This window comes from Streptomyces sp. NPDC056580, assembly GCF_042793175.1.
In the GTDB taxonomy this organism is placed as follows: Bacteria; Actinomycetota; Actinomycetes; order Streptomycetales; family Streptomycetaceae; genus Streptomyces.
Genome location: NZ_JBHTVE010000021.1, coordinates 53,717 through 111,387, shown reverse-complemented (window position 1 = coordinate 111,387; position 57,671 = coordinate 53,717). Strand labels below are relative to the sequence as shown.

General features: G+C 70.7%; 44 protein-coding genes, 2 pseudogenes and 1 CRISPR repeat array (1 of these 47 cut by a window edge). Of the genes and pseudogenes, 17 read left to right on the top strand and 29 right to left on the bottom strand.

Annotated features, from left to right (window positions below; genetic code table 11):
- Nucleotides 1-610, bottom strand: the start of a protein-coding gene (locus ACFQ9Z_RS35245) for a GAF domain-containing protein (RefSeq protein ID WP_383029664.1). The gene continues 1,208 nt to the left of window position 1, outside the view; the window shows 610 of its 1,818 coding nt (coding positions 1-610); the start codon lies at nt 608-610; its stop codon lies beyond the left edge, outside the window.
- 147 nt (nt 611-757) lie between these two features.
- On the opposite strand from ACFQ9Z_RS35245, the gene ACFQ9Z_RS35240 reads away from it, so the two are divergent.
- Both ACFQ9Z_RS35240 and ACFQ9Z_RS35235 read left to right on the top strand, forming a co-directional pair.
- Nucleotides 758-1,951, top strand: a complete 1,194-nt coding sequence (locus ACFQ9Z_RS35240) for an FAD-dependent monooxygenase (protein WP_383029662.1) — start codon at nt 758-760, stop codon at nt 1,949-1,951.
- A gap of 42 nt (nt 1,952-1,993) precedes the next feature.
- Nucleotides 1,994-3,028, top strand: a complete 1,035-nt coding sequence (locus ACFQ9Z_RS35235; protein ID WP_383029659.1) for an alcohol dehydrogenase catalytic domain-containing protein — start codon at nt 1,994-1,996, stop codon at nt 3,026-3,028.
- Here the strand turns inward: ACFQ9Z_RS35235 and ACFQ9Z_RS35230 are convergent.
- The 4 genes from ACFQ9Z_RS35230 to ACFQ9Z_RS35215 all read right to left on the bottom strand — a co-directional run bounded on the left by ACFQ9Z_RS35230 (nt 3,015) and on the right by ACFQ9Z_RS35215 (nt 9,684).
- Nucleotides 3,015-3,545: a hypothetical protein gene (locus ACFQ9Z_RS35230; RefSeq protein WP_383029655.1), complete on the bottom strand. Its 531-nt coding sequence runs from the start codon at nt 3,543-3,545 to the stop codon at nt 3,015-3,017. The two genes, ACFQ9Z_RS35235 and ACFQ9Z_RS35230, sit on opposite strands and share 14 nt — an antisense overlap.
- 237 nt (nt 3,546-3,782) lie before the next feature.
- The gene (gene atzF, locus ACFQ9Z_RS35225; RefSeq protein ID WP_383029653.1) at nt 3,783-5,456 is read right to left on the bottom strand and encodes an allophanate hydrolase; all 1,674 of its coding nucleotides are present in this window, start codon (nt 5,454-5,456) and stop codon (nt 3,783-3,785) included.
- Entirely contained in the window at nt 5,453-9,040 is a 3,588-nt protein-coding gene (gene uca, locus ACFQ9Z_RS35220) for an urea carboxylase (RefSeq protein ID WP_383029651.1), read from the bottom strand. The genes atzF and uca overlap by 4 nt, the downstream gene beginning before the upstream one ends.
- Before the next feature lie 5 nt (nt 9,041-9,045).
- Entirely contained in the window at nt 9,046-9,684 is a 639-nt protein-coding gene (locus ACFQ9Z_RS35215; RefSeq protein WP_383029648.1) for an urea amidolyase associated protein UAAP2, read from the bottom strand.
- 212 nt (nt 9,685-9,896) lie between these two features.
- Here ACFQ9Z_RS35215 and ACFQ9Z_RS35210 point away from each other — a divergent pair, with 212 nt between their 5' ends.
- Together ACFQ9Z_RS35210 and ACFQ9Z_RS35205 are read left to right on the top strand one after the other, a co-directional pair.
- Nucleotides 9,897-11,099: an IS110 family transposase gene (locus ACFQ9Z_RS35210; protein WP_383029645.1), complete on the top strand. Its 1,203-nt coding sequence runs from the start codon at nt 9,897-9,899 to the stop codon at nt 11,097-11,099.
- A gap of 167 nt (nt 11,100-11,266) precedes the next feature.
- Entirely contained in the window at nt 11,267-12,475 is a 1,209-nt protein-coding gene (locus tag ACFQ9Z_RS35205) for an RNA-guided endonuclease InsQ/TnpB family protein (RefSeq protein WP_383029642.1), read from the top strand.
- Between the two features lie 13 nt (nt 12,476-12,488).
- On the opposite strand, the gene ACFQ9Z_RS35200 is transcribed toward ACFQ9Z_RS35205, so the two are convergent.
- Nucleotides 12,489-13,250: an urea amidolyase associated protein UAAP1 gene (locus ACFQ9Z_RS35200; RefSeq protein ID WP_383029640.1), complete on the bottom strand. Its 762-nt coding sequence runs from the start codon at nt 13,248-13,250 to the stop codon at nt 12,489-12,491.
- A gap of 238 nt (nt 13,251-13,488) precedes the next feature.
- Here ACFQ9Z_RS35200 and ACFQ9Z_RS35195 point away from each other — a divergent pair, with 238 nt between their 5' ends.
- On the top strand, nt 13,489-14,175 hold the full coding sequence (locus ACFQ9Z_RS35195) for a helix-turn-helix domain-containing protein (protein ID WP_383029635.1): 687 nt from the start codon (nt 13,489-13,491) through the stop codon (nt 14,173-14,175).
- A 25-nt stretch (nt 14,176-14,200) separates the two neighbouring features.
- Here the strand turns inward: ACFQ9Z_RS35195 and ACFQ9Z_RS35190 are convergent, their stop codons facing one another.
- Nucleotides 14,201-15,775 carry an amino acid permease gene (locus ACFQ9Z_RS35190; RefSeq protein ID WP_383029631.1) on the bottom strand — a complete coding sequence of 525 codons (1,575 nt, stop codon included), beginning with the start codon at nt 15,773-15,775 and terminating at the stop codon, nt 14,201-14,203.
- Nucleotides 15,776-17,131: 1,356 nt separating this feature from the next.
- On the opposite strand from ACFQ9Z_RS35190, the gene ACFQ9Z_RS35185 reads away from it, so the two are divergent.
- Entirely contained in the window at nt 17,132-17,743 is a 612-nt protein-coding gene (locus ACFQ9Z_RS35185) for a hypothetical protein (protein ID WP_383029629.1), read from the top strand.
- Nucleotides 17,744-17,931: 188 nt separating this feature from the next.
- Here ACFQ9Z_RS35185 and ACFQ9Z_RS35180 read toward each other — a convergent pair whose 3' ends face one another.
- A complete protein-coding gene (locus tag ACFQ9Z_RS35180) occupies nt 17,932-19,431 on the bottom strand; it encodes an FAD-dependent monooxygenase (RefSeq protein WP_383029626.1) in 1,500 nt (499 codons plus the stop codon).
- On the bottom strand, nt 19,428-20,063 hold the full coding sequence (locus tag ACFQ9Z_RS35175; RefSeq protein WP_383029624.1) for a PadR family transcriptional regulator: 636 nt from the start codon (nt 20,061-20,063) through the stop codon (nt 19,428-19,430). Before ACFQ9Z_RS35175 ends, ACFQ9Z_RS35180 begins: the two co-directional genes overlap by 4 nt.
- A 208-nt stretch (nt 20,064-20,271) precedes the next feature.
- Between ACFQ9Z_RS35175 and ACFQ9Z_RS35170 the strand changes: the two are divergent.
- Nucleotides 20,272-20,517: pseudogene (locus ACFQ9Z_RS35170) on the top strand (hypothetical protein); the annotation flags it as partial.
- 53 nt (nt 20,518-20,570) lie between these two features.
- Here the strand turns inward: ACFQ9Z_RS35170 and ACFQ9Z_RS35165 are convergent.
- The gene (locus ACFQ9Z_RS35165) at nt 20,571-23,618 is read right to left on the bottom strand and encodes an NACHT domain-containing protein (protein ID WP_383029622.1); all 3,048 of its coding nucleotides are present in this window, start codon (nt 23,616-23,618) and stop codon (nt 20,571-20,573) included.
- A 103-nt stretch (nt 23,619-23,721) separates the two neighbouring features.
- Nucleotides 23,722-24,186: pseudogene (locus ACFQ9Z_RS35160) on the bottom strand (HAD family acid phosphatase).
- Between the two features lie 456 nt (nt 24,187-24,642).
- Between ACFQ9Z_RS35160 and ACFQ9Z_RS35155 the strand changes: the two are divergent.
- The 6 genes from ACFQ9Z_RS35155 to ACFQ9Z_RS35130 all read left to right on the top strand — a co-directional run bounded on the left by ACFQ9Z_RS35155 (nt 24,643) and on the right by ACFQ9Z_RS35130 (nt 28,670).
- Entirely contained in the window at nt 24,643-25,002 is a 360-nt protein-coding gene (locus tag ACFQ9Z_RS35155) for a hypothetical protein (protein ID WP_383029619.1), read from the top strand.
- Between the two features lie 10 nt (nt 25,003-25,012).
- Nucleotides 25,013-25,408: a hypothetical protein gene (locus ACFQ9Z_RS35150; protein ID WP_383029616.1), complete on the top strand. Its 396-nt coding sequence runs from the start codon at nt 25,013-25,015 to the stop codon at nt 25,406-25,408.
- A 363-nt stretch (nt 25,409-25,771) separates the two neighbouring features.
- Nucleotides 25,772-25,915: a hypothetical protein gene (locus ACFQ9Z_RS35145; RefSeq protein ID WP_383029614.1), complete on the top strand. Its 144-nt coding sequence runs from the start codon at nt 25,772-25,774 to the stop codon at nt 25,913-25,915.
- Between the two features lie 59 nt (nt 25,916-25,974).
- Nucleotides 25,975-28,089: a P-loop NTPase fold protein gene (locus ACFQ9Z_RS35140; RefSeq protein ID WP_383029612.1), complete on the top strand. Its 2,115-nt coding sequence runs from the start codon at nt 25,975-25,977 to the stop codon at nt 28,087-28,089.
- 284 nt (nt 28,090-28,373) lie between these two features.
- Nucleotides 28,374-28,529 carry a hypothetical protein gene (locus tag ACFQ9Z_RS35135; RefSeq protein ID WP_383029609.1) on the top strand — a complete coding sequence of 52 codons (156 nt, stop codon included), beginning with the start codon at nt 28,374-28,376 and terminating at the stop codon, nt 28,527-28,529.
- 6 nt (nt 28,530-28,535) lie between these two features.
- Entirely contained in the window at nt 28,536-28,670 is a 135-nt protein-coding gene (locus tag ACFQ9Z_RS35130; protein WP_383029607.1) for a hypothetical protein, read from the top strand.
- A 94-nt stretch (nt 28,671-28,764) separates the two neighbouring features.
- On the opposite strand, the gene ACFQ9Z_RS35125 is transcribed toward ACFQ9Z_RS35130, so the two are convergent.
- The 4 genes from ACFQ9Z_RS35125 to ACFQ9Z_RS35110 all read right to left on the bottom strand — a co-directional run bounded on the left by ACFQ9Z_RS35125 (nt 28,765) and on the right by ACFQ9Z_RS35110 (nt 32,042).
- Nucleotides 28,765-29,289: a hypothetical protein gene (locus ACFQ9Z_RS35125; protein ID WP_383029605.1), complete on the bottom strand. Its 525-nt coding sequence runs from the start codon at nt 29,287-29,289 to the stop codon at nt 28,765-28,767.
- A gap of 13 nt (nt 29,290-29,302) precedes the next feature.
- A complete protein-coding gene (locus ACFQ9Z_RS35120) occupies nt 29,303-31,252 on the bottom strand; it encodes an alpha/beta fold hydrolase (RefSeq protein ID WP_383029603.1) in 1,950 nt (649 codons plus the stop codon).
- A gap of 164 nt (nt 31,253-31,416) precedes the next feature.
- A complete protein-coding gene (locus tag ACFQ9Z_RS35115; protein ID WP_383029601.1) occupies nt 31,417-31,797 on the bottom strand; it encodes a toxin Doc in 381 nt (126 codons plus the stop codon).
- 2 nt (nt 31,798-31,799) lie between these two features.
- Nucleotides 31,800-32,042, bottom strand: a complete 243-nt coding sequence (locus tag ACFQ9Z_RS35110) for an antitoxin MazE7 (protein WP_383029599.1) — start codon at nt 32,040-32,042, stop codon at nt 31,800-31,802.
- 571 nt (nt 32,043-32,613) lie between these two features.
- Between ACFQ9Z_RS35110 and ACFQ9Z_RS35105 the strand changes: the two genes are divergently transcribed.
- The 3 genes from ACFQ9Z_RS35105 to ACFQ9Z_RS35095 are packed head-to-tail and all read left to right on the top strand — an operon-like array spanning nt 32,614 to nt 39,925.
- Nucleotides 32,614-33,807 (top strand): hypothetical protein, encoded by a 1,194-nt coding sequence (locus tag ACFQ9Z_RS35105; RefSeq protein WP_383029597.1) that lies wholly within the window; start codon nt 32,614-32,616, stop codon nt 33,805-33,807.
- Nucleotides 33,804-37,172 (top strand): hypothetical protein, encoded by a 3,369-nt coding sequence (locus ACFQ9Z_RS35100; RefSeq protein ID WP_383029594.1) that lies wholly within the window; start codon nt 33,804-33,806, stop codon nt 37,170-37,172. Before ACFQ9Z_RS35105 ends, ACFQ9Z_RS35100 begins: the two co-directional genes overlap by 4 nt.
- The gene (locus tag ACFQ9Z_RS35095; protein WP_383029592.1) at nt 37,169-39,925 is read left to right on the top strand and encodes an RNAseH domain-containing protein; all 2,757 of its coding nucleotides are present in this window, start codon (nt 37,169-37,171) and stop codon (nt 39,923-39,925) included. Before ACFQ9Z_RS35100 ends, ACFQ9Z_RS35095 begins: the two co-directional genes overlap by 4 nt.
- A 144-nt stretch (nt 39,926-40,069) precedes the next feature.
- On the opposite strand, the gene ACFQ9Z_RS35090 is transcribed toward ACFQ9Z_RS35095, so the two are convergent.
- From ACFQ9Z_RS35090 to ACFQ9Z_RS35070, 5 genes are all read right to left on the bottom strand, one after another.
- A complete protein-coding gene (locus ACFQ9Z_RS35090; RefSeq protein WP_383029589.1) occupies nt 40,070-40,888 on the bottom strand; it encodes a TatD family hydrolase in 819 nt (272 codons plus the stop codon).
- Nucleotides 40,885-42,174 carry a 7-cyano-7-deazaguanine synthase gene (locus ACFQ9Z_RS35085; RefSeq protein ID WP_383029587.1) on the bottom strand — a complete coding sequence of 430 codons (1,290 nt, stop codon included), beginning with the start codon at nt 42,172-42,174 and terminating at the stop codon, nt 40,885-40,887. The genes ACFQ9Z_RS35090 and ACFQ9Z_RS35085 overlap by 4 nt, the downstream gene beginning before the upstream one ends.
- The gene (locus tag ACFQ9Z_RS35080) at nt 42,174-42,950 is read right to left on the bottom strand and encodes a hypothetical protein (RefSeq protein WP_383029584.1); all 777 of its coding nucleotides are present in this window, start codon (nt 42,948-42,950) and stop codon (nt 42,174-42,176) included. Before ACFQ9Z_RS35080 ends, ACFQ9Z_RS35085 begins: the two co-directional genes overlap by 1 nt.
- A complete protein-coding gene (locus ACFQ9Z_RS35075) occupies nt 42,950-44,851 on the bottom strand; it encodes a P-loop NTPase fold protein (protein ID WP_383029581.1) in 1,902 nt (633 codons plus the stop codon). Before ACFQ9Z_RS35075 ends, ACFQ9Z_RS35080 begins: the two co-directional genes overlap by 1 nt.
- Before the next feature lie 410 nt (nt 44,852-45,261).
- Entirely contained in the window at nt 45,262-45,480 is a 219-nt protein-coding gene (locus tag ACFQ9Z_RS35070) for a hypothetical protein (protein WP_383029579.1), read from the bottom strand.
- A gap of 304 nt (nt 45,481-45,784) precedes the next feature.
- On the opposite strand from ACFQ9Z_RS35070, the gene ACFQ9Z_RS35065 reads away from it, so the two are divergent.
- Entirely contained in the window at nt 45,785-46,267 is a 483-nt protein-coding gene (locus tag ACFQ9Z_RS35065) for a type II toxin-antitoxin system HicB family antitoxin (RefSeq protein ID WP_383029576.1), read from the top strand.
- Between the two features lie 60 nt (nt 46,268-46,327).
- Here the strand turns inward: ACFQ9Z_RS35065 and ACFQ9Z_RS35060 are convergent, their stop codons facing one another.
- From ACFQ9Z_RS35060 to cas3, 9 genes are all read right to left on the bottom strand, one after another.
- The gene (locus tag ACFQ9Z_RS35060; RefSeq protein WP_383029573.1) at nt 46,328-46,468 is read right to left on the bottom strand and encodes a hypothetical protein; all 141 of its coding nucleotides are present in this window, start codon (nt 46,466-46,468) and stop codon (nt 46,328-46,330) included.
- Nucleotides 46,469-46,485: 17 nt separating this feature from the next.
- Nucleotides 46,486-47,728: a CRISPR direct-repeat array (repeat unit 29 nt; unit sequence GGGACCATCCCCGCGGGCGCGGGGAGCAC).
- A gap of 92 nt (nt 47,729-47,820) precedes the next feature.
- A complete protein-coding gene (gene cas2e, locus ACFQ9Z_RS35055; protein ID WP_383029570.1) occupies nt 47,821-48,171 on the bottom strand; it encodes a type I-E CRISPR-associated endoribonuclease Cas2e in 351 nt (116 codons plus the stop codon).
- Nucleotides 48,168-49,148, bottom strand: coding sequence for a type I-E CRISPR-associated endonuclease Cas1e (gene cas1e, locus ACFQ9Z_RS35050; protein ID WP_383029568.1), 981 nt, complete (start codon nt 49,146-49,148; stop codon nt 48,168-48,170). The genes cas2e and cas1e overlap by 4 nt, the downstream gene beginning before the upstream one ends.
- Before the next feature lie 4 nt (nt 49,149-49,152).
- Complete coding sequence (cas6e, locus tag ACFQ9Z_RS35045; protein WP_383029565.1) at nt 49,153-49,923, bottom strand: type I-E CRISPR-associated protein Cas6/Cse3/CasE; 771 nt, start codon at nt 49,921-49,923, stop codon at nt 49,153-49,155.
- Complete coding sequence (gene cas5e, locus ACFQ9Z_RS35040; RefSeq protein WP_383029563.1) at nt 49,923-50,645, bottom strand: type I-E CRISPR-associated protein Cas5/CasD; 723 nt, start codon at nt 50,643-50,645, stop codon at nt 49,923-49,925. The genes cas6e and cas5e overlap by 1 nt, the downstream gene beginning before the upstream one ends.
- Nucleotides 50,642-51,835 (bottom strand): type I-E CRISPR-associated protein Cas7/Cse4/CasC, encoded by a 1,194-nt coding sequence (cas7e, locus tag ACFQ9Z_RS35035; protein WP_383029561.1) that lies wholly within the window; start codon nt 51,833-51,835, stop codon nt 50,642-50,644. The genes cas5e and cas7e overlap by 4 nt, the downstream gene beginning before the upstream one ends.
- Nucleotides 51,832-52,542, bottom strand: a complete 711-nt coding sequence (gene casB, locus ACFQ9Z_RS35030) for a type I-E CRISPR-associated protein Cse2/CasB (RefSeq protein ID WP_383029558.1) — start codon at nt 52,540-52,542, stop codon at nt 51,832-51,834. The genes cas7e and casB overlap by 4 nt, the downstream gene beginning before the upstream one ends.
- Complete coding sequence (gene casA, locus ACFQ9Z_RS35025; protein ID WP_383029556.1) at nt 52,539-54,230, bottom strand: type I-E CRISPR-associated protein Cse1/CasA; 1,692 nt, start codon at nt 54,228-54,230, stop codon at nt 52,539-52,541. Before casA ends, casB begins: the two co-directional genes overlap by 4 nt.
- Nucleotides 54,223-57,156: a CRISPR-associated helicase Cas3' gene (cas3, locus tag ACFQ9Z_RS35020; RefSeq protein WP_383029553.1), complete on the bottom strand. Its 2,934-nt coding sequence runs from the start codon at nt 57,154-57,156 to the stop codon at nt 54,223-54,225. The genes casA and cas3 overlap by 8 nt, the downstream gene beginning before the upstream one ends.
- Nucleotides 57,157-57,671 lie beyond the last annotated feature (515 nt).

Genomic DNA, 57,671 nt, shown 5'->3' with positions numbered 1-57,671 from the left:
GCTGTCGCAGCAGTTCGTTCAGAGAGCTGAGCTCGCGCAGGCGGCGACGGTCGCGTTCCAGCTGTGCGCTCGTCTCCAGGGCGATGCCGGCGTGGCTGGCGAGGACCTGCAGCAGCTCCAGCCCGCCGGGGCCGAGACGGCGCGGATCGCTGCCGTAGACGTTGAGCGTGCCGACCCTCTCGCCTTGGTTGCGCAGCGGGACCGCGGCCATGGAGTGGTGTCCGTGCTCCTGGGCGGCCTTCGCCCACGGGCCGTAGGAGGGGTCCTGGGCGATGTCCTCGACGATCACGGGTGTGCCGTCGACGAAGGCCCGACGGGACGGGCTGCCCACGAGGGTTCCCCCGGGCGTCAGCAACAGCGGGGACTCTTCGTTCACCAGCCGCACGTAGCCGTCGGTCAGGCCCCAGCATCCTTCGATCCGCAGGGCGACGCGATCGTCGTCCACCAGCAGCACGGCCGCGCTCTCGTAGCCGAGCAGGTCACAGGCCGTGCGGGCGATCTGCCCGAGCAGGCCCGGCAGGTCGCGCTGCTCGTTGACCGCGATGGCCAGGTCGTCGATGGCGCTCATCCAGCGCAGCAGATCCGGCGGAACAGAGGGTGAAAAACCCATCGGCCCTCCCCGACTCGCTCCACGAACGCTCTGCGGCTGTGCAGAGCTCCATGTTCTGACGAAATCGCTGTGATTCTACACAGAGGCCAGCGGGCACCTACGGAGCCACGATGGCATCCACCACCCCCTGGGCGAGAGGAATCCACGGTGGACAGCTACAAGGGACTGCGTGCCGCAGTGGTCGGCGGCTCCATCGGAGGACTGACGAGCGCGCTGCTGCTGCGCGAGCTGGGCTTCACGGTCGACGTCTACGAGCGCACGCCCGCACTTCTGGAGAACCGCGGCGGCGGGATCGTCCTTCAGCCCACCACCATGAAGTGGTTCGGCGAACGCAGCGCCCGCCGCATAGAGGAGCTGAGCACGGTGACGCACCAGGTGCGCTACCTGGGCCGGCACAACGAGGTGCTGCACGAGGACCCGGTCGAATGGCGCTACTCCTCCTGGGGGACGATCTACCGCGCGCTGATCGACGACTTCGGCACGGACCACTACCACCTCGGCGAGTTCTGCGCCGGTTTCGACCAGGACGCCGACAGCGTGACGCTGCGGTTCGTCTCGGGCCGGACTGAGACCGCCGACCTGGTGGTCTTCGCAGACGGCATCACCTCCACCGCCCGCAAGCGGCTCTTCCCGGACCTGCAACGCGAGTACTCCGGATACGTCGGCTGGCGCGGCACCGTGCCGGAGGGTGCGGTGAGCCAGGAGACGCGGCGGCTGCTGGGTCAGGCGCTGACGTACAGCGTGGCCCGCAACACCCACATCGTGCTCTACCCCATTCCCGGTCTGGACGGCGGCATCGAGGAGGGGCAACGGCTGCTCAACTACGTTTGGTACCGCAACGTCCCGGCGGGCCCGCAGCTGGACGAGCTCACCACGGACCTGCGTGGCTTCGAGTGCCCGGTCTCCGTCCATCCCGGGCAGGTGCAGCAGCGCTTCGTCGACGAGATGAAGTCGGCAGCCGCCGAACACCTGGCCCCGGCAGCGGCCGAGACAGTCGTGCGCACCGCACAGCCTTATCTCCAGGTCGTCTTCGACACGCGCATCCCCGCGATGGTGGAGGGGCGGGTGGCGATCATCGGTGACGCCGCTTTCGCCGCCCGCCCCCACGCTGCCGCCGGCACGGCCAAGGCCGCCGACGACGCCTGGACCCTCTACGAGCACCTGCGCACGTTCACCGACGACATCCCCACCGCCCTCAAGCGCTGGGAGCCGGCCCAGTTGCAGCTGGGCAACCAACTGATCGACCGTGTCGCAGGGATGGGACACCGCTCCCAGGTCACAGGCACCTGGACCCCAGGCGATCCCGACCTGCGCTTCGGCCTCTACGGGCCCGGCATCTGACGCCCGGCACCACTGCACCGCTATTCAACAAAGGAGTTGGACATGAAGGCACTCGTCTACGACGGACCGGGCAGGATCGAGTACCGGGACCACGCGATGCCGACGCTGGCCGAGGACACCGACCTCCTCATGCGCGTCACCCACACCACGATCTGCGGTAGCGACTCGCACATCATCAAGGGCGGCGTGCCGACGGTGAAGCCGGGCACGGTCCTGGGCCACGAGGCCACCGGCGTGGTCGAGGAGGTCGGCTCGTCGGTGACGAACGTCCGGCCCGGCGACCGGATCCTGGCCACCTGCGTCAGCGCCTGCGGCTACTGCCGCTTCTGCACCACCGGCATGTACGGGCAGTGCGTCAATGGCGGCTGGGCCCTGGGCCACACCATCGACGGCGTCCAGGCCGAGTACGCCCGCATCCCCTTCGCCCGCAACTCCGTCTACAAGATCCCCGACGGCCTGTCCGACGAACAGGTGCTGTTCCTCACCGACATCCTCGCCACCGGCTACGAGGTCGGCGTCCTCAACGGTCAGGTGCGTCCCGGCGACACCGTCGTCATCGTCGGCGCCGGACCGGTCGGCCTGTCGGCGACGGTGACCGCCAAGCTGTTCTCGCCGCGCAACATCGTCGTCGTGGAACGCACCCCCGCCCGCCGGGAGATGGCCCTCAAGCTCGGCGCCACCCACGCCGTCGGCGAGGACGAGGTCCACGACCTGGTCGGCGCCCTGACCGACGGCTACGGCGCGGACGTCACCATCGAGGCCGTCGGCTTCCCCGACGCCTTCGAACTCGCCGCCGACCTGGTCCGCTCCGGCGGACACATCGCCAACATCGGCGTGCACGAAGGCCCGGCCACGCTTCACCTGGAGAAGCTGTGGGCCAAGCAGGTCACCATCACCACCGGCATCCCGTCGGGGCTGACCATCCCCCAGCTGATGAACTCCATCGCCACCGGCGCGCTGGATGCGACCCAGCTCATCAGCCACCGGCTGCCGCTCGACGAGACGATGAAGGGCTACGACCTCTTCACCCGCAGCGCCGAGACCGGCGCCTTGAAGGTCGTGCTCACCAACGGCTGACCGCCACGTCTCCCCTCGTCCACTGCCAGCAACCGCAAGCCCGGCCCGCTACGGGCCGGGCTTGCGGTTGCTGGCAGTGGACGGGACGTGCCGGGACGTCGCGAACAGGGAAGCCAACGAGGCCGCCTTCGGACGTCCGGGTAGGCCCGAAGGGCCCGAACTTTGCACGGATGCGGTCCATGGCTTCTTCGGCGACGAGTCGGGACTCGCGTGTTTGATCGAGGGTGCTCTGCTGGGCAACCTGGTCGGCGTCGATGAGGTCTTCGCCTTTGAGGGCGATGCCGGTCAGCCGGGCGCGCTGGAGGCCGGCGGCGTCCATCAGCTGGTAGGCGAGGGCGCGCAGGTCTTCGTCGTGGGCGGAGGCTTCGGCCAGGCGGCGGGTTTTCTGCCAGGTGGTGCCGCCCGCGAAGCGGAGAGTGTCCGCCAAGCCGCCATCACCGCCATCCACGACGGCACCGAACGCATCACCAAAACCGCTTTCGACGCGGTACAACTCGACCACCTCGCCGAACAACACAGACGCCCCACCCGCAGCCGCTAACCCCCGCCCACCGAACAGGTAAAACAGCGCTGACCAGCACAAACACCAACCAAGCCTTTACGCGCTGACGAAACCCACAACGAGCCCGGTCCCACTCAGCGCACACGACACAACCCCAGCTCACATCCCGAACTACCCGCTAAGTCAACAGTCCGCTGACGCCGAGACAGCTCTGCTCTCCAGCGGCCGGGCGGCCTGCGGGCCGGGCATCGCTCAGCGCGGGTCCTCGTGATGGGGGTCCGACCGCAGGTACGCACGCCAGCCGCCGAACGAGGTGATGTCCCGAGCACCCTCGACGGCCAGGGGTTCGCAGAGGAAGCCGGTCACCGAGCTGCCGTCCGCGAGTTCCACGCTGCCGAGCGCCATCGGCCGGGGCAGCGCCGCGGCCAGCGCGCCCAGCCCCTCGGCGGGCAGCCGCCAGACCTCGGCCTCGACGGCGGCGCCGCCCGCGCCGACCCGGACCAGGCCGGGCTTCGCGGGCACCGTGTCCAGCGCGTACAGCCGGTAGGCGGGGGCGGTCGTGGTGGTGCGCCGCAGCCGGCCCCCCGCGGCGAGCAGTTGCCCGTTCAGGGGCTGATCGGACAGATGCGCGCCGACCACGGCCAGCGGCAGCGGCGGGGCGGTGAGCAGTCCGGCGATGCGTGCGAGCCGCTCGTCGGTGAAGGCGGGGCCGATCAGCATGACGCCGAACGGCAGCCCGTCCACCTCGCCGGCGGGGACGGCCACCGCCGCCAGGTCGAAGAGGTTGGTCGAGTTGGTGAAGCGGCCGAGCCGGGCGTTCGCGCCCAGCGGGTCGGCCGCGATCTCGGCGATGGTCGGGTGGCCCGGTGCGGTCGGCAGCAGCAGGGCGTCGGCGTCGCCGAGCGAGGCCAGGGCGCGCAGCCGGAGGGACTCCAGCCGCAGTCGGTCCGCGTAGAGCCGGTGGGCCCGGACGTCCCCGGCGCGGGAGATGATGCCGGCCACGGTCGGGTCGAGGCCGGGGGAGCCGGCGTGCGCGTCGATGAAGGCGCCTACGGCGGTGTAGCGCTCGGCGACGAACGCGCCCTCGTACAGCATCGTGGCCGCCTCGGTGAACGGCGCGAGGTCGACGGTCAGCAGCTCGGCGCCCGAGTCGGCGAGTCGGCGCGCCGCGGCTTGGAACGCTTCGGCCCAGCCCGGGTCCAGCGGGCCGAGCTGCCCGGCCCGCGGTACGGCGATCCGCCACGGCCCCGGCCGGCGTTCGGCCGGGGCTGTCAGCGCGCGTCCGGACGGCGCCGCCATGAGGGACAGGGCCTGCTCGGCCTCCGGGAGGGTACGGGCGAAGACCGTGACGCAGTCGAGCGAGGCGCAGGCAGGGACGACGCCCTGGGTCGGGACCAGTCCGATGGTCGGCTTGAGGCCGACGATCCCGTTGAAGGCGGCCGGGACCCGGCCCGAGCCCGCGGTGTCCGTGCCGAGCGCGATGTCGGCGATGCCGAGGGCGACGGCGACCGCCGAGCCGGAGGAGGAGCCGCCGGACACGCGCTCCGGCGCGATGGCGTTGCGGACCGCGCCGTAGGGGCTGCGGGTGCCGACCAGGCCGGTGGCGAACTGGTCGAGGTTCGTGGTGCCGAGGACCACCGCGCCCGCGGCCCGCAGCCGGGCCACCGCCGGGGCGTCCGTGTCCGGCAGGTACGCGTACGCGGGGCAGCCGGCGGTGGTCGGCAGCCCGGCCACGTCGATGTTGCCCTTGACCGCGAGCACCGTCCCGGCCAGCGGCAGCCGGTCACCGGCGGCCACCTTCGCGTCGACCGCGGCGGCGTCCGCCTCCGCCTCCGTCCGCGGGCGCAGGCCGATCCACACCTCGGGCCGGTCCACCCGCGCGATGCGCGCGTAGGCGGCCCGCACCCGCTCCACCGCCGTGATCACGCGGCCGCCTCCAGGTTCTGCGCGGGAGCGAGGACGACGAGGGCGGTTCCCGCCTCGACCTGGCTGCCCGGCCTGGTCAGGATCCGCACTACGACGCCGTCGGCGGGGGCCGGGACCCGGGACTCCATCTTCATCGCCTCCAGTACGAGGAGCGGTTGCCCGGCCGACACGCGGTCGCCGACCTCGACGCCGACCTGCCAGACGGAGGCGGCGAACTCGGCCTCGACCAGATGGCCGCCCTGGGGCACGTCGATGTCGGCGGCCGGCGGGGGCACCTCCGCGGCCGACTCGGCACGAGCGAACTCGCCCGCCGCCTCCCAGGCCGCTCGTTCCGCGTCGAACGCCGCACCCTGCCGGGCCCGGAAGGCGGCGATGGAGCCGGCGTTCTCGGCGAGGAAGCGCCGGTGGTCGGCGAGCGAGAAGGACCCCTCCTCGATCCGAGGGACGAACCGGCCGGAGACGATGTCCGCGCGCAGCTGGAGCAGTTCCTCCGCCTCGACCGGGTACCACCTGATCCGGTCGAAGAAGCGCAGCAGCCAGGGCCTGCCCGGCTCGAAGGCGCCGCGCTGCCGCCAGCCCGACCACACCTGGGTGGTGCGGCCGACGAACTGGTAGCCGCCGGGGCCCTCCATCCCGTAGACGCACAGGTAAGCGCCGCCGATGCCGACCGAGTTCTCCGCGGTCCAGGTACGGGCGGGGTTGTACTTCGTCGTCACCAGCCGGTGCCGCGGGTCCAGCGGCGTGGCCACCGGCGCGCCCAGGTATACGTCGCCTAGGCCCAGGACCAGGTACTCGGCGTCGAAGACGGTGCGGTACACCTCGTCCACCGTCTCCAGGCCGTTGACGCGGCGGATGAACTCGATGTTCCAGGGGCACCACGGGGCGTCGTCGCGCACGCCCGCCATGTACCGGGCGATGGCCTCGCGGGTCGCCGGATCGTCCCAGGACAGCGGCAGGTGGACGGTGCGGCTGGGCACGACCAGCTCGTCGGTGGCGGGCAGTTCCTCCTCCACGCGCCGGGCGATGCCGAGCAGTTCGTCCAGCGGCAGGACGCCGGGGTCCGTCCGCACCTGCAGGGAGCGGATGCCGGGGGTCAGGTCGGCGATCCCGTCCGGGCGCCGCGCCGCCAGCGCCTGCGCGAGCGCGTGGATCCGCATGCGCAGGGCCAGGTCGAGCTGCATCGGGCCGTACTCGATGAGGAGGTTGTCGTCGCCGCTGCGCCGGTACGTCACCGACGGGCGGGTCCCGGTCTCCGGCAGGCGGGCGAGGACGCCGCCGTCGACGACGGGCGGGCGGTCGGCCCGCGGGGCCGCCGACGGGTTCCGCCGCAGCCCGGCGGCCGCCTCGGTGGTGACGGGGATGAAGCGGACGGTGTCGCCGGGGCGGAGCTGCCCGAGTTTCCAGCGCTGTCCGGTCACGACCGTGGCCGGGCAGACGAAGCCGCCGAGCGAGGGCCCGTCGGGTCCGAGCAGGACGGGCATGTCGCCGGTGTAGTCGACGGCGCCGACGGAGTACGGGGTGTCGTGGATGTTGGACGGGTGCAGGCCGGCCTCGCCGCCGTCCGTCCGCGCCCACCGCGGCTTGGGGCCGACGAGGCGTACGCCGGTGCGCGCCGAGTTGAAGTGCACCTTCCAGTCCGCGTCGTAGAAGTCGCGGATGTCGTCCTCGGTGAAGAACTCGGGCGCGGCGTGCGGGCCTTCGACCGCGCCGATGGACCATGCGCCGCCGAAGGCCGGGCGCCGGTGCGGGGGAACGGCGCAGGCCGCCGCACGTCGTTCGCCGCCGTGCAGGACGTCGCCCGCGCGCAGGGCGCGGCCGCCGTGCCCGCCGAACCGGCCCAGGACGAAGGTGGCCGCGCTGCCCAGGAACTCCGGTACGTCCAGGCCGCCCGCGAACAGCACGTATGTGCGCAGGCCGTGCTCGTGGGGCGCCCCGACCGCCAGGGTCTGCCCGGCCCCGACGGTGACCGGCTCCCACTGCGGTACGGCGGTGCCGTCGACCGTCACCGGCGCGGGCGCGCCCGTGACGCAGACGGTCGTCGGGTGGGTGAACCGCAGGGACGGCCCGTGGAGGGTGCACTCGAGGCCGGGCGCGCCCTCGGCGTTGCCGAGCGCGGTGTTGCCGAGCCGGAACGAGAGGTCGTCCATCGGCCCGCACGGCGGGACGCCGACCTGCCAGTGGCCGGTGCGTCCCGGCCAGTCCTGGACGGTGGTCAGGGTGCCCGGCGCGACGACTTCGACGCGAGGCGTGGGGTCGCCGATCCCGGTGAGCGAGGCGGTGCTGTGGGTCGCCGCGCGCACGCCGGCGTCGTCCAGCGCGGCGCGCACCAGGCCGAGGTTGGTCTCGATGCCGTCGAGGCGGGTGGCGGCGAGCGCCGCGTCCAGCCGGTCGAGCGCCTCGGCGCGGTCGGCGCCGTACGCGACGACCTTGGCGAGCAGCGGGTCGTAGGAGGTGGTGACCTCGGTGCCGGTCTCCACCCAGGTGTCCACGCGGACCCCGGCGGGGAAGGCGACCCGGGTGAGCAGACCCGCGCTCGGGCGGTGGTCGCGGGAGGGGTCCTCGGCGTAGAGGCGGGCCTCCACGGCGTGGCCCTTCGGCGCCGGCGGCGTGGTGACGACGGCGGTGTCGCCCTGTGCGAGGCGCAGCATCCACTCCACGAGGTCGACGCCGTAGATCTCCTCGGTGACCGGGTGCTCCACCTGCAGGCGGGTGTTGACCTCCAGGAAGTACGCCTCCTCGCGTGCGGCGTCGTACACGAACTCCACCGTGCCGGCGGAGCGGTAGCGCACGGAGGCGCACAGATCGCGGGCGGCGGCGGTCAGCCGCTCGCGGACCCGGTCCGGGAGGTTCGGTGCCGGGGCTTCCTCCAGGACCTTCTGGTTGCGGCGCTGCAGCGAGCAGTCGCGGTCTCCGAAGGTGACGACACGGCCCTCGCCGTCGCCGAAGACCTGCACCTCGACGTGGCGGGCGGACTCCACGAGCCGTTCCAGGAAGACGCCGGCGGAGGAGAACGAGGCGGCGGCCACGCGCTGCACCCGCTCCCAGGCGTCGGCGAGGTCGCAGGCGTCGCGGCACGCCCGCATGCCGATGCCGCCGCCACCGCCGGTCGCCTTCAGCATCACCGGGTAGCCGATCTCCTCGGCCGCGGCGAGGGCCGCGTCCACGTCGGGCAGCAGCCCGGTGCCCGGGGCCAGCGGCACACCCGCCGCCTGAGCGGCCGCCCGCGCGGTGTGCTTGGCGCCGAACAGTTCGAGCTGTTCGGGCGTGGGGCCGGCGAAGACCAGGCCCGCCTCGGCGCAGCGGCGCGCGAAGCCGGCGTCCTCGGACAGGAAGCCGTAGCCGGGGTGGACGGCGCCCGCCCCGGTGTCCTTGGCCGCCCGCAGCACCAGGTCCGCGTCCAGGTAGGACTGTTTGGCGGGGGCCGGGCCGAGCCGTACGGCCTCGTCGGCCAGCCGGACGTGCTCCGCCCCCCGGTCCGGGTCGGAGTAGACCGCGACGGTGCGCAGGCCGAGCCGGCGGGCGGTGCGGATGACGCGGGAGGCGATCTCGCCGCGGTTGGCCACCAGCAGGGTGTCGAACGTCATGGCACTCAGCTCCCGTCCGGCTCGGAGACGGTCGCCCGCAGGGCGGTCGGGTCGAATCCGTTGCAGGGGTTGTTGATCTGCGGGCAGTTGGACAGCAGCACCAGGACGTCCGTCTCGGCCCGCAGCACGACCTTCAGGCCCGGGGCCGAGATGCCGTCGACGATGCCGAGGGTGCCGTCCGGCTCGACCGGCACGTTCATGTACCAGTTGACGTTGGACACCAGGTCGCGCTGGTCCAGGCCGTGCCTGGCGCCCTCCGCGAGGAAGTTCTCCACGCAGGCGTGCTGCGACCAGGTGTGGTGCCCGTAGCGGAGGGTGTTGGACTCCTTGGAGCAGGCGCCGCCGATGGTGTCGTGCCGCCCGCAGGTGTCCTCGACGACCGTCATCAGCGGCGTGTGCTCACCCGACAGCAGCACCGAGCCGGTGGTCAGGAAGATGCCGCCCTGGGCCTGGACGGTGTCGGGGGCGCTGTAGCGCACGGACGTGTCGTGCGCGTCGTAGACGAGGAAGTCCGCGGCCTGGTTGCCGTGCAGGTCGGTGATGGTCAGCAGCGAGCCCGCGCGGACGACGGCAGACCAGGCGGCGCGGGCGGGGACGGTCGCGTCGGTGACGACGCGTCCCGCGCGGGTGGGCGTGGTGGTCATCGGGTCTCCGTAAGTTGTTAGGCGGCCCGGGAGGGCCGGATGTGGCTGATCGGGTCTTGCCAGGTGTGGCTCCGAAGGAGTGGCCGTCCGGCTCTCCGGGGCGCCCTGGCTGCTGATTGAGATGTGCGCGCTTCGTGCGGTCGCTGATTACGGAGATGACAGCGGGGTGTTCCTCGGGCCGACGGCATGCTGTGCGGAACGAGGAGGGGCGAGTGAGCGAGCGACGGGAGCAGGTCTGGGCCGGTGTGGACGCCGGCAAGGGACACCACTGGGCAGCTGTGGTCGACGGCAGCGGCGCCACCCTGTGGTCGAAGAAGGTCGACAACGACGAGTCGGCGATCCTGACCGCGCTCGGCGAGATCCTGGACCTGGCGGACGAGGTTCGCTGGGCGGTGGACATCTCGGGAACAGCCTCCGCGCTGCTGCTGGCGCTTCTCGCCGCGCACGGCCAGCGGGCCGTCTACGTGCCCGGCCGCACAGTCAACCGCATGTCCGGCGCCTACCGGGGTGAGGCGAAGACCGACGCCCGCGACGCCTACGTCATCGCCGAGACCGCCCGTCACCGAGGCGACTTCGCCACGATCGAGGTGCCCGCCCAGCTGGCCGCCGATCTGGCTCTGCTGACCGCCCACCGATCGGATCTGGTGGCGGACCGGGTGAGGATGGTCAACCGGCTGCGTGACGTACTGACCGGTGTCTTCCCCGCCCTGGAGAGGGCCTTCGACTACTCGCACCACAAAGGCGCCCTGATCCTGCTGACCGGCTACCAGACCCCGGCGGCCATCCGCCGGCGCGGGCGGGCCCGGCTGACGGCCTGGCTGGCCAACCGCGGTGTCCGCGGCGCCGACACGGTCACGGCGACTGCCGTCGAGGCCGCCCAGGCCCAGCAGACCGCACTGCCCGGAGAAGACGTCGCCGCCCAGATCGTCGCCGACCTGGCGGCGCAGATCCTGGCCCTGGACGACCGGCTCAAGCGGATCGACAAGCAGATCCACGAGACGTTCCGCAGCCACCCGCAGGCCGAGGTCATCGAGTCCCTGCCCGGCATGGGCCCGATACTCGGGGCCGAGTTCGTCGTCGCCGCAGGTGACCTGTCGGCCTACACCGATGCCGGCCACCTTGCCTCCGCGGCCGGACTGGTGCCCGTCCCGCGTGACTCCGGACGCCGCACAGGCAACTTCCACCGGCCCAAGCGCTACAGCCGTCGCCTGCGACGGGTCTTCTACATGTCCGCGCAGACCAGCATGATGCGCGAGGGGCCGAACCGGGACTTCTACCTCAAGAAGCGCGGCGAGGGCTGCAAGCATGTCCAGGCCGTCATCGCCCTGGCCCGCCGACGGGCCAGCGTGTTGTGGGCTCTGCTGCGTGACGGACGGCTCTTCACCTCCACCCCACCGGTCACGCAGGCGGCTTGACTTCGTCATTGAGACTCCTTCGGGGATACCCCTGCTTTCGGGCCGGGGAGGAAACGAGGCTCCCGCGTAGCGGGGCAGGCAAAGGTGAATCGCCGACACGGCGATGCGGCGTCTATGGCCACCGCCCGACACCTACGGTTCACACGGAAGCTGATACTGTGTGAGCTATGGCGCAGCAGGTCAAGCGGGCGTTCAAGTACCGCTGTTACCCCACGAACGAGCAGGCAGTAGAGCTGTCCCGCACGTTCGGCTGCGTCCGCCTCGTGTACAACAAGGCGTTGGAGGAGCGCACTCGCGCCTGGTACGGCGAGCAGCGCCGCGTCTCCTATGTGCAGTCGTCGGCGGCGCTGACGGAGTGGAAGAAGACCGAGGAACTGGCCTTCCTGACAGAGGTGTCCTCCGTCCCTCTTCAGCAGGCCTTGCGTCACCTTCAGACCGCGTTCGCGCACTTCTTCGCCAAGCGAGCGAAGTACCCGCGCTACAAGAGCCGGAAGAAGTCCCGAGCGTCGGCCGAGTACACCCGCAGCGCCTTCAAGTGGCATGACGGGCGACTGACGCTGGCGAAGATGGCCCAGCCACTGGACATCCGCTGGTCGCGCCCGCTGCCCGAAGGCGTGGAGCCGACGACCGTGACAGTGTCCCGCGACGCGGCCGGACGCTGGTTCGTGTCCCTGCTGTGCGAGGACACCATCACCCCGGCCCCCGCCACCACTTCGGCCGTGGGCATCGACGCCGGAATAACCTCCCTGGTGACCCTGTCCACCGGGGAGAAGATCACCAACCCGAAGCACGAGCGCCGCGACCGCCTCCGGCTGGCCCGCGCGCAGCGGGAGCTGTCGCGGAAGGCAAAGGGCTCGGCCAACCGCGACAAGGCCCGGGTTAAGGTCGCTCGCATCCACGCGCGGATCGCCGACCGGCGCCGCGACTTCCTGCACAAGCTGTCGACTCGGCTCGTCCGTGAGAACCAAACGGTCGTGATCGAGGACCTGACCGTCCGCAACCTGCTGAAGAATCACTCGCTCGCGCGTGCCATCTCGGATGCGTCGTGGACGGAACTTCGCTCCATGCTGGAGTACAAGTGCGCCTGGTACGGGCGCGAACTCGTCGTGATCGACCGTTGGTTCCCGTCCAGCAAGCTGTGCGGGGTCTGCGGCACGGTCCGCGGGAAGCTGCCGCTGAACGTCCGCGAGTGGACGTGCGCCTGTGGCGCCGTGCATGACCGCGACGTGAACGCGGCACGCAACATCCTGGCCGCCGGGCTGGCGGCGTCTGCCTGTGGAGACGGTGTAAGACCTCAACGGGAGTCCTCCCGGACGGGGCGGTCGTCGGCGAAGCAGGAACCCCAGCGGGCGACCGCTGGAACTCCCCGCCTTTAGGCGGAGAAGGAAGTCAAGCGATCCCCCTGGCGGCGAGGTGCTCGGCGGTGTTGAGGAAGGCGCGGCGGCCCTCGGGCGTGGCGTTCCACAGTGCGTCGTGCGGGCCGGTCGGCCGGGCCCGGTACGCGAGGACCTCCAGGGGGCCGCAGACGTAGTCGGGGCGCGGGTCCAGCGGGTGCGGGACGTTGGCGATCAGCACGGTCAGCGGCTGCTCGGCGCGCAGCGTGACGGACCCGCCGGGGCCTGCGGAGCCGGTGAACGCGGTGGTGCCGTCCGCGTTGATCCGGACGCCTTGGAAGAAGGAGACGGACGGCGGGACGTCCCGTGGGCCGAGCCCGTTCTTGAGGGCGGCGAGCTTGAACAGTTCACGTCCGGCGGGGGAGGCCGACTGAGGGGACCCGTCGCCGTAGCGGGCGGTGTTGCGGGCCAGGGCGGAGGTGCCGGTGAGGGCGTCGTGCCGGCCGGAGGTGTCCGCGGTGACGGACGCGAGGACCCGGCCCTGGCCGGACAGGAGCAGGTGTCCCTCGCCGAGGTAGGCGTTCCAGAGCACCTTGAGTGTGTCGGCCGTGTTCAGCCGCTCCCACGGGCGGTCCGCGCTGTAGAGCAGGACGTGGGCGCACGCGTCGCCGGTGGGGTCGGTCAGCCGCAGCTCGGTGCCCCGCGCGAGGATCTTGTGGGTGTAGTTGCCGCCCGCCACGGTCTCGGCCCACACGAGGTCCTCACCGGTGATCCCCTCCGGCGGTGCCGGCCAGTCGCTCGCGGGGAGTACGGGCATGGTGGCGGACCTCGTGCCCTCCTGGGCGCGGGCATGGTCCCGGGCACCACGGGCCGACGCTGTCGTTGACGGTGTCGTCACGGCTGAACCTCCGGCTCGGCGCTATTTCTGTCGTGTGACAGAAATTAGGGGCGGGCCGAGTCCTGGCGGTTGCTCGTGCGTTTCCGGGCGGTAACCGCCGCCTCACCGCCGCCGATCGGCGCCCGGGCAGCCTGCGGCCCTGTGCGAGGATCACAAAGTGAGCCCGCCCACCAGCAGAAGAGTCGGCCGCCCCCGTGCCCAGGAGCGTCCCGCCAGTGGACTCCCGCCCCGCGAGGAGGTGCTGGCCGCCGCCGCCGAGCTGTTCACCGCGCACGGCTACACCGCGACTTCCACGCGCGCGGTCGCCGAGCGGGCCGGGCTGCGCCAGGCGTCGCTGTACCACTACTTCGACGGCAAGGAGGCGATCCTCGCCGCGCTGCTCGAAGGGACCGTCCGCCCCTCGCTGGAGATCGCGCGCGAGCTGGTGAGGCGTACCGGGACGGCCGCCGAGGCGCGGCTGTGGGCGCTGTGCCACTCCGACGTGCTGCTGCTGTGCGGCGGCCTGCACAACCCGGGGGCTCTCTACCTGCTCCCCGAGGCGCAGACGGAGCGCTTCGCCGTCTTCCAGCAGGTCCGGGCCGAACTGAAGGCCGCGTACGGGGAGTTGCTGACGGACACGGAGCCGGGCGCGGCCCTCGCCGCGGAGGAGCTCGCCCTGCGCACGGACCTCGTCTTCGGCCTCACCGAGAGCGTGATCCTCATCCGGCGCGCCGACCCCGCCCGCGATCCGCGGGCCCTCGCCGCGGCGACGGCCGACGCGGCACTGCGGGTCGCGGGCGTGCCGCAGCGCTCCCTGGCACGGCAGCGCCGCGAGGGGCAGCGGCTCCTCGCGGCGTGGCGGTGACGGCGCGCCCGGGGCGCGGGTCCGCTCAGACCGGTGCGGCCTCCGCCGCGTCCGTGCGGCCCGGCGCCCCGGCCGCCGCGGCGGCCGGGGCGCGGCGGCGGCACAGCACGCCGGCGGCGACCGTGGCGCCGAGGAACAGGACGGTGAACCACTGGAAGTACCAGTGGCCGCCCGCCGGGTCGTACACCCCGGCGCGGGGCCAGGAGAGATTGACCGTCATGAACAGCCCGTACCCGACCGCCAGGGCGTTGACCGGCAGACCCCAGCGGCCCAGGGAGAACAGCGGCCGGCCCAGCTCGTCGCGGCCGCCGGCGTCCGTCGCCGGCCACTGGCCCCTCAGCCGCCGGACCAGCATCGGCGCGGTGACCCCGGCGTAGGCGAGGTAGAGCATGGCGATGCACGTGGTGCCGATGGCCAGGAACGCCTCCGGGGAGGCGAGGTTGAGCAGGGTGAGCGCCGCGGCCAGGACGCCGACCGTCAGGGCGGGGGTGAACGGCATGCCCGTGCGCGGTGAGACTTTGGCGAGCCGTGCGGACAGCGGCAGCATCCCGTCGCGCGCCATGGAGAACAGCATCCGCGTGCCCGCGGTCTGGATGGCCAGCGTGGCCACGCAGATGGCGACCGCGACGTCCGCGAGCAGCGCCCTTCCCGCACCGCTGCCCAGACTGCTGGTGAGGACGTAGCCCAGTCCCTCGGTGGCCAGCCGGCCGTCCCCCAGGCTGGGCGCGGCCAGCACACCGCCGAGCAGCAGCAGGCCGCCCAGTACGCCTGCCGCGGCGAGGGCGCCGAGGATGGTGCGCGGAGCGGTCCGGCGGGGATTGCGGGTCTCCTCGCTCATCTCGCCCGCGCTGTCGAAGCCGATGAGGACGTAGGCCGCGGTGAACGAGCCCACCAGCAGCGCCGCCACCGGGCCGCCCTGGCCGCCGGTCCTCAGGGTCACGCCGGCACCGCGCTCGGCGTGGGTGAACAGCAGGACGACGATGAGGACCGCGCCGATGATCTCGGCCGTGACGCCGACGCGGTTGACGGCGGACATGACGCGGTTGTCGACGACGTTCACGACCGTGGTCAGCACCAGCAGAACGAGGGCCAGCAGGGCGGCGTTGGCCGCCCCGGTCGCCGTGGTGGGCGCCGGGTCGCCGCCGGCCAGCTGGAAACCGGACCAGATCGCGGGCAGTACGACCTGCAGCGCGAGCGCCGCCGCGGCGACCACGACCACCTGGCCGATCACCATGATCCAGCCCGTGAACCAGCCGAAGGCGGGGCCGCTCAGCCGGGTCGACCACTGGTAGACCGCCCCGGAGATGGGGTAGCGGGCGGCGAGTTCGGCGAAGCAGGCGGCCACGAGCAGCTGGCCGGCGAGCACGGCGGGCCAGGTCCACAGGAACAGCGGCCCGCCGAAGGAGTAGCCGAAGGCGAAGAACTGGAAGACCGTGGTCAGGACCGAGATGAAGGAGAAGCCGGCGGCGAAGGACGCGTACCGGCCCATCTGCCGCCGCAGTTCCTGGCGGTAGCCGAATACGGCGAGCGTGCCGTCGCCGGCGGCGCCGGCGGACGGTGGCGGTGGCGGTGGCGGTGCGGGATCGGTGGTCACGGTCATGGCGGTCCCCTGTCGCGGAGGCGTGATCCTGCGAGTTCCTGTCGTGCGACAGAAATTAGGGACGCCCCGTTTCCCCGGGGTGTCACGACCGTGTCCGCGCCGTTAGTGACCCCTCTCCGCGGCACCGTCGCCGGGGACGGGGCGGCACTCGACCATCGTGCTGCTGCGGCACGGCCCACCACTGGCCGTCAGGTTCGCCCCGCCCACCGGGGTCAAGGCCTGGACACCCAACGCGGTCCGCCTCGTCTGAGGGCGTAGCGCAGAACGGTCGCCGTTGACGGCTCCCTCGTCGTGACAAGGGTGTTGACGGGTCTCGGCGACACCCAAAGATCCGTGCCGCTCGAACTCCCGATCAGCACGATGATCTCTCCCCCAGCGTCGCCCACCGCCTCCTCGGACCGTTCCGCTTCGCGCTCGGCGGCATCCGCGTCCGCACCTACCCCGTCCGCTCATGGGCCGACAGCCTGTAACGGGAAGTCGGCATGCGGGCCACGTCGCCGACACACCCGGAGGCTCTTCTAGCCGATGCCGACCGGTGCTGTCCCGAAGACGCCGGAACCGGCAGGGCAGGGGCGAGCGGCATGGGACGACTGACGCTACGGACTGCGGGGTGTCCGCGCTGTGAGCAGCCAAATTTGAAGAGGCGGACATGGAGCAGATCGAGCAGGGGCTGAAGCGCGCGTTGCGCACCCGCCCCGTCCCCTCGAGCACCGAGGGCCGCCTGCGGTTTCTGCTGAAGGCGCACCGGGGCTCCACCTGGAGGGTCTCCGCCGTGCTGGGAGTGGCGCAGCGCACCGGGCAGCGGTGGGTGACGACGAAGCCCGGAGCGCGTCGTGGGCCCCCTGCGGGTGGCGGCGATCGAGGAAGCGGTCCTGGCGCGGTGGCAGCCCCGGGTACGAGCCCGCCTGCGTGTCCAGGCCGAGGCGGAAGGCTTCGTCCTCCATACCCGGGCGCGATTCGGGTTCGCGGCTCCGGCAGGGTCCCCGGACGCGATCCGCGAGTGCGGTTGGATCACCCAGCCCCTGCCGTGAGAGGTCGCCCGGGAGCTGTTCGCCGGCGGCCCTTCTTACGGTGCGGTGACATGCCCGGGCCGGCGGACGCGGCCCGCACGGTTCACCGGCCACTATGGTCCCGCAGCAGGAAGGCGTCGCTGCGGCACAGGGAAAGCGGCTGCCGCAGCGGCCCCGGTGCCCCGGGTCCACGCCCGGGGCACCGGCTGCACTACCGACCGCGCCTCGACGCCGGGCCGCAAGCGGCTGTCGCGGGCGCAGCCCGGCCGTCTCCGCAACGCGCAGCAGGTACGCGCGGTCACCTGGCGCGACGAGCAGCTCCTGGTCCTCGCCGGATACGAGCCGGGTGAAGCAGGCCGCAGCCCGCAGGAAGACGCCCGCCCAGGGGCAGTACGGGGAAGGCGGCGCAGCCGTCGGTGCAGCGGACGCGGTCGTGCAGAGCGAGCGTGGCCGCAGCATCGTCGTAGTCGCGGGGGCGGGCGGTGGCAAGTTGCTGAAGGGAGGCACCGACTCTCACCACCACCGACACCAACCCGAGAAATCGCACATCGAGGCAGTCGGCGGCCGCCTGGTTGACCTGACGCGACGTGATCCACGCGGCCGGGATCAGGTGTGCCCCTGGGACCTTGTGACGGCCATCGCGCCGACGTCCGAGGATCGAGCAGCAGCAGCTTGGGTTATCGCCGACGAGATCATGCTCGCGCGTACCGACTTGGACACCGAGGCCTACGAGCTGTGGTGTGAGGCCACTCTGGCGGACAAGAAGCTCGTAAGCGGGGACCGAGACCACGTCCTGTTGTATGCCGCTCCGGTCTTCGAGGCCAACGATCGCACCGGGGTGACGGGCTATATAGGTGAGTGGCTCTGGTATCTCTCCACGCGGGACCTCGTGCCCGAACCCGGGCGAAGCGTCGACTTCACGAAGCTCGACCCGCAGGACCTGGCTGCGGCGTCGTGACGGCCGCCCTCGAGGGTGGTCCGGCCTGGAGTCACCTCCCGTGGCTCTGGGCTGTACCGCCTTGTGCGTGAGGCTGAGCTGGCGGGCAGGATGGGCGGGCAGGGGCCGTACGGGACGTCCTCGCACAGGGCGTTCCGGTCCCGCCCTCTTCTGACCTGTGCACGCGTGCGGTGGCAGCACCTGGCTCGCTAGGCGGATGTTGCCGCGAGCGCGGCGTCGGCCGGTGCCGCCGGACCGTGCCAGTGTTGCAGCGCTTGGTGGAGCCCGTCGACGTGGTCGTGACCGGCGGTACGCAGCCAGGCGGTGTGCCCGTCCGGCCGCAGGAGGATGGCGTGGAGTTCGGGGTGGTCGGGGCATGTCGCTGTGACGATGTCCACGCGGTCTGCCCATCCTGCGGCCGACTCGCGGATGACGCTGCCTGCGGTCAGGTCGAGCAGCAGGCCGCGTCCCGAGGTGAGCAACTCGGCCAGGCGTGTGGGGCCGTCGCCTGTGGTCAGGGTGAGATCGGGCGCCAGGCGGCCCAGCCAGGGGTGGTCGGAGGCGGGGCGCATCTCGTAGCGGGTGTCCAGTGCGGTGATGGTCTCGACAAGGGCGCGGTTGCCTGCGGGGTGTCTGGCGATGCGGGTGAGGAGGTCGGTGATCGGAGCGAGCCGGTCGTCGGCGGCGCCGAGCAGCACCTGGGCCTGTGTGTTGGCCAGTAGATGCGCACCGGCGGTGTGGCGTTCGGCGTGGTAGCTCGCGAGCAGGTGGGCCGGCGCGGTGCCATGCACGGTGGCGGCGAGTTTCCAGCCGAGGTTGAACGCGTCGTCCAGGGCGACGTTGACGCCGATCGCCCCGGCCGGCGGGTGGATGTGCGCGGCGTCCCCGGCCAGGATGACCCTGCCTCGGACGTATTCGGGCGCCTGCCGGGCGGCGTTGCCGTACCGGGTCAGCCAGTGCGCGGCGCGCAGCTCGACGTGGTGGCCGAGCGCGTCGTCCACGGCGGTTTGGAGCAGGTCCAGGGTGACTGGGGTGTCCTTGTCGGCGGGGGGTTGCCGGTCGGTGGTGATGATCCGGACGTAGCCGGGGCGGGGGATGACGAACACGGTTCCGCCGGGGCCGGTGGTCGCGCCGAACGGCAATGCCTCGGGGTCGGCGAGCTCGACGTCGCCGAGCAGGAAGAAGCGGGTCGCCTCGGTACCGGGGAAGTCGATGCCGGCCTGTCTGCGGACGGTGCTGCGGCCGCCGTCGCAACCGACCAGGTACGCGGCCCGGATGCGGTACTCACCGTCGTCGGTGGACACGGTGGCGGTGACAGAGTCGGAGTCCTGTTCCAGGGCGCGCAGTTCGTGTCCGCGTCGGATGTCGGCTCCCAGGTCGAGGGCGTGCGCTTCGAGGATCTCCTCGACCCGGGTCTGCGGGATGCCCAGCGAGTACGGGTGGTCGGTGTGTGTGCCCGCGAGGGTGAGCGTCACGGGCAGGCCGGAGAACGCGGCGTGTGGCACTTGCCAGCCCTCGGCGATGAGCCTCTCGGCGAGGCCGCGTCGCGCCAGCAGGTCCAGGGCGCGGGCGTTGAGGTTGAATCCCCGGCAGTAGCCCGGCCGCTGCGCGTGGCGTTCGACCACAACCGTGTCGACGCCGGCGAACCGGAGCTCGCTGGCCAGCAGTAGCCCGGCAGGACCGGCTCCCACGATTAACACCTCGGTCATCGGGTGCTTCCTTTCCGGTTGGTGGGGGCGGTCCAGGTCCACCCTTGTTCGGTTCGCTCAACCTCGGGCCAGAACAGGCTGCCGTCGCGAATTTCGGCGATGGTCCGCCGCGTCCAGGCCAACTCGGCCTCCCAGGCGTGCAAGGCGCACTCGGTTTCGATCATGAACAGTCGTGGGACCTTGCCGGAGCCGACCGTGTCGGCCAGCACCGCGCTCGTCTCCTCGATCCGCTGGGTCAGATGCCCCGCCCGTTCGACCAGTGCCTCCGCCGCCCGGTCCGGACCGAGCGCGCCAAGGTAGGACACCGCAGCCATGAACTTCGGGTACTCCGCAACGGGCGTGCGCAGGAGTTCATCGATCCAGTGCACGAACTCGCTCCGGCCCATCTCGGTTGCCGCGTACACGGTTCTCTCCGGACGCCTGCCGTCGCGCTCCGTCTCCACCGGCTCGATCCAGCCGTGCCGGACCAGCGCCTCGACCGTGTCGTACAACGACCCGGAGTTCACCTTGAAGCTGCTGTCCTTATGCCGATCCCGCAGGGTGGACGCCATCTCGTACGGGTGCATCGGCTGTTCCTGCAGCAGGCCCAGCACGGCGAGCGCCAGAGTGTTGGAGATCTTCCGCTTCGCCATCTACATCACCGCTCTCTAATAGTAGGAACCGACTATATGACATCGACCGCAGGAGGCGCGCCTGCCGAAGCCTGACCAGCCACGCGGATATGGGATGGAGGCGGTGCCATGGATCCATCAGACTCTGGTCAGCGCCCCGTTCACCGACTTCACCTGGCAGCACATCAAGCGCACCGTCGCCCGGCGCGCACAGCGCGACCAGCACGAACACGACCCGGCGCTGGGCGCCCGGCCGCTGCGCCGCACGATCCAGCGCGAGATCGAGGACACGCTTTCGGAGAAGATCCTCTGCGGCGAGCTGCGCCCCGGCCACATCGTGGTCGTGGACACCGAGGGCGAGGGCGACACCGTCACCTTCACCTTCCGGGGTGAGGAGAAGTCGGCACTGCCGGACGTCCCGCCGATCGAGCAGGCCGCGGGCGGGGCCGGACCCAACCTGAGCAAGGACGCGTAAGCCTCCTGCGGTCGGACCGACGAGAGGGGCCGGTGCCTTCGGGCACCGGCCCCTCAGCGTTGTGCCAGGGTCACTACGGCGTGAGGGAAGAATGGCTCGAAGTCAGCCAGCCGGAGGAGCTTCCCAGGTCGGCTTGTGAGGGTCACCGAGCGCAGTCCCGGCAGGCGTGCCGCCAGGGCGGAGAGGTCCTCGATACCGTGTAGGGAGGAGACCATCAGTTCCTCGATGCCCGGGAACTCGGGCATCAGCGTGAGGGACTCGGGGAACTGACGGGCGATCAGACCGTCCATGTGCAGTCCGGTTAGGGCTGGTAGGCCGGCTACCGCCTGCCAGTCAGTGGCCGTGAGCGCTGCGGACAAGAACCCCAGAGCGAGCGTCCGCAGGCCCTGCCAATGCTGGAGTCCGCGCAGCCCTGTGGTGTTGGTGCTGTTGCGGCCCAGGGAGAGGAATTCCAGCGGTGCGTCGGTCGGCAGCGCCTCTGTGAGGTCGGTGCCGGGCAGTTCTAGATTCGCGGAGAGACTGGTCAGCGAACGCAAGGACCGCAGCCCGTTCACGTCGGCCATGCGGTCCAGAACGAGCAGGTCCAGCGGCAACGCGCCCAGGCACTCCAGGGAGGTCACGGGACCGCACCTGGTCAACCGCAGCTCGGTGAGAGAGACGAAGGGAAGCAGGCCCGTCAGATCGGAGACCTCGGGATTGTCCCGCAGATCGAGCGCTGTCACCGTCTCCGGCTCCGGTACGGCGGCCACGATGTCCTCGATGCGGTGCGGGCCGCGGACGGTGATGTCCGGCCAGCCGCTCATGCGGCACAGAGCCGCGAGTTGCCCGGATGACGTGCAGAGAAGACTGAGCCGTGTCCGATCGAGATGGTCCAGCACCTCGATCGCGTACTGCTCGGCGTCGAACCGCTCCCACGTCCCCACCACCTGTCGCCGCACGGTCAGGCCCGGATGGTCCCGGAACCGTCGCAGCACCGCCAGGGCCCCCTCCGGTTCCTCCTCCCCGAGGAGTGAGGCGGTGACCGTGACCCCGTGTGCCTCCTCGTCCGTGAGGTCCTCCGGGCCCGGCAGCAGCTCCAGCACCAGCGGGCCCGCCTCCGCCAGGGCCTTCGCGTCCCCCGGCGTCCGCGGCGGGATCAACTCGCCCGCCTGTGCCTCGACCATTGCCCGGACGCCCGGGTCCATGGCCGTCGCGTGTTCCAGGCAGGCCAGGGCCAGCAGGGTCAGGCGATGGGTGTCACGGGCCAGCAACTGCCGGAGGACCGACGCCCGTTCACGCGGTCTCGCGTGGGCCACCGCCATGCGGATGACGTCCTCCCACTGGGTGTCGTCGGCGTGGCTGACGAGGACGTCCAGATGGCCCTCCTCCACCGCGTAACGCGCGCCCAAGTAGTCCTGGAAGGTGCGGTGGACGAAGTCGACCACGCCCTCCGCCGGCTGTCGCAGCAGGCCGCTGCGCAGGAGCAGCGCCCGCAGTACCGTCGTCGCGTCCCCGGACGCCGACGCGATCGTGGGCAGGCAGCGCTCCACGATGCCCTCGGCCGTATCGAGGTCCATCTCCGTGCGGCCGCTCAGCACCAGCGCGTACGCCAGCCGCTGAAGCAGCTCCATCTGGGCCTCCTCGCCCAGTTCGGCGCCCATGCCCCGCTCCCGGTCCCGGCGGGCGAGCAGCATGGTGAGGGCGGCGTCGTACAACTCCTTGCGGCCGGTGGGGAGATAACCCCGGCGCTCGCGGTGCAGGGCGCAGATCAGGCCGCACATCAGGGGGTTGGTGGCCAGCCGGGCCAGGTCCCGCTTGGTGCGCAGGGAGTCCAGGAGCGGCTGTTCGTACTCCGGTGCCCGCGCGGCCTCGTGCCAGCGGTGCACGAACGTGGCCACCTCGGTGCGGCGCATCGGGGCCAGGGTCAGTTCCCGGAAGCCCTCATCGGCGAGCCAGTCGGGGCGTACGGCGGTCGGGCGGGAGGTCAGGAGGACGGCGTTGCCGGGGTAGGCCGCGAGCAGGGAGCGCAGCCAGTCGCGGGTGCGGTGGCGGTCGGCGGCCGGGATCTCGTCCAGGCCGTCGACCAGGATCAGGCCCCGGCCCGCGGCCAGGACGCGCTCGGCCCAGCCCTGGGGCGGGGTCAGCGGGCAGCCCACCGCCGCCAGGAAGCCGTCCGGCGCGGGCAGCGGGCCGGTGCGGATCAGGGTGCGCAGCGGCAGGACGTACGGAATGCGGCTCGCGTCACGGGCCGCGGTGACCGCCAGCCACTGCACCAGCGTCGTCTTGCCGGAGCCGGCGTCCCCGCGCAGCAGCACCCTGGAGCCGCCGGCCAGCGCCTCCTCGGCGGGCAGCCGCCCGGGCGTGGCGGGCGGGTGTCCACGGGGCTCCAGACCGGACGGCCGCTCGTCCTCGGTGGTCGCCTCCAGGCTCAGATAGGCGACTTCGAGCGGCCAGCGGTCGGGGAAGTCGCGCAGGTCGATGCCGTAGATGGTGATGTGGTCGTGGTGGTTGGCGAGGTAGGGGAGGTAGCGGCGTTCGAAGGCCGCGTCGCGGGCGTCGGGGCGCGGGGTGCGGGCGATCAGCTCGTCCGCTTTCGCTATGAGCTCCGCCTGCGCACGGCTCTGCTCCACCAGGGTGCGGGCTACGAAGGTCGACCGCCGGGTGAAGAACTCCAGGATGTGCAGGCAGGCCCACTCGGTAGCGGAGTCGAGGAAATGGCGGGCGTCCGTGGAGAGGGGCTGCGGGTTCAGAAAACCGGAGCGGTGGCGGAGCTGCCGGGCGAGTTCCGCGCTGCCCAGCCGTACGGCCTGTACGTCGTCCATCTCCAAGTCGCCGAGGGCGAGCAGGCGGCGGGCCAGGGCGTCGGCGACAGCCTCCTGTTCGTCGGCGGGGAACGGGGGCTCGCCCGGTGACTCCACCGCCTGGGTCACGATCCGTTCGGCGAGCCGGTGGACCTCTTTCTCGCCCAGCGTCCGCTTCTCGCCCCGGAACGACACCAGTGCCGACAGCCGTACCGGCCGGTCCACCAGATCCGCGCCCGGGCCGTCCTGGACGAACAGCTTCCGCACCAGCGGGCCGATCAAGCCGGAGACCAGCTTGCCGCCCAGTACGACCGGCTCCATCCGTCACCCCCGTCTGCGTACCGCGTACGGAAGGAGCCTAGCCAAGGGTGCGTCGTGAGCGTTACGACAACTGGCCGTCGGAGTCGGGCAGCTTGAAGGTCTTCTAGGCGTGACCGCCAGAGAGGTCCGTGGCGTTGGTGCCGATGTTGGCGATGATCGTGTAGCCGTCGTTCTCGAGTCGACGCGCTGGGCGGTCCTGTAGGCGGCGACGTCCTTGAAGAGGTCGCTCAGGCCGCGGACGTACACGGCCGGAGACCTCGTAGCCGTCGTGCTCGAGGTTGTACTCGTGGGCCAGAACAGGACGCCGGGGCGGGCGGTGACGAAGAAGAGGGAGACGCCGTGCTCCTGGGCGTATCGGGCGGCGTCCAGGACGGGCCGGTTGGCGGGCTGGGTGTAGCTGAAGCCGAAGTCGGTCTACAGCGTGGTGTTGTCTATGCCGAAGACGGTCGCCTGCTTCTCGCCGGGCCTGGCGGCGGCGTTGCGCTGCTTCCGGTAGGGTAGGGCCTGGTCTATGACGACCTGGCAGTCCTTCTGCCAAGTGGGCGTAGTCGACCTTCGCGGCGGTGATCGCGGCTACGGAGCAGGCCGACCTCCGCCTGGTCCACCGGCTGGCGGGGCGGGGCGTGTCGGGCGCCAGGAAGCGCCGACGTCCGGATCGGGGAACAGGGGCGCTCACGGAGCCTCCCGATCGTCGCGGTGACAGGTGACGGGATATCCGGGTGCCGGGTGGATGCGCGGCAACCGTAGTTGAGCCGAAGCTCAGGAGTTGTCACCAGCGGGACCGGCTGAGCTGGTGAATGGGGACGTTCGAGGCAGCCTGGTTGTCACCAACGAGGCATTCGACTTGTCACAGGCGCTCATTCAGCAGTCTTTCTGCCACCAGAAACGAAGATCGGGAGTCTGAGGTTCTCCACGACGCTTCGATAAGCTCATGGCCGCTACACGCGCTGGGTCGGGAAGGCTAGTCGAAGCCGCTGACGCCGGGTCCGTTTGGTCGCATCAGTGCAGGTGAGAAGACCTTTTCGTGCCGACGGACGTCGACGCGGGCAGATCCGGTCTGGATCTGGGCGACGGCTGGACGAGCCGGTGGGCGGTTTCGTGGCGGGCCGGCGGGGACGATGCGTCCTGCTCGGTGCACGATCTGGTACAGGAACCGGTGCTCACGAGCGACCCGATGCGGCACTTCACCTGGCGCCGGGACCAACGGCACCGTCCTGGCCTGCAGTTTCTGACCAGTACCGGCCGTCACCACGGCGCGGAGAGCCTGGAGGAGAGCCGGGTGCTGCTGGCCCTGGACTTCGCCGGCGACGTGGTCGACGTCGTCTCGCAACCGCTGAAGTTCTCCTTCGCGACCTGCGGGAAGCGCCGCTCCCACACCAACTGACTACCTCGCGGTGACCCGACGCGGCGTCTGGCTGATCGACGTACGCCCCGATCCCCTGATCAAGGGGTCGGACCGGGAGTCGTTCGCCGCAGCCGCCGAGGTCGCCGTCGCCTGCGGTTGGCGCTACGCGGTGGCCGCCCGCTGGCGCGAGCACACCTTCGCAGGGCTGGACGCGATAGCGTCGCGGCGCCGACTGAGGTCCGACCCGCTGAGGCTTCGGCCGGTGCTGCTTGCTGAGGTCGGGGGCGGGCGGAGGTTCGGTGAGCTCGCGGCGGCGACGGGCTGCGAGCCAGTCGCCCGGGCCCAGCTGCTGCACCTGCTGTGGTCGCGGCAGCTGGGCATCGACCTGGCCGGCCCGCTCCAGGACCGCTCGCTCGTGATCCCCGCTGGGGAGGCGGGCCGGTGACCGCGGCGGCGGTGCTGGACCTTTCCCCCGGCGCCGGGCTGGTGCTGGACGGGACGGAGTGGACGGTCGAGCGCCGCGAACCGCACCTGGGCCGGGTGCAGTTGGTCAAGGACGACGGCACCCGCGAGCGGGTGACGTTCCGGTTCCTGGCCAACCATCCGCAGTGTCGGCCGTCGTCGCGGACGTCGGCGGCGGGGGCCGACCGGGGGCCGCCAGCGCAAGGCGTCCGAGGATCTGAAAGCGGGCCGGCTGGAGCTGACCGAGCTGCGGATGGCCCACCTGCTGGAAGTGGCGACATACCGAACGCGTTCCTGACCGACAGAAACAATACGGAGCGGAGCGCCGTGCCGGGCGGGGAGCGCGGTGGCCGGTCACGGTGAGCGTCACGATGACGGCGTCGAGGTCGACCGGTTCCGGGGTGGTGGCGCTGTTCCCCAGGCGGGCCAGGGCGAGCAGGCCCTGCACCATGAGCAAGCCGAAGATCCGTTCACCGTCGCCGAACCCTGATCCCGGTGTCAGTGGGCGGCGTTACGCTCACTTTCCACAGCGACCAGGGGTGGGTAGGCATGGACGACGGCGCTTCAATCAACGTCAGCAGTCTCCTCAACGGGGACGACCCAATTGAGGACGCCAGCGAAGACCTGCTGCAGCGCTCCGGGCTCGCGGACGCCTTCGCGGCGGAAATCCGCAGGACCTCTGCGAAGCACGGCGCGGTTGTCGCGCTTACGGGAAAATGGGGCTCGGGCAAGACTTCTCTGCTGAACCTCACCGCGAGTGCCCTGGAATCGCTCGACGACGTCCAGGTCGTCAAGTTCAACCCGTGGTTCTTCTCCGGAACCGACCAGCTCATGCGGTTCTTCTTCGACGAGCTCGCTGGACAACTGCGCGACGAACGCGGGCTGAAGGACAGACTCAAAAGCGCGAGCCGCACAGTCGCCGAGCGCCTGGGCAGGTACTCGTCCGCTCTGTCTCCGCTGAAGTTCATCCCTGGCGCCGGGGCCGTTCTGGAAGGTGCAAGCGCCGTCGCCACCGGAGCGTCCAAGCTCCTGGGCGAGGAACAGGAGACCATCCACCAACAGCGCGCGGAGCTCACTGCACTCCTCGCCGCTCTGCCGGGGCGGATCGTGGTTTTCGTCGACGACATCGACCGCCTGTCACAGCAGGAGATCCGCGACCTTTTCCGGCTCGTGCGTTTGACGGGGTCGTTCCCGAACATCGTCTACGTGCTCTGCTTCGACCGTTCTGTAGTGGAGAGGGCGCTGACGGACGGGGCTGTCGAGGGATCCGCGTACCTCGAGAAGATCGTGAAGATCGCGATGGACGTGCCTCCGCTCCCCACGCAGGCGCTCTCGCCAGTCATCGGCCAAGGACTGGCCGAGGCGCTCGACGGGATCGACGTCGGACCGTTCGACGAGGCGCGGTGGCCGGATATGTTTGTGCAGGTCGTTCTTCCCCTGTTCTCCACCATCCGGGATGTGAAGCGGTACTTGGCGTCAGTGCCTCTGACCGTTCGCAGCCTGCGCGCAGAAGTGAGTCTCGTCGACGTTCTGGCTCTCGAGGCGCTCCGTGTCCGGTATCCCGCAGCGCATGACCTGCTGCCGGCTTCGGTGGATCTACTCACGGAAACCAGCTCGATCTATCAGCGCAACAACGGGCAGACTCCGCGCGAGAAGGCGTTCGTGGAGGACTTCACCCTTCTCCTGGACGGGCACGCCCAGTCGGTCATCCGTCTGCTGTTCCCCGCCGCCGAAAGGCTCTTCGGCGGCAGCAACTACGGCTCTGACTGGGTACCGGCCTGGGAACGGGACCGGCGCGTGGCCTGCGGAAGAGTGCTGGACTTCTACCTCCACCGGCAGCTTCCCGCTGGACGGGCACCCATTCGGTGCATCGAGAGCGTCGCAGGTGCGATCGGTGACGAGTCCGCCCTCACCGAGGCGCTGGGACAGGTGCCGGGCCCCATGCTGGACGATGTCCTCAAGCGTCTTGTCCCCTACCTCCGTGATGTGTCCGAGGAGCAGGTGCTGCCCACGGCCAAAGCGCTGATGTGTCAACTGCCGCGCATCCGCCTGGGATCTACTGGGATGCTGTCTCCGGGCGGTGAATGGGCTGTCTTGAGCCCAGTGAGAGCTCTGCTCCGTACGCTCGGCGAAGACGCGGTCGAGCCCATCGTCCGCAGCCTTTTCCACAGCATCACGAGCCTCCATGGAAGGGCTCTTCTGCTCAGTGTCGTCTCAGGCGGCTCGGACGACCGAGGGATGATCACGGAGGACGCCGCCCAGTCTCTCAGGGGGGATCTCTACTCCCAGCTTCACACGGCGCGTCCCGAGGACCTTGTCGGCGAAAGGATGCTGCTGCAAACGCTCCTCATGGCGACGGCAGGAACAGATGATCCTTCCCCCCTTGAGTCGCGGTCCGATCCCCGGGTCGTCGCGCGCCTGCTGGAAAGCGCGACGACGCCTGTGCACAGCCAGACAATGGGCAGCGTGGCGGTCCGGACGGAAAAGCGGCTCGCCTGGGATCCGCTGGTGAACGTGTTCGGGGGCACGACGCTTCTGGCGGAAGCCGTCGCGTCCGTGCGCCGGTCCCTCGACGACGGGACGATCGAGCCCAGCGAGGAACTGGCAGACGCTTTGGCCCTGTACGAGAAGTACTCGACAGGATGGCGGCCTGAGAGATTCTGACCTCACTCGCTCATGACCGGCGCACAGAAGTGACCGGCGCGCGGTTGGGTTTGTCGGGGCGGCCCGTACCAGGGCGCATGCGAGAAGGGCGGCCGTCGCCGGTGTCTGGCCGAGGGGCGTGATGTGGCGGGCGGGATCGTCCGCGGCGGCGGGCCCTTGTTGTCCGCGGCGTCGGAGGACGACAGCGCGCCCAGCCGGCACCGAGGGCGGTGCCGGTTGGGCGTGTCGGCGGGTGCGGGTGCGATGGTCCGGACGCTGCGACCTGGGATGAGGTGCTGTCGGAGGTGCTGCGGGTCACCGCCGGGCGGAAGATCCTCGCCTACAACGCGGAGTACGACAGGACGGTCATTGTGGGCGACTGCCTGCGGGTGGAGGCGGATCCGCAGCACCTGCGGGCGGCGGGGCAGCGGGGGTGCATCATGCGCCCGCGCTCCGACTAGGAGGGCATGCGCGGCTTCCTTCCGCTGAACGGCGGGCATCGTTCTCTTGGCGATACCTGCGCCGCGCTGAAGATGCTCCCGTCCCTGGCGTCGGCCCCGGAGTGGGTGCTGGAACGTCTGCAGGAGAAGGTCGGCGCCTGAGCTGGCTCGCTCTGACGGGCCCAACGCATGAGCCCGTCAGAGCAGTGGTTTGTCGCCGGCGCCCGTGCTGCCTACGACGGCAACTATCCGTACCTCACGTGAGGAGATGTTCGTCGGCCTCGACATATCCGAAGCCCTGGAGCATGCGTACGAGGGCACGGCGCAGCACTTGTCGGCGCTCGGTGTCCGCCAGCATCGGAGACACGGTGATCGTCACGGCCATCTCGGGCAGCGAGCTGCGGTCGGTCGGCCCAGCCTCGCTGAGATTGATCAAGGTGTCGAGGTTGGCCCGGGGCTGATCGTGTGGTCCCTCGGCACTCACACGCAGCTCAACGGTGGGTGGGCCGGCCCACCGCATGGTCGTGACATCACACGTGGCCGCGGGCAAGACGTCGGCTGCTGTCTCCCAGGCTGCTAGCAGGACGGATGCCATTTCCTCGAGTGTGAGTGTGGTCGACATATCCGGTGGGAGAACGCCAGTCCAGGCGGCGGTGTCCTGGATCGCCACCTCGGCGCAGGTCACGGTCGACGGCTGCAGGGCGCCAGGCAGGGCGGCCATGACCGCCCCGGTCAGGGCCGGGCGACCGTCCGGGGCGGCGATGGTTGCTGAATAGCTCACGGAGTCGATGGCGTTACGGTTCGGCCCCGGCTCCCAGTTCGCGGCGCGCAGATCCGCCTCTCCTGAGCGACAGCGTGGTAACCGCGCCGGCGAGCTGGCTAATGGGGAGTTTGGCCTTGAGGTCGCGGCGGCGCTCCGGAGTGACTGCCACTTCCTCAAGGGTGTCCCAGGGCAGCGTGATGACGGCACGCAGCCGTAGCTGAGGGGCGGGCTGGGCGGCGGTCCAGTTGGTGGCGGAGCGTGTTTGGTTGAAGTGGAGATTCACTTGGGGTTCCCACCGCCAACCGTGGTCGCCGTGGACCAGCCAGCCCTTGCCCCAGCTTCCGCCTTCGAGGGCGACGCGCTGTACGTCCGGGCCGAGCACGGTGGGCTCGGTCCCTGAGGCTGTGGGGTGTCCGACCGCGTTGAGGGGCTCGTCGTCCGCTGCTGGCCGCCCTGCCCTCACCAGGGCACTCCAGAGAGGTTCGCTTACGGCTATGGCCCGGTCGTTTCTCAGGGTGAGCACCCAGCCAGGACCACGTTCCTCGCTGGCCACAAAGTGCTGCACAGCGGTGGTGCCGGAGAGGTATGCGTCGGAGGCTGGCGCCTCAATTCCGGCTGACCGGAGCTGGTCGTACGCCACCCGCAGTTCGCGTTCGTACATCGGCAGGCCCTGGCCCACGCGCGGCTGCCGGTCGGCGGCATTGGGTGTTGCGGGGGGAGGGTCGACGGTTGCCAGCGTGGTGCCCCTGGGCGGGGATGTGGTTCCTTCCGGTGCGAGCAGCCGCTCGTTGAGGAGGCGCATTAGGGCGTCGTAGGTCTCGAAGAAGACGTTGCGCAGGGTCTGCAGTCGCAGCTCGCTCTCCCCGCGCTGGTGCTCGCCGAGGAAGAGTGTCCAGGCGTCTTCCTTCTCCCGTGCTGGCAGATCTTCGGACGCCTTGGCGTCAACGCGGTCGGCGAAGAGAAGGTCGATCATTGCTTCGCTGAGGTCCGTGGCGGCGCTGCTGCAGGCCGTTGCCGCATCGCGCAACGCGGGATCGATGAACTGGAGAGGGTCGTTGCGGAGGGCATCAGCCGCTTCGTGGACGAGCCTGTTGACTCGGCCGCTGACAACGAAGAAGTCCTGGGTGCGCAGCGTCTTGAGCCAGTCGGCGTATGGAGGCAGTACGTCCAAAATCCGCGCGGCCTTTGCGCCGTCGCCCCACGGCGTGGTCTGGGCAGCGGACGTGGAGGGATTCGAGGCGGCGGCGCCTGGGTCTGCCGGATCTGCCTGTTGCTGAACGTCCAGCAGGTGAGTGCGAAGAGCGACGTAGGCAGGGTCCCTGTGCGTCTTGGGCTTGATGATGCTGAAGTGGTCGCCCGGCAGCATGAAGACGTGGGGAAAGACCCCCTGAGCGGAGGCACGGACGACGACCTTGTCCTCCGATCCCCCGAAGACCCAGAAGGGGATGGGACATGAGGAGGCTCCGACGCCTTGGGCGTAGACGATCTGGTCGAGGACCGTACGTTGGGCGTCCTTCACGTGGGGGTTGAGCGGTGTCAGCGCGCGTACTTGAGGGTGTCCTGGCCACCATGCGCTCCGAAGCGGCAGCATGAAGTCGGAGCCGTCATTGGGGCAGGCGAACAGCATGACGCCTCGAATCTTGCTAAGTTGCTGCCCTTCCCCACTGTTGATCATCCGCGCGAGGTAGCGCTGAACGATCAGTCCACCTTGGCTGTGGGCGACTAGAACCAGGCGGTCGTGCCCTACCGCTTCGTAGTGCAAGAACGCCTTCAGCCGATCCGCGAGATCATTGTAGTCGGCGGTGCGACGGTCAGGGCGGAAACGCCGGAGTTTGGGTGAGGCGTAGCCGAATCGCCTCACCGTGACCGAAGCCAGCTCCTCGTCGGATTCAAGGAGCCGGGCGAGCGGGTCCCAGGTCTTCTCGGACGAGAAAAGCCCGTGGATGAACACCACTCCAAAGTTGGTGGTGCTTACGCCCACTGCGCCTCCATGACTTCCCTACAACGCTTCGTGCGTGGCTGATTGTTGCGTATCAGTGGGGCCGCTCGGCGTGGTGACCAAACTTTGTCGGGCAGCAAGTGGCGGGCCAGGCGGTGTAGAGAACTTGACCTGGCCCGCTGCGTAAGAGTTCGAGCGAGTGCTGTTTACCCGGTGCTGCGCCAGGACCGCAGTCGGTCGGCGATGTCGTAGACGGTGAGCCGTAGTGCACGGATGTCGGTGATCAGGTCCCGCCACGGTTCGTACGGGGCGTCCACAGTCTCTCCGGAGGCCTCGATGTAGGCCACGGCGACGCCGTAGGCGTAGAACTCGTTGCGCGCCGGCAGCGGCCTGATCAGCACGATCTGCTCCATGAGCGCCGCCGCTCGCCAGTAGGCGTCGGGTGAGCCCTCGTCCAAGGCCGGGGTATTCACGCGGTGACGGGCGACAGCGGCGACCAGGGCGGAGTAGTCCTGTACCGCGAGGTCCTTGCCGAGGAGTTCTTCCTGTCGGTCGAGGAGCCAGCGGATGTCGACGTGCAGTTCCAAGGTCAGGCCGCCCGGCGGGGGGCCAGGGCGGGAAGCCCGCCGAAGTCACGGTCGAAGGCCTCAGCGAAGCCCGGGCGCCGGATGGCGGCGCGGAAGGCGTCTGTGGCCGTGGACAGCTTGACCTGGTTCTCCTCCTCGACAGCCAGTTCCGCGAGGTAGGCGCGGACACTCATACCGCGGGCGGCTGCGAGGGCCGCGAACCGGTCGCGCGTCTCTGTATCGATCTTGACGGTCGTGTCAGCCATGCGGACAGTATACCTCATCGAATACCACGGCGAATACCTCTTCGGGAGTCCTCCCCTCTCCGAGTACTCCGCCGCTTGAGGAGACTCAGTAACTCCGTGCGCCGCTCCGCGTACGGACCGGGGCCGCCAGCCGGTGTCGCCGGCAACGCGGGCGCGAGGGGACGTCGAGGACGGTTAAGTCGGCGTTGTGGGCCACGGCCGCCGGCTCGGCTCTGCAGCCAATAAAGCTGAGGGCCATAAAATATCTGGAATCGCGTCCTGACCCGGCTCACGGACCCAGCACGGCGAGGAGGACAGACGGTCACCGTGCAGGAGCCGCGCTCCGCGGTGATCCGTCGGTGAACTTCCTTCCGCATCGTCTGCGGAGCGCTGTTGGGGGCACGACGCTGCTGGCCCCGATCCGGAGGCAGCCGGACACGAGTCCGTGCGGAAGACCACCGCACCGCGCACATCGGTCCGGGATCACCGGATCGGGGGGAGGTCCCCGAACTCCCGTGCCCTACCACAGGGCGGAGGGGTTGAGGTTGTGGCATGGGCTCGAAGCAGTGCGGGGAGGACCGGGGTGTCGGTGGTGGCCGAGACGGCAGCGGCCGTTCAAGAACTCGACGAGGACCAGCGCGCAGCGCTCGACGCCTGCGTGGTCGCGGCCCTGGCCTTGAGCAGCAGTGAGGGCGAGGCACAGGGGCGGATGCGGCTGCTGATGGAGTGCCATGGTCGCTACGTGCGCTCGTTCGGGGTCCTTGAGCAGGCACCGTCGTACGAGGTGTTCGCCCGTCGGCTCCGCGGAAGCCGGGTGGCCGACCTTCTGCCGGGACGGCCCCAGGGATCAGTGCTCGGCAAGCTGTGGCTGCTCGATGACGACGGCATGCCCAGCTCGGCGCTGCACCGGCTCGCGGTGGAGGCCTCTGAGCACGGCCACCAGGCCCCGGGGATCGGTGCCGACATCCGCCATCTGCACAGCCTGCTGCGGGCGGTAGGGATGTTGCCAGTGAGTACCGGGCTGTCGCGGATCTCCGGCGAGACCGTCCAGCACGCCGTCTTCCGCGCGCTGAGGGCCGCCGGCTTCGAGGCGTACACCCGGGGCCGGGAGGCGATGGTCCGCACGCCTGTCCTGACACGGCGCGTTTTGTCCCGGAACACCGCGTTGGTCGAGCTGGGTGCGTACACCGGTGTCTCCCCGACGCGGCAGTTCGGCGGCCTGTGGGCAGCGTGTCCGATGTGCAGATGGACGATGCGGGCCACCTACCGCCCCAACGGCGTGGTGGACGTCGAGTGCGAGGACGAGCGACACAGCCTGCTGGGCGCCCGGTACCGGGCCGAGCCGACTGCGGTGGAGGGCTGGCGCCTGACCCCGTGCGGCGAACTGCGCACTCTGCCGGAGCTGCTGCCCGTGGAGGGCTACGTGGCGTTGCCCTATGCCCTGTGGCTGTGGGTGACGCTCCCGGGCCTGCTGGAGGTCGAGCTGCGCGACCGGCTGGTCGCCTTGGGCGCGGAAGTGCGGCTGTGGCCGTTCGGCGACGCCTATGACCTGCATGTCACTCGTCCCGGCCGGTCCAGGGCGTGGCACGTCGACGTCAAGACCTGGGCCGACCCGCATGGGCTGGCCCAGAAGCTGCGCGAGGATCCCGAGGGGCCCGGCGCGCTGTGCTTTGTGGTGCCTGAGCACCTGCGGGGGTACCTGCCGCTGCTGCGCCGGGTGGTGCGCGACAGCGGGGCGCGGGTGCTGACCGATGCCGACCTGGTGGCGGAGGTGGAGGGGGCGTGAGCCGGACGCTTGCCGGGGCTCTGGCCTTGGCCGAGTACCTTCTTCCCGCCCGGTTCCGCGACGGGCGGCAGGTGGTGCGCGTCGCGGACGCCCATGTCCTGCTGAGCGGGCACGCGCCGCGTGCCGTGGCGGACTGGGAGCAGTGGTCGGAGGCGGACAAGCAGCGCCTCGGCGCGCTGTTGGGCACCCGCCATCGGGGGGAGGCGCTACTGCACCACGTCGAACGGGCCGTCTACGACGTCTTCCACACCCCCGACGCGGACGACCCGCTGCCCGCTCTCTACGCGCTCGGGTACAGCGAGCGGGGGCGGGCGCTTGAAGTGCTGCCGGCTCACGGGCAGGACCCTTCGGGCGTCGCCGAACGCATACTCGCGCCGACCAGGCGCCGGCGGCTGCTGCGGATCGCGAGCGGATCGGGCTGGTCGGCGCCGACATCGCGTGGACGGGTCCAGATCGCCTTCCCCGACGAGCAGGGGGAGTACAGGCCGCCTCGGGTCGTGACCGCACCGTCTGTGGAGTTGGTGGTGGACGCCGATGAGCTCGGCTGGCAGAGCCGGGACACCGACCAGGACATGAAGGGCCCGGCCTTCCGCGAGAAGCAGATCGCGCTGCTGCTGCGCGGAACCATCGGTGGCGGGCAGCGCCCCCTGGAACCCATCGTCCTGCCGCCGGGCCGGATGCACCTGCTGAGTGCACCCCCGGGCGTGGGCAAGAACGTCTTCGGCCGGGGGCTAGCGATCCAGCAGGCGGCCTTGGGCCGCACCACCGTGCTGGTGGTCAGCGACAACGGCGACGTCTACGGCGAGGCCTCCACCTTGCAGCAGGAGCTGCGGGCAGCGGGCGTCGAGGAGACGGCCACGCCGTTCATCGCGCCCAACAGCCGGTACAACTTCGCACTGCGCTCCGCCGCGAAGCTGGAGGGCACCGACGTGCCGCTGACGCAGGCCTCGGCGAGCATCGCCTTCCTCATCAACAACTCCGCCTACGGGTGCGCCGCACAGGCGCAGCTCGAGGGACGCGACACTTTTGAGGGCGGCAGGGAGCCGTGCACGGTCACGGCGTCGGATGCTTTCGGCCAGCCGGAGCGGGCGCTGTGCCCGTATGTGTCGTCCTGCGGGAAGTTCTCCCACGTCAAGGCCGCGACGACAGCCAGGATCATCGTAACCACCCACGCCTGCTTCCAGTCCGGGATGATCAAAGTTCCGGTGGAGGTCGACGGGGAGGTCCGCAACAGCATCAGCGTGCGGGAGTTCCTTCTGCGCCTGGGGTCCTATGTGGTCATCGACGAGGTCGACGCCTACCAGGCGCGGGGGTTCGACGACTGCGGCGTGCTGGAGCTCGCGTCCCGCTCCCGCCCAACCACGGTGCTGCGGCGCATTCGCGACAGCCTGCACCAGGCGCCGCCGCGGCTGGCGGTGGCCGTGCGCCGGCCCCTGACCCGGGCGGTGTTCCTGGCCGAGCAGCTGCTCGACCTGGTGGCCGGGGAGGAGGTCTGCACCGAGGTCGCCCAGGCGCGGGCCCTGGCCCGCGGGCAGGACCCGCGCCGGACGCGGCAGGTCCTGCAGGACCGCAAGCGCTGGTATCAGCCCCATCAGTGGGACCGGCATCTGCTGGAGAACCTGATCGGGGTGGACTTTGACGCTGCGGCCACCGCCGAGCAGGCCGACCGGCTGCAGGCCTTGCTCCCGAGCGTGGCCACCCGGCCGAGCGACCGCCCTTCCTCCGCCATCCTGCCGGACCAGCTGCTGCCCGTCCCGGACGTGCTGGAGCGGATGCTCACGATCGACGAGGGCGGCGAGTGGCAGCTTGCCCCCCTCAAGGACGAACTACGGGAGATCATCTCCGCCGCGCTGCCCGCCTTCTGCGCCGCCGAGGGCGGAGCCGACGAAACACCCGCCGAGTCCACGGTGCCCGCGCAGCGCGGGCCCGACCAACCGGAGACGGATCGGGCGCCCACGCGCACCGAGGTCACAGCGGGTGTCCTGCATGCGCTGATCAGGAAAACGTGGCTGACGGCCATCGTCCACACGATGTTCGACCTGACGGACAGGGCCGGCGAACTCGCCGGGCACGGCATCGACGCGGCCTCCGAACTCGCCGACGCGATCGGCCACCAGGGCGCCGGCACCGTCGTCCCGTTCGGGCCGCTGGGACGCCAGCTGGGCGGGTTCCGCTTCGAGGGGCTGGACGATCCGGGTGCCCATGCGAGTTTGAAGATGGAGGTGCTGCGCGCCGACCCCCACACCGAGACGCAGTTCCTCGGCAGCATCGTCTCCCTCGCCCTGAGCGGCCGCCAGCGTACTGTCCTGGGCATGTCCGCCACCGGCTTCATGCCGGGCGCGGCACGCACCCACCTGCTCGCTCGCCCCGACTGGGCGATGCCCGACACCCTCCGCGATGGTCTGACCATCTTTAACAGCACCCCCGTCGCCGACGGAAAGCTGTTGGCCGTCGGCAGCACCCCCTACAGCGAACGCGACCAGCGGGTCATCTCACTGGCCGCTGGCTACGCACCGGGCCTGGTGCGCGACCTGGACCGGCTTGCCGCGGAGGCACGCACCCGGCATCGCGCGCGGGCCCTGATCACCGTCAACTCCTACCGGCAGGCCCGCCTGTTCGCCCAGACCCTGTACGACACCGCGCTCGCCCTCGGGCGGCGGCTGCGCATCTACGTCGCCGTCGCGGATACCCCCGACCTCTCTCTGCCGCCGGTCTGCGACGCGATCGGCCAGCTCACCCGCGACCGTTTCGCGGAGCTGGCGGACCTCGACGGCGAGGTGCTCGTCTCGCCGCTGCCGCGCACCGAGCGAGGCTTGAACGTGCTGACCGTGTTCGAGGGCGTCGCCGTGTCGGCCATCACCCTGATCGCCATGGGTGTGCGGCCGGTCATGCCGGCCGACGACCCGGCGGTGCTGGCGGCCAGTGTCGCCGCCCGGGCTTGGCGCGACACCGTGCCCGGCGACGACGCTGCCGCCGTCCTGGCCGGGGCCCGCGCGGCGGCCGACGCGCACCTGCGCCTGAACCTCCGCGCGCCCAAGCGCTTCTCCGCCCTGCCCGACGAGCTGAAGTACGAGCTCGTCGCCACCCTCCTCGGGCAGAGCGTCCAGTTGGCAGGCCGCGGACGCCGCGGGCAGACCCACGTCGAGCTCCACTTCATCGACGGCGCCTTCCACGACCCCACCTGGGGATCCGACCTGCCCACCCTGATCCGCGGGCTGCTCGAGCAGTCCCCGCAGGCCGACCTCGCCCAGCTCGGCGCTTCTTACGGCCACACCATCGAGGAAATCGCCGAGTACGCCCACGCCCAGCACCTGCTCCCCGCGCTGCGCGCGGGCTTTGACGCCTACCTGGGAGAGTACGCATGAGTCGCCCGCTCGACAGCGTCGCCCGCAAGCAGGCCCGCCTGCTGCAGTTCCGAACCGCTCCCTCCGACCTGGGCCAGGTAATCGCCTACCGGCCCGACACCCCTGTCATGGACCTGGCCATGGAGCTCTCGCGCGAGTACAAGCGCAACGTCGGCACCGGTCTGGACGTGCAGCCGCCCTACCGGGCGCTGGAGTGTGTCCTGCGCGCGGCGGCGGGCACCTGGGCGCGCTGGCAGTGGAACGACGGCTGCTACGAACTCCTGTGCGCGGCGCCCATCAGCGCCGAGGACCGGCGCGACGTGTTCCTCTACTGGGCCGAAGCCGTGGTCCCCGGCCCCGACGGCCGGCGCATCGGCGAACAGCTGGCCGAACTCCTCGCCCAGGCCGAGCCCCGCTCCGCCGTCCTGCCCCCGCCGCCGAGCGCCGGCAAGCGCTCGCGCGGCTGGTGGCCGGGCGAACTCGCCCGCTGGCGCCTGGCCGAGGAACTCGCCGCCCTCGAGTGGCCCCGCAACAACGGCGCCCCCGTCCGTTTCGCCCTGTGCACCGACGGCCGCCTGGCCGCGATCGGTCACGAACTGCCCGCCGAACCCGACCGCAAGGGCATCGTGCGCCACCTGCTGCCCCGCATCACCATCGGCACCGCCGCCAGCGGGCACTCCCGGCGCCACGCGCTGACCGTGAACGCCACCACCACTCTCCTCGCCACCTCCTGGAAGGGTGTCGCCACCGTCCTGCTGGCTAACCCCGACCAGCCGCTCGTCGTCGCCGCGGCCACCGACGGGCCGCCGTGGAAGCGCCGCCTGAACGTCCCCGCGGTCGCCGCCAGCCGCCGCCTGGCCGCCCTGCCCCGCCTGAGCGCGAACGTGCCGCCCTTCCCCGAACATCTCGCCGACGACGCCCTGGCCGATACCGCCCCGGGGCCGGTCTGGGCCGTCGCCCCGGCCAGCGTCCGTACCCCCGGCCTGGGCCGCGGACACGGCATGGAGTTCTTCCGCCGCGTCGAGGAGGCCATCGACACCCGGTGCGAGAAGTACAGCCACCGCAGCCCCGTGTTCATCGAGGTCCCCGGCATCAAGGTGCCGCCCACCGAGAGCGGCTCACGCGCCAGCGGACCGATCCCCCTCGAACGGATCCCCGCCGCCCTGGACGCCGCCGGCGTGGGCACCCTCCTCGTTCCCGTCCTGTGGAACACCGACGAGGTCCGTGCCCGGGTGAAGGCCGCGATCGCCGCCCAGTGGGGGTTCGGCGAGGACTGGAAGGCCGTCGAAGGCGTCGCCGAACCCGCCGTCGGCGGGCGCATCGAGGTCGTCTTCCTCCACGACAAGGCCAGTGCCCTCGGCCACGGACCGCGCACCAGCGCTGAACGCGAGCGGGACCTGGCGCAGATGCTCGCTCCCCACACCCGCGAGGACACGCTCGTCGCAGCGATCTGCGAGACCGACTGGGACCCCGAGCGCTGGTACCCGAGCGTCGAAGCACGCGAGAAGGCCGAGGCCGAGGACGGCAAGTGGCCCTCCAAGCAGGCTCTCGCGCGCCTCGCAGCGACCTCCCAGTACATCAAGCAGGCTCCGCCGCCGGTCCCCACCCACACCCGGGAGGGCAAGCCCTACAACGAGAAGTACCGCGCGAAGAAGGTCGCCTCCCGCCAGAGCGGTCTCGACAGCTCGACCGCGAACGTGCTGCGCGAGATCCTCAGCGGCGTCGGCGCCACCGACCACCGCCTCGGTGCCGCGTTCGGCAAACTGCCGCTCGAGAACTGGTGGCACATCGGCATCCACGTCCGCCGCCACGCCCAGCGCCGCACACCCGGCAAGCGCCGCACCACCGAACCGGCACCGATCACCGCAACCCTCACCGCCATGCGCCCCACCGGCGGAAAGGACGCCCCCTGGCAGGTCTGGGCCTACAGCCCCCAGGCCGGGCAGTGGCAGCCCCACAGCCCGGCCACCACTGCGCTGCACGCCATCGACCTCGCCTGGGACGTCAGCGGATACCGCGCCGCCGCGGACGAGACACTCCAGGCCCGCGCCGCCGCGGACATCGTCGAGCAGGCCCTCATCGCCACCCGCACCCAACTCCCCGCACCAGCCCCCGCGGTGCTCTACGTCGATGGCGACGCCACCGAGTACATCTGGGCGGGCCTCACCGACGAAGCCCTGGGCCAGGATCCACCTCCCGGCATGCCCCGGCCGGCGTCCTGGCTGCCCGGACACAGCCTCCCCCGCGCCCAACGCCCCCTAGCCACCGTCCGCGTCATCGGCGACCTGGAACGCATCGGCCGCCCCACCGGAGCCCACATGCGCACCAGCGGCGGCACCTGGCGCGCCACCGACACCACCAACAGCCTCTTCCAACTCGCCACCGACGACGGCGCCGTCACCTACCCCGACTTCCTGCTCGTCAACGTTCCCCGCACCTGGGCCGCTGGCCCCGCCGGCCGCTTCGGCAAGGACGAGACACGCTTCGACAGCCCCAGCCAGAGCAAGAACGGCTACGCCCACACCGCCACCCGGTTCACCGTCATCGCCCAGAGCCCCGACGCCGACTGCGACTCCATCGGAGCCATCGCCGCCGTCCTGACCAACCAGGGCATCACCTCCGACGTCCGCCAAAGCACCCCAACCCCCCTCCACCTCGCCCGCAGGATGGACTCCACCCACCCCTACTACCGCCGCACCGCGGAGAGCACCGAGGACGCCCCCGATGTCGCCGAAGACGGCAACACCGCGCAGGAGGAGACAACCAGCCTGTGAGCGCCGGCCAGCACCGACTCCCGCGACGGATGCCCGGGCGTGACGGCAACGCCGGTGATCACATTGGTGACGCAGTCCGTGAACCAAGTGATTCACGGCCTGCGGGCACGGCCGTCGACGTCGACCAGCACCGGGGGGGCTAGGTCAGCCAGTCGGTCCCAATCCGGTACGTGGCGGGCGGCGTGCCGGCCGCGGCGGAAGTGAGGCGAGGTGGGACCGTACCTGTCGGCTGAGCCGTGTTGCGCAGCGGGTGTCGCGTACGAGTGTGGCTAGGTTATGCCACACAGCCTGGCGAATGTCCCTAAGCGTCGTTCGGTGGTGGTCTGCAAGGGCCTGTTCCACGGCGGCGACATTGCCGGGCAGTGGCCGGGCGGAGCTGCGGTCGCCGAAGGGGTGGTCGGTTTCGGTCAGCAGCCGCTCGAGAGGGATGATCTGTAGCAGAGCGGTCTTGCGTGCAGCGGACGCGTTGACGGAGAAGTAGCAGCCCAGGCCGACAGCGCGGGCGGTCTGCGCCGGAGTGCCGAGCCACCAGTGGAGGACCATACCGGGAGCCGGGGACCGTTCCAGCTCGTCCAGCACCTGCTCGCAGGCGGCGTAGCTATGGATGCTGGTGATGCGCGGGTTATGAGCCAGGACGTCGAGAACAGCACGGAAGGTGGCCCGTTGACGGTCGAGCGGGACGCGGCTCTTGCCGTCGAGCCCGATCTCACTGACCAGCGGGGTGTGGTCAATCAGCTGAGTGAAGGTAGCGGGGTCGAAGCCTGTGTGGCTGCGGGCGAGTCCGGGGTGGACACCGACTCCCCAGATGATCCGGCTGTCGTGTCGCTGCACGGCTCGGGCCGCCTCGGTCAGGGAGCGGGTGGCGGCGAAGACGACGGCGCCCAAACCGGCAAGGTCGTCGACCGGAACGCTGGTGTCGATGTGTGCGTGCAGGTCCAGCGGTGGCAGTGCGCTCGTCCTCATGAGTACAGCAGCTCCAGTTCCGCAACGCCCCTCCGGCACAACTCGTAGGCCTGGCGGGTGGAGTAGTCGGAGGGCAGATTCAGGGTGGTGATGTCGGCTGGACGCAGGCCCCGGGCGAGGAAGGTGCGCAGTGAGGGTTCGACCGACTTGTCGGCCAGGTAGCCGCTGAGCTGTGCGTCGTGGCGGGTGTGGAGGTACTCGGTTGTGTCCTCAAGCTGGGCGGCGCGGAAGGAGGCGCGGCGCAGAAGGCAGCCGAAACACACGCCGCAGTGTGTGCGTACGGAGATGCGGTGGGTGCGGTGTCCGGTATGGGCACAGGAGTGGGTGCGACTGAGGAACCGGGCGGCCGGGCCGGTGCCGACGAGTTCGGCGGCCAGGGTGAACATCTCGCCTTTGGTGTGGGCGGTGAAAGGGTTGTGGATGACGGCGTGGGCTCCGGCGTCGTGGGCGATGGCGGCCAGGGTCTGCAGGAAGAGAGGGTGGGTGGTGCGGGTGGACACGGCGCCACGCTGGTCGGCGGTGAGCGGCACGTTGAGGGAGGCGAAGCCGTTCTCCGGGATCCACAGCGGCACCTTCTCCACTGCTGCGGTGGCCAGGCCCAGGGCGAGGAAGAGCAGGGAGCGGGTACGGGTGGAGTACTCGTTGCGCAGTTTCGCCCCGGTGGGCTGATGGCTTTTGCGGGAGAACCGCAGCGGCTGGTGGAACTGTGGGGGGCCGTCGATGAGGTGGGCGACGTCGTCGGCGACCGCGCGCTGGATCGGGGCGAGATTGGTGGCTCCGACGTGGGAGAGCAGCAGGTGCTGGTCTGGGCCGAGGTCGTGGCGGGAGTGCAGCGCGCCGATCGCCGAGTCGGCGCCGCCGCTGAGGAGGACCACGCGCCGTATCCCGGGATGGGGTGCGGCGTGAATGGCTTCTTGCGGGGTGGCGGCGTGGTGGAAGCGGATCGACCAGCGGTCTCCGGACAGGAAGCCCAGGAGGCCCTCGAGGCGTTCGCGTACTGCGTTCCAGCGGGCCGGGGCGTAGACGGGTACGTCCAGTTCGAGCGTGCGGCGGGTCCAGTTGGATCGGGCGGCGCCGCGAGGGGTGGTGCGGTCGGCGGCGTATACCAGGGCGGCGAGGCGGACCAGTTCGATGTTGGGTTCGGGGACGGCTCCCAGGGCTCCCAGGCGTGGTCCGAGGGTGGAGACGAAGGAGACGCCCGGGCCGGGTGGCCACCAGAAGATGGTGGTGTCGGCGGGTCCGGGGCGTGAGATGTCCGCGTCCAGGCGCAGGGTGTAGGCGGGCATCAGGGCTCCATCCAGATGGACCGCATCGCCTCGATGCCCTCTTCGACGGCTCGGGTGATCTCGGCGGTGCTGGGGCCGGTGATCGTGAGGGGGGCGCGGTCGACCAAGGCGCGTGCGGTTTCGCGGATTTGGCGTTCACCGTCGGCGGTGGCCCAGGCGGGGCGGGAGCCGTCGTTCATCTTCGCGGCGGCCTCGCTGAGGATCGCCTCGGAGATGGTCAGGGCCAGGGTTTCCCGGACGACTTCCTCGGGGGTCGGGGGTGTGCTGTCGGTGCCGGCCTCCAGGACCCATTGGGCCACTTCGCTGGCGACGAAGCGGCGTTCCTCGTCCTCGATGGTGCCGTCGGCGAGTGGCCCGCAGGCGGCCTCCACGATGCGACGGGTCCAGTCGATCGGGTCTTCGGCCGCAGCCTGCAGTTCCGCGTAGTCGAGGCCGAGTGCCTGCAGGGCCTGCTCGTTGCCGGTGCGGTAGGCGTAGGCCGCGGCCGCGGCGCGACCTGCCGTGCGGGAGGACTGGCTGGCGGAGCGCTGTGCCCCTCCCCCGGTACGGCCTTCTCCGGATCCGGCGGCGCCTCCTGCTCCGCCGCCGGGGCCGTCGGCGTGGCCGCGGGACGGCCTGAAGAGTGCGAGGGCGGGGGCCAGTTGGTCCGGATTGAGCTGCGGCACGGGTGTGCCGGGGCCGGCGCCGGTCAGGGCGTCGAGCCACTGGGTGACGTTGTGCTGCAGGTGTTTGCTGGCTTGTGTGCCGTTACCTGTGTAGGAGCCCTTGGTGCCCATCAGGGGCGGCTTCCTGTGCTCAGGGCGTGCTCCAGGGTGCGCTTGATTTGGGCCGGGTCGGCCGGGGCATGGGTCCTCCAGTACTCCAGCACGCTGCGGAAGGCGGGGGCGGCGGGCGGGAGGGCCAGGATGGCGGCCGGTTCCAGCTCGTCGGCTGGAATGGACTGCAGGAGCCGGGCGGCCCGCTCGGTGGTGGCCGGGTAGGCAGTGACGATACGGACCAGGCCGCGCACGGCTGCGCTCTGTTCGGTCGGGCGGTCCCGGCCCGCCCGACCGAGATACTCCACCAGGCTCTGGGCGTCGTCGTCACCGAGCGCTCTGATGTCGGCGTCGGTCACCCGGTGTTGGTCGAAGCGTGAGGTGGACAGCAGGTTGGCGGCGATGTCTCGCAGCCGTCCCGGAAGGCCGGCGTCGAGGAGCTGTTCGCCGGAGAACGCGGCTGCCAGATAGAGGTAGGGCGCCAGGTCCACAGAACCTAGGCCGGGGGAAAGTTTGGCCCATCGGACCAGTTCGTCCTCGAAGGTGGCTGACTCGTCCTCGTCCGGCGCCGGGTCCCGCTCCTCCTGCGAGGGGCCGTCGCGGTCGGGCGGGGCGCCGATGTCCTCAGCTTCCGGGGATGTGGGGGTGGGCCGGCCGGCGGCCGCCTCCAGTTTCGCGGTTTTAGAGCGCAGTTCGCCGCGGGCCAGCCATCCCAGGACGGTGGCGAAGGCGTCGGGCAGCAGCTTCTCCAGCACCATGAGCTTGGCCACGATGTCCGCCTCAAGGACGATGCCACGGTGGCCAGCGACGGACTGGCGCACCCGCAGGTCGTTGAGGAACCGCTTGATGCGGCGGGGGCTGCCTTGGAGCTTCTCGTAGAGGATGGGCGTCATCCGTGAGGCAAAGGCCAGTTCGGAAGAGATGTCGTTGCCGTTCACGGTCGTGGCCAGGTCGTCCAGCAGCCCCGTCTCCCGGCGTAGGCGTACGCAGGCCTCGATGTAGGGGGTGAGATCCTCGACAGGCAGGCGCTGGGAGAGCTGTAGCAGGACGAGAAATGCCTCGGTGTCGAAACGGCTCAGGGTGGGCAGCGGCACGGTGGTCTGCACGATCTTGTGCAGGTAGAGGCTGGCGGGTTCTTCGAAGTACCGCTCGTCTGTTCCCTGTCGCGTGCTGCCGGGGTCGGGGAAGCGGGCGCGCAGGGCATCGGCCACCCGGTGCTCGTCGGCGGCGACGACGAACGCCATTTTGGGCACCGCCAGGAACAGCCGGATGGTCTCGAGCGTGTCCACAACCGTTTCAGGCAGGCAGCGATCCAGGTCGTCGACAAGCACGACGACACGCTTGAGGTGGCTGAGTTCCGCAGATTCCATCAGCGTGCAGAATTCGCTGCGGAACTCCTCCAGCCCGCGAGACGGGGGGTCGGTGGCGTCGGCGTCCTGGTTGTTGGGTTCGGTGTTGATCAAGCTGGTGAGGTCGTCGACGGAGGGCAGCTGCAGGGTCAACGACGTCTTGGCCGCCACTTGCAGGGCCTTGGCCCAGTCGACCCGCTGCCGCAGCGTGGTCAGCATCGCCCGGGCGCGGCTGCGGACCTGCCCCGGCTGTTCCTTCCGGGCGAGTTCGGCAGCGACGGCGCTGAGCACCTCACCGATCAGGGTTTCCTTGGCGCCGACACCAGGGTCGTAGCGCCACGGGTCCGTGCTAATCACGAGCACGGCCGCATCGGCCTCAGGGGCCTGCGGAGCGAGCTCGTCCTCGATCAGGCGGAGCACCGTGGTCTTGCCGCTCCCCCAGGCGCCCGAGACCCCGACGGTCACCGGGTCGAGAGCATCATCGAGTACGGCCTGGACCACGGTCTTGGCCACCGCGTCGAACGACAGAAGATCCAGATGCGTCGGCTCGTCCGACCACAGTTGTGCAGACATATTGCTCGTGCCCCGCCCCGGGCCTGCGACCTTTCCGTCTCAGGCCCTCCCCACACCAGTACTGCGCATCAGGGTGTTTTCGAATACGCAGTGAACGCACATAGTAACTCTGATTTCATTTTCAACAACAGCAAGAAACACTTCTTCGGTGCAGCACACCCGGAGCGGCGACCGGGGCAGGCACCCGTTGGCACCACAGCCGTTGCCTGCGAGCCGGCCCGCACGGCACGGCAGACCCAGGCACAACCGCCTACGCCGCGTCGGTAGCCTCCCGCCCCACCGATCACCGGCGGCGCGGCGGCCGCCCGGATCGCCGGCGCACTCGGCACCCCGAACCCGAGCACGTACGGCGCGAGGGGCCGTCGCCCCGGGGCCGTCGACCTGTGCGGGCGGCGCTCTCGCCCGTCCTGTCAACTCTCCGGGGCGTACCAGGGCACCAGGCGCAGCAGGAGGGCGAGGGTGGTGCGGGTGGTGGCGGTGGGGGCGCCTAGCACGGCCGCCAGGACGGCCAGGAGGCGCGCCAGGTGGCTGGGGTGGGGCAGGCCGGCCGTGATGGCGCCGGTCAGGAGCACGGGGGTGAGGGCGGTGGCCGCCTGGGTGCGGACGCGGGTACGGGGGCGAGGGGTCATGGCCGGGCTGGCTCCTTGGAGTTGACGGTCTGCCGGTGCTGGTTGGCGACCAGTGAGCCGGAGACGGAACCCCGCAGAATGGCGGGCATGACACGAGGAGCTGCGAGCCCGGTGGATCAACGGGTGATCCGTGCACTTGCCGCGCGGGACCTGACAGTGACGGCAAGCCAGCTGGAGAGCTGGCGGCGGACGGGGCTGCTGCCCCGGCACCAGCGCCGGGGGCTCGGGTAGGGCCGGGGATCGACGTAACTGCAGAGAACATCTGCAAGACTCTCGAACCCGAGCTTGGAGAGAGGTGGTGGCGGTGAGTACCTACCGCGTCGTGGCACGTCGTACAGGTGATTGGTGGGCTCTTGAGGTACCCGACCTTCCCGGCGTCTTCAGCCAGGCCAAGCGGCTGGCCCAGGCCGATGAGGCCGCTCGGGAGGCCATCGCCGTGATGCTCGACGTAGAGCCGGAAGACGTCGCCGTCGAGATCGAAACGGTGCTGCCCAAGGAAGCCCAGGACGCGCTGACCGCTATGCGTCTGGCACAAGATGAAGCGCAACGCGCAGCCGAGCGTGAACGTCTCGCCATGCAGCGTGCCGCCGCCGTGCTGACAAAGGAGCTGAGCCAGCGAGACGCGGGCCGCTTCCTCGGCGTCTCATTCCAGCGGGTGCATCAGCTGCTGCAGTCGTACAAGTCGGCAGGGTCGAAGTCGGCAGACGTCCGCGGCTCCAAGACGGCGGAAAGCCAAAAGACCGCCAGCCGCTCAAAGACTGCAAATCGCCCTAAAGCGGCCGCTTAATTAGCTGCATGAGGAAGAGGCCGCCCAGGGTTGTCGGGTGGGCCCTTCCTCATGCTTGCGTCAGTTGTTTGTGGAGCCTCGGGGCATGCGCACGATCAGCTCGGTCTGGTCGGCGTTGTGACGTCCGGCGTAAATGTAGTCGGCAAGGACGGCGGCTTCGGGGATGGTGAACTTGCCGCGAAGGGTGCGTTGCAGGAGCACGTTGATGGCGCCCTGGCGGGACCATCCCCGCGCGGAGGACCTCACGGGACGCAAGGACCCACGCCCGCACAGGGACCATCCCCGCGGGCGCGGGGAGCACCTGGCCGCCGGCCACACCCTGCGGATGACCCTGGGACCATCCCCGCGGGCGCGGGGAGCACGCGTGGCGCGAGATCCAGCTCTGGGTCAACTCGGGACCATCCCCGCGGGCGCGGGGAGCACGGCGTCGCCCACGGCCACTCTGACCACCCGAAAGGACCATCCCCGCGGGCGCGGGGAGCACGTGATGGCGTACTGGAACGTCATGCCGGCCGGGGGACCATCCCCGCGGGCGCGGGGAGCACTCGGCGCCGCGCATGAAGCGGTCGTCGGTGAGGGGACCATCCCCGCGGGCGCGGGGAGCACTACAAGGTGCGAGCCTACGGAGACGTGTAGATGGGACCATCCCCGCGGGCGCGGGGAGCACCAGTGCGCACGAGCGCCGTAGCGGTCCTGAAAGGGACCATCCCCGCGGGCGCGGGGAGCACCATTTCATGAGCGTCGCTTGCCGCTTGTCGGCGGGACCATCCCCGCGGGCGCGGGGAGCACCCTTACCTTCATCACGATCCCGGTCTTCGAGGCGGGACCATCCCCGCGGGCGCGGGGAGCACACCAGGCGGCGGTAGGGGCGCCCGTTGCGCGGGGGACCATCCCCGCGGGCGCGGGGAGCACGTTTGTCGTCCATCACGTCTACGTCGTGCATCGGGACCATCCCCGCGGGCGCGGGGAGCACGTCCTTGGGAACTCGGCGCGCGTACACCGTGAGGGACCATCCCCGCGGGCGCGGGGAGCACTGCCCCGTTTCGTTCCCACGCAACGGAGTTTCGGGACCATCCCCGCGGGCGCGGGGAGCACTTGGAGCCGTACCGCCAGGCGATCTCACCGAAGGGACCATCCCCGCGGGCGCGGGGAGCACCCTGCGGCCACCAGGGCAGTGACGATCAGACCGGGACCATCCCCGCGGGCGCGGGGAGCACGCGGTCGCCTGCCCTTCCAGGGCGGCCGGGTAGGGACCATCCCCGCGGGCGCGGGGAGCACACCGCCTGGGCATCGGCGGCGAAGCTCACCGGAGGACCATCCCCGCGGGCGCGGGGAGCACACAACCCTACACACCAGTTGCCTCAGTCAACCGGGACCATCCCCGCGGGCGCGGGGAGCACCTCCCCACTCAAGCTCCCCTCCCCGGGCAGTGGGGACCATCCCCGCGGGCGCGGGGAGCACCCTTCGTGACCTGGGGTTTTGTCAGGGGGTCTGGCCGTTGCGAGACCGTTTCATTGATCCCGGCAAAACGTCGTAAAAGCAGCTAAGCGCGCTCATCTGCCGTACCGTCGTCGCTTGGACGAGTTGCTCCAGCCTTTGCGTGAGGCAGTGGTGGCTTTCGAGGGGCTTTGAGCGCTGGGGCGACGGATCAGGGTGAGTCCTTCTTGGTCTACCGGGTGCCAGGCGTGGTCGTGGGTGCGGAAGGTGAAGCCCTGCTCGTTGTTGGTCGTGTGGGCGAGGAGGGCGCGGCCTTGGCCGGCGTACTGCTGGACCTCGGCCCAGAGCAGGTCACGGATCCGTGCCGAGGGGTTGCCGATGAAGACGCCGGCGGAGATCTCGAGGAGCCAGCGGGTGAGGAAGCCCCTCAGGCCGGGCGGGCAGTTGGTGAGGACGATGACGGTCACCAGCTGATGTCCGTGTCGCTGTAGGTGTCGTTGTGGTCGGTTCCTTCGCCGTAGTTCCGGCCCGCGGGGACGGTGTGGCCGTCGCTGTGGAGGGTGACGACATCGTGGTCGTGGTTCATCGCCTCGGTCGGGGTGGTCTCTGGCAGCAGGAGGCGTTTGATGTCGTTGACGCAGCGGTCGAGCAGGGATGTTTCGTTGATGCGGTCGCGTAGGGCACGGCGGGTGCGCGAGCCGATGTCTTCGTCGGTTTCGGCGGCGTTGTCGAAGGCGAGTGGGATGCCTATCTCGGTCTTGTACAGGTCGGCGATGTCGAGGACGAAGGAGAGTTCGTGTCCGGAGTGGACGAATCCGAGGGCGGTGCTGCAGCCGAGGGAGGCGACGACGGCGTGGGCGATGCCGTACATGCACTGGGCGGCGGCGGTGATGGCCTGGTTGACCGGGTCACCGCTGGCGAAGTCGCCAGGGGCGTAGCGGCGGCCGCGCCAGGGGACGCCGGTCCGGGCGGACTGGGCCCGGTAGCAGTCCTTGACGCGGGTGCCTTCGTGGCCGAGGAGTTCTTTGCGGGTCAGGCCGGCGGGGTCCTCGTCGGGGAAGCGCAGCCGGTACATGGCGCGGGCGACGGCGAGGCGGCTGCGGACGTTGGCCCACTGCACGGCTTGTGCTTCGGCGAGCGCGGAGGAGCGGGTCAGGGCGCGGCCGCCGGCGTAGTAGCGCACTCCTTGTTCTCCCACCCAGCAGACGGCGGCGCCGGTTTCGCCGAGGACGCTCATCGCCTGGTGGGTGATGCGGGTGCCGGGGCCGTGGAGGGTGCCGATGGTCGCGGACGGGATGTGGGTGGTGCCGTCGGCGTCCTCGGCGGTGATGGCGTTGGCGTCGCGGTGGACGGTGCAGCGCTCGAGGTAGATGAAGGAGAGCCGTTCGCCGGTGCGGGTGAGTTGGCGTGGGGTGAGCGCGGGGCGCCGGGAGACTGTGGTCACCGGTTCACCTGGTCGGGGTGAGTGGTGCCAGGGTGAGCAGGCCGCAGCCGTAGGCCTTGGCCTTGCCGATCCCTTGGGTCAGGGCGCGGCGCAGCAGTTGCGGGTCGGTGATCTCCAGGCGGCCGTCGAAGGTGACGGTGACCAGGCTGACGGGTGCCCGGCGGCTGCCGTTGGGGCTGTGGTGCTTGTCGAAGGCGAGGGTGCGTTTGTCGCGGACGGTCAGTTCGTACCGGTCGCCGTGGTGGGGTTGCTTGTTGTGGGTGGTGCCGCCGGGGAGCAGCCGGTTGCCGTCTGCTTTTTCCAGGATGCGGAAGCCGCAGGCTTCCTGGCGTTTGAGGAGCCAGCCCATCTGGTGTGTCGGGGTGATGTGCGCGGTGCGTTTGGTGGGTTCGTCGTCTTTTCGGCGGGCGTGGTGGACGGGGTTGGCGGTGAGGCGGAAGGCCCATTGGTTCGCGGTGGTGAGCCGGTCGAGGAGTGGGCCGTAGGGGCGGCTTTGCCAGCCGGGTGCGGTGGGGTCGGCGGCTGCGGGCCAGCCGGCCTGTTCGACCAGGTGGGTGAGGTCGGGCCGGTCGGGGCTGACGATGTACAGCATGACTTCGGCGCGGGCGGTGTGGTCCAGTCGCCACAGCACGCGGGGCCCGTCCGTGAGGGGTGCGTCGGTGGGCAGCAGGGCCGGGAAGGACGACATGACGGCTGCGTGCATGGCCTGGGGTGAGGACAGCAGGCGGCGGGCGCCGGTGCGTGCGGTGTTCACGCGGAAGCGGGTGAGGTACATCAGGCGCTCTCTTCGTCCAGGGCGTCGAAGGGGTCGTGGCGGGGCAGGTGCCGGGCGGACGGGGTGGGGATGCGGACGCTGCAGGTGACGCGGGTGCGCAGCGCGTGGCGTCGGTGTTCGGCGGCGTAGCTGAGCGGCTGGTCGCGCAGGGTGTCCGCGCAGTGGTGCTCGTCGGGGTGCGCCTCGCGCAGCACGGTCAGTTCGACGTGGTCGTGGCTGCGGTGCTGTTTGCGGTACCAGGGGGAGGCCTGCCACGGCTCCGTGCGCAGGGCGTCGAGCAGGCCGCCGTCGGGGTGGAGGCCGAGTTCGACGGGGAGGGCGGGCGGGCAGGAGCGGCGGCCGAGGAACGGCGGATACACCGGGGCGCGCAGGCTTGCGTTCAGTTCGGTGAGCAGGGCCGGGTCGCCTTCGAGGGCGGCGACGAAGACGGCGTCGGCGAGGTAGAAGCGTTCGGACAGCGGCATGGATTTGCCGGTGACGCCGTGGTGGGCGGTGTGGAAGTCGCGTACGCGGGTGCCGGGCTGGTCGATGCGGACGCCGAAGTGCAGGGCGGCCAGCGCTGCCAGTTTGGTGTCGTCGCCGCGTTGGATGCCGGCGGCGGCGGCGAGCAGGCCGATGACGCCGCTCTTGGTGGGGGCGGACTCGGTGGTGCGGCGGGTGAAGCGGGCCGAGGCCCCCCAGGACTGCAGGGGGCCCGCGAGCCGGAGGGTCAGCACGCTCATGCGGGCTTCTCCAGGCGTTCGGCGACGGCCTGGCCGACGGCGGTGACGAGGTCGTTGATGGTGGGCGACTCGGTGCCGAGTCCGGCGAGCTTGTGGGTGTTGGGGCCGACGCGGAGCACCCAGGTGAGGGTGGAGGTGTCGTCGCCGTAGGCGCGCTCGATGTCGGTGATGTACTCGGCCAGGCGCTCGCACGCTTCGCGGACGTAGCCGCCCGTCTCGCCGCGCACCGGGTCCTCGAAGGCGGCGACGAAGCTGACGGGCCGGGTGGTGCGGAGCTTGACGATCACGGCGTCGGGCAGGGTGTGGTTGCCGAAGGTGTTGATCTTGCCGGTGGGCAGGGAGGCGATGAAGCCGTGGACGAAGGCTTCGACGGCCCGGCGGACCGGTTCGGTGCGCGGCTCGTCCTCGCGCAGGCCGTGTCCGAGGTTGGCGGCGAGCTGGTGCACGCCGAGGGCTGCGTAGCGGTAGAGGGTGGCCGAGTTGAAGTCGACGGTGCCGATCATGCCGGCTCCGGTCTCCTCGTCGGTGTTCCTGTCGTCGACGGCGGTGTAGTAGTCGGACTCGTTCTCCACGTGGTGGACGCTGAGGGCGTGGGCGACCTGGACGGCGGCGTCGACGTTGATGTCGGCGGCGTCGGCGACCATGCGGCCGAACAGGGCGATGTCGACGGAGTGGTGGGTGTCGGCGAGTTGCCTGGCCTTGTCCTTGTTCTTCTTGTCCTTCAGGTGTGCCGTGATGTCGGCGGCGCCGTCGACGGCGAGGCGGGCGAGGGCGTCGAGTTGGCGGCTGCTGAGGAACACCAGGTATTTGGACTGGGGTGCCGGCTCCGGCTCACCGTCCTTGGCGGCGCTCGCCTTGCGCTTGGGCACCTCGGTCTTCAAGCCGGCTGCCTTCACCGTCTCGTCCGCGATCCGCAGGGCGTCCTCGCCCGTGAGCGCGGGGTCGAGGTCGGTGATCCGGGCGGCGACCGCCTCCACGATCTTCTTGGTCCGCACGCCGAGCTCGCTGGGCTCGAGCAGGTGCTCGTCCTTGAAGTAGGTGCGGGTGGCCCGCTTCCACGCCTGGCTGGAGACGCGGGCGCGCGGCACTCCCCCGTACACCGCGGTCTTGGGGGCGCCGGTGTCGTCGCGGTTGAGGTTGCTGGGCGGGACGGTCTGCAGGGCGTGCACGTCGAGGAAGATGCGGTTCACGAGGCGTCCTTGTCGGTGTCCGTGGTGTCGGCGGTGTGAGTGGTGTCCGCGCTGTCGCGGTCGGCGGCCGGGTGAGGGGGGCTGGCGGGCTTGTCGTGCCAGGCGTGGAAGGAGCGGCCCCATTCCCTGCGGACGGTGTCCGCGCCGCCGGGCCGCTGCCAGGTGTAGAGCTGTCCGGCGAGCAGCGCGTGGTCGAGTCCGATGTCTTCGCGGCGCAGCAGGACGACGATGTCGCGCAGCCGCTGGGCGCAGGTCGCGAGGTCGGCGGCGGTGCCGGCGCGGACCAGGCGTTTGTGCACGGGGGTGTCGATCTCGCCGGGTTGCATCATCCGGCGCACAGCGGCGCCCAGGCCGCGGCGGCGGTCCGGCCGGTCGGCCTGGTACATGCCGGTGCGGCGGGACTGCTGGTGCAGTGCGTAGAGGGTGAGGGCGACGTGCAGGGCGTCCTCGGCTCTTGCCAGCTCCTGCTCGGTCAGGGGCCGGGCGCCGGCGGGGGTTTGGTGCAGGGGGCCGGTGTCGATCAGTGCCCACAGGTCGGGGAGTTGTCCGGCCGGCCGGCCGGCGCCGCGCCGGAGCCTGGCGAGGGAGGCGACCGCGTGGGACTGGTCGGCGAGATAGCCCCGCTGCAGGGCTGTGAGGTGGTCGGCGGCGAGCCGGGTCACCCGTTCGCGGGCGGTGACGGTGACGGGTGCGGAAGAGGTGGTCATGCGGGTGCCTTCGCAGTGGTGGGTGCCGGGCTTGCGTCCGTCGCCGGCCGTCTGTCGTCAGGGTCGGGGTGTCCCAGGCCTTTGTGGAGGGCGGCGCGGAACCACTTGCCGGCGAGGGAGGAGTTGAGCCACTCGGTGCCGTGCTTGAGCTGGACGGTCCGGCCCTGCCAGGCCGCGTTCCCGGCCGCGGCCATCAACTGGTCGCCGATACGGCCGGCGATGGCATACGCCTGCTGCTGCCAGGCGGTGCGCTGCGCGTAGGGGTCGTCGGTGCCGGCGAGACGGGCCAGCCAGGTGCGGTAGGGGGCCTCGAGGAGACCGTAGGCGAGATCACGCGCAGTGGAGCGGGGCCCGTCCGTCTCCGTGCCGGCCGCGCGGGCCAGGTTCGTGGCGAGGTCACCGAGCGCGTTGACCGCGAGGTCGGCGTCGGCGACGGCGGCAATGGCCTGCTCGGCGTAGCGCCGATCCTGCTGGTGCAGCAGGACGACGGCCATGGCCACGTGGTCGTCGACGATCTCGTCGATGACGGACTGCTGCGTGCCGTAACTCGCGCCGACGATCCGCGCCCGGATCAGGAAACCAGGCTCGAGTTCACCTTCCGTCACCAGGCGGGCCACCCACTCCAGGATTCCCGGCCGCAGGTAGTCGGCGGGCTCCGGCCCCTGACTGCTGCCGGCCTCGTTCGCGACCAGCGCGCCGATCCCGCGCCAGGCGGACCGCTCGGGCGCATGCTCGCGCGGCAGATAGACCGGGAGCGTTTTCAGCTTCTTCTCCTGGGCCCGGCTGCGACGCCAGGCGGTCATCGGCTCCCGATGCTGACGATCCCGGGGGGACAGCGGGTCGCCGTAGCCGAGGACGACGCCATACACGCCGCAGGCGTCGAAATGCAGGCGCAGGCGCCGCGTCTGCCACGTGTACAGATCGCGCACCCCCGTGGGGGCGCGTTCCGTGCCGCCCGGCCCGCAGGGAGGCCTGCGCCACGCCGGGGCGTCGGTGTCGTCGATCTGCAGGTTGGCGGTGTCGGCGGCCACCAGGTTCAGCAGCAGCGTCTCGCGCAGGGTGCGGCCCTCGACGAAGACGCCTCCGAAGTTGCCGACCCAGCCGACCCCGAGCGGGTAGACCTTGCCTCCCTTGGCCCGCGGGTCGCCCTCCACACCGGTCTTGATACCGGAGGTGTCATAGGCGTGCGCGTGCACGACCCAGCGGGCCGCCTCGGCGAAGGCGAGCCGCTCGACGGTCGGCATCCGGGCGGTGAAGAACGGCTCCCCGTTGGGGACATCGGCCACGACCCGGTTGAGCGAGAACACCTCCCCCTGCCCGGTACGCAGACCCGCGGTCTGGAAGAACGGCGCCCGAGGGTGCAGCAGGTCGAACCGGTCCCGGTGCTCCTCCAGATACGCCCCGACCGGCGCGAAGCAGTCGTCGTCCGTCCACAACTGCGCCCAGTCGTCGGTGTCCTGCGGCCCGTCGAGCGCGTCGTGCGCAACGGCAAGCAGCAGCCGCACCAGGGCGAACTCCTGAGTGGGCAGGTCACCGACCACACGCCGCAGGCCGTGGGCCTGCTCGAACACCTCGCGCAGCGACAACTCCCCCGGACTGCCGTCCAGTCGGAGCACGGGAATCCACGGTTGGGCGGTGAGGTCGAACGACAGCACACCACCGCTGCTGCTCTGCTCGGAATCAGGCACGGGTCACCTCAAGACCGTCACTCAGGCTGTACCGGAGGGCGAAGCCTGCCAGGTGGGTCTGACAGTGCTCGTCGAGCGGCAGGATCAGCTGGCCGGCGAGCCAGTGACTGTCCTTGGTCTGCCAGGCCTCGACATACAGTTCCTCGAGCTCGTCGAGGGCCCGGTCCATCACGTCGGGGACGCTGAACTGGATCGGCAGCCGCAGCCCGCAGCTCGCCGCGGTGCGGGCCGCGAGCGCGGTCGGCACCTGATCCGTGGGCAGGGGCAGCCCTGCCAGCACACGGCCCTTGCGGTCCGGCTTGAGCCACGGCAGCGTCGCCAGGCTGCCGTCGGCACGCCGCTGGACGACCACGACCTCCAAGCTCTCGCGGCTGTCGCGGACCTGGGCCCGCCCCTGGCGAGTGTCGTCCGCGTCCCCGACACCCGCGGCGACCCAGCCGAACAGCGGCCGGCCAGGCCGGGCCGCGGCATCCAGCCGGAACGTCGCGGCCCGCTCGGCCTGGTCCGCACGATGCTCCTCATGACGTGCCCGGGCGTCCTCGAGTGCCTGCGTCCAGCCGGCCGGGCCGTCCCACGTGTCGGTGTAGGCGCGCTGGACCAGGGGGCTGATGTCGGCCGGCAGCCCCACCGGCCGCTCCGAGCTGCTATTGAGGTGCTCCAGCAGCGCGGCAGCCGAACGCAGCAGCGCATACGCCCCGTACACGGCGACCGAGCCGGCAACCGGCCGCGGCACGGCGGCGTTCCAGTCGACGCCGGTGATCAGGCAGCGTGCCTGGCGCAGCCCCTCGGGCCGGTCGGTCTGCTCCGGGCCGCCGCGCAGGTGGCGGTGGAGGCGTCCCATGCGCTGCAGCAGGAGATCGACGGGGGCGAGGTCGGTGACGAGCAGGTCGAAGTCGACGTCCAGGGACTGCTCGGCGACCTGGCTGGCGACGACGATGTGCGCCCCTGCCGGCCGGTCGGCCTTGCCCGGAGGCCCGAAGCGGTTCAGCAGGGAGGCGTCCTTCGTAGCGCGGTCGACGTCGACGAAGCACGAGTGGGCGACGGTGACGTGTCCTTCCCCGAACCTCTGGCGCAGCACCGCCGCCGCCTCAAGGACACGGCGCACGGTGTTGCGCACGACCAGGACGCAGCCGCCCTGGGCGAGTTCCCTCTCGAGCCGGTCGGCCAGGACGTCCACGTCGTCATCGAGGCGCTCCACTGCGACCTGCGTGCCGCGGGCCGAAGCCGCAGGACGCCGCATGAGCGGCGCGCCGCCGGGCGTGACCGCCGTCAGCAGCGGATAGTCACCGGCCCGGCCGACAGCCTCGAAGGCGTCCGCGGCCGCACGCGTGGCGTCCTTGCCCGCATACGCCTCGGCGAGTTCCCTGCGCCGGCCGGCGGGCAGCGTCGCGGACAGCACCACCACCGGCACCCGGTAGGCGCCCAGCCAGGACAGCACCCGATCGAGATAGACGCTCATGTAGGTGTCGTAGGCGTGGGCCTCGTCGATGACGACGACCTTCCCGGCGATCGCCAGATGGCGCAGCGCCAGGTGCCGGCTCTTGAGCCCGGCGAACAGCAGTTGATCGATCGTGCCCGCGACGAACGACGACAGCATGGCCTTCTTCCGTCCCCGCAGCCAGGCGTGAGCGACGAGGTCGGCCCCGGCGACACGGCTCTGGCTCGAGGGCCGCCACTGCGCCCTGCCGTGGCCGTCCACGTCGACCGCGGCGATCCGCTGACCCCCGTTGCCCAGGAGACCGACGAAGTCGTCGTTGAGAGCAGCCTTGGAATGGGCGAGCAGCACCGAGTAGCGCGCCCCCGGCGGGGCCGGCAGACGGTCCAGCCAGTGCAGCAGGCGGGGGAACATCGCGTTTCCGGTGGCCATCGTCGGCAGGGCGAAGAACACGCCACCCGCACCCGAGCGCGCGGCGAGGATCTCCGCCGCGGCGAGCGCGGCCTCCGTCTTCCCCTCCCCCATCGGCGCCTCGATCACCATCAGCCCCGGCTCGTCCATCTCCCGCGCCAGTTCGGCAGCCGCCTCCTGCACCGGGCGGGCCTTCGATCCCGGCGGAAGGTCAAAGCGGGACGCGAACAACTCGTGCACGTCCGCGGTCGGTTCCTCGGCCCGCCAGGGGCCCGGCAGGTCCAGACCCGCCCAGGCCGCCGCGATACGCTCCGTCCCCGTGCGCGGCACGTCCTCGGGGAAGTAGGGGAAGAGGTCGCGATTGCTGGCGATCCAGTCGCAGACGATGACCAGCGCGGACAGCAGCACCTGCACCGGCTGCGAAAGCTTCACCGTCTTCCAGTCCGCCAGATCCTCACCGACGCCGAACTCCGCCGCGCAGGCGTCGAGCAGTTCGTCCTGCACCCGCTTCCACACCGTCCGGGCCGGCCCGTGCGCGCCCAGCAGGTCGGGGTGCCGGTCAAGTGCCTGGATCTGGCCGTGCTCGGGCGGCACCCCGTGATGCCCGCCCACCGCGACAGTGAACTGCCCGGTCTGCTTCACCGTCCACCCATGGCGCTCCTGAAGCCACTCCCCCAACAGCACCTGACCGGCCAGCCCGTGCGGCGCGAGCCTGCGGTCCGCACCCATCGCCTCCCGCGAGCGCATCTCCAACCCATGCCCGCGCATGACCTGCGCCAACTGCTCCACCTGACAGGCGAACGCGGGCGTCGCCTTCCCGATGTCGTGCACACCCGCCAGCCACACCACCAACCGGCGAGCAGCCACCAGCCCACCCGGCAGCGGATCAGCAATCAACCCCCGCACCGACAAAGGCAGCCACTCGTCCCACAACCGCCCCGCCACAGCCGCGCTGTCTTCCATATGCCGCCACAACGGCAGCCACCGCTCCCCCTCACGATCGTGCTTCGCCCACACACTCGACGCCGGCCCACCCAACCAGGCACGCAACCCCGAACCGGCCACCCTCTCCCCAGTCATGCCAGATGCATACAGGATGTAGATGACACGTGAAGCAGGTATGGAGAAAGTGAAAAGGATTAGCTGTCAGCGCTTGCAGTCGACCACACGCCACCACCAACGACGAGACTGCACCTGACCTACCCAGGAACTGTGGCCTGGAATACAACGTTTGCCGGAATCAGCGAAACTTGCCGAAACCACCACCTCGGCCCGATAGAACCGCAGGCCACACAGCCTGCTCCCCGCACACGCAGGGATGGTCCCGTCCGCGGCTCCACCTGGCAGTGCCTCACCTCCTGCTCCCCGCGCACGCGGGGATGGTCCCGGCTGGGCCGCCTACGCCGGGGTCGTATCACCCTGCTCCCCGCACCTGCGGGGATGGTCCCCAATGGCCGGGGTGAAAGTTGAAGCAGCCCGGCTGCTCCCCGCACCTGCGGGGATGGTCCCGGCTACCACGACAGCTACTTCTACGCGCTGGTCTGCTCCCCGCACCCGCGGGGATGGTCCCTTGGACTATCGAATGCGCTCGCATG

Coding starts and splice junctions, on each gene's coding strand:
- ACFQ9Z_RS35085 (WP_383029587.1), bottom strand. CDS start 42,174: ATGCCCGCCTACACCCTGCGCCTGGACGCGGACATCTCACGCCCCGGA.
- ACFQ9Z_RS35140 (WP_383029612.1), top strand. CDS start 25,975: ATGGACGACGGCGCTTCAATCAACGTCAGCAGTCTCCTCAACGGGGAC.
- ACFQ9Z_RS35190 (WP_383029631.1), bottom strand. CDS start 15,775: ATGACCGTGACCACCGATCCCGCACCGCCACCGCCACCGCCACCGTCC.
- ACFQ9Z_RS35080 (WP_383029584.1), bottom strand. CDS start 42,950: ATGGGCACCAAGGGCTCCTACACAGGTAACGGCACACAAGCCAGCAAA.
- ACFQ9Z_RS35130 (WP_383029607.1), top strand. CDS start 28,536: ATGCGCGGCTTCCTTCCGCTGAACGGCGGGCATCGTTCTCTTGGCGAT.
- ACFQ9Z_RS35205 (WP_383029642.1), top strand. CDS start 11,267: ATGGCGCAGCAGGTCAAGCGGGCGTTCAAGTACCGCTGTTACCCCACG.
- ACFQ9Z_RS35075 (WP_383029581.1), bottom strand. CDS start 44,851: ATGTCTGCACAACTGTGGTCGGACGAGCCGACGCATCTGGATCTTCTG.
- casB (WP_383029558.1), bottom strand. CDS start 52,542: ATGACCACCTCTTCCGCACCCGTCACCGTCACCGCCCGCGAACGGGTG.
- ACFQ9Z_RS35110 (WP_383029599.1), bottom strand. CDS start 32,042: ATGGCTGACACGACCGTCAAGATCGATACAGAGACGCGCGACCGGTTC.
- cas3 (WP_383029553.1), bottom strand. CDS start 57,156: ATGACTGGGGAGAGGGTGGCCGGTTCGGGGTTGCGTGCCTGGTTGGGT.
- ACFQ9Z_RS35235 (WP_383029659.1), top strand. CDS start 1,994: ATGAAGGCACTCGTCTACGACGGACCGGGCAGGATCGAGTACCGGGAC.
- uca (WP_383029651.1), bottom strand. CDS start 9,040: ATGACGTTCGACACCCTGCTGGTGGCCAACCGCGGCGAGATCGCCTCC.
- cas6e (WP_383029565.1), bottom strand. CDS start 49,923: ATGTACCTCACCCGCTTCCGCGTGAACACCGCACGCACCGGCGCCCGC.
- ACFQ9Z_RS35180 (WP_383029626.1), bottom strand. CDS start 19,431: ATGACCGAGGTGTTAATCGTGGGAGCCGGTCCTGCCGGGCTACTGCTG.
- ACFQ9Z_RS35070 (WP_383029579.1), bottom strand. CDS start 45,480: ATGACCCCTCGCCCCCGTACCCGCGTCCGCACCCAGGCGGCCACCGCC.
- cas5e (WP_383029563.1), bottom strand. CDS start 50,645: ATGAGCGTGCTGACCCTCCGGCTCGCGGGCCCCCTGCAGTCCTGGGGG.
- ACFQ9Z_RS35200 (WP_383029640.1), bottom strand. CDS start 13,250: ATGCCCGTACTCCCCGCGAGCGACTGGCCGGCACCGCCGGAGGGGATC.
- ACFQ9Z_RS35165 (WP_383029622.1), bottom strand. CDS start 23,618: ATGGAGCCGGTCGTACTGGGCGGCAAGCTGGTCTCCGGCTTGATCGGC.
- ACFQ9Z_RS35215 (WP_383029648.1), bottom strand. CDS start 9,684: ATGACCACCACGCCCACCCGCGCGGGACGCGTCGTCACCGACGCGACC.
- ACFQ9Z_RS35095 (WP_383029592.1), top strand. CDS start 37,169: ATGAGTCGCCCGCTCGACAGCGTCGCCCGCAAGCAGGCCCGCCTGCTG.
- ACFQ9Z_RS35175 (WP_383029624.1), bottom strand. CDS start 20,063: ATGGCGAAGCGGAAGATCTCCAACACTCTGGCGCTCGCCGTGCTGGGC.
- ACFQ9Z_RS35090 (WP_383029589.1), bottom strand. CDS start 40,888: ATGAGGACGAGCGCACTGCCACCGCTGGACCTGCACGCACACATCGAC.